This is a genomic window from Pseudoalteromonas lipolytica, from assembly GCF_001306915.1.
In the GTDB taxonomy this organism is placed as follows: Bacteria; Pseudomonadota; Gammaproteobacteria; order Enterobacterales; family Alteromonadaceae; genus Pseudoalteromonas; species Pseudoalteromonas simplex.
In genome coordinates this window covers 1-57,671 of record NZ_LJTC01000015.1, presented here as the reverse complement: position 1 = coordinate 57,671, position 57,671 = coordinate 1, and the positions used below count along the sequence as shown (strand labels likewise).

Below are 57,671 nucleotides of genomic sequence, written 5' to 3'. Positions count from 1 at the left end.
CTGTCTGCCGCTGTATCATGAAAAGCGACTTGCTGATAATCAGGGTGGATATTTGGCTTCATAATGCACCTATTTGTTATGTGATAATGTAGCGATTATAGGGTGGTTGACTATTTAGATCAAGATAAAAATGATTCTTATTTATATCGCATTGTCTTAAATTTGTACAAGCTGAACAATCAATAAGCAGTTAGATTTAAAAAGCTGGATATTGTCGATAAGGCTGTTATAACTAGGTATGCGTGCTTATTTTTAAGAGGGATATGGAAGTGAATGATAAAACTAGCCGTGAAGAACTAGATCAAAATGTAATGAACACGCTTCGCGATAAAGACCATTCTGTTTTAGCTAATCATGTAGACACCTTGTCGTGTACTCACAACGATATTATTGAATTATTGGCCCAGTATTTAGCGTTAAGTGAACAAGATGATGATGAGCGTTTCGATACCTGGTTTGATAACCTAAGTAAAGAGCAACACACCGTTGTGAAGACTTTTGAAGTGTATCGAGGTCAGTACGAGCATTTAGATTCTTAATACTTGATCATGTTGTTTTTACATGAAAAAAGCCACCCGAAGGCGGCTTTGCTGATTAGCGCTAACTAATTAATCTAACATGTAAGCTCGCATGGTAATTTGCTCAGCTTGGCTTGAACCATAATCAGAAACAATCGTACGAATATGGACAAAGTCACCAACGTTTCCAGTATTAGGGATCGTAGCTACCCATTCACCGTCAATGTGTTCAACTTGTGCATCTAACCAGTTTTCGCTTGAGAACTTCGTTGATACAGGGCAATAGATATAAGCAGGCACGTTAGCAATCGTACATTCTTGGCCGTATGCAAATTGGAACTGTACATCTGCCAGCGCCACTTCACCTACACCGTCTAGTAAACCCGTTAACTTAACTTGAGCGGCTTCACCTGCTTTCATGCTGTTGTTAATATCAACCGGTAAATCAACCATAGGCACTAAAATTGGCTGAACACCTTGTTGCTGCTCGTCAGCGGTAACTGTATAGAAACCTTGGTAAAGAGAACCTAGCTTATCATTTATTGGAGAGCGCTCACCAACACCACGGGCATAAGAACGCATTTCTAAGGTAATTTGATGAGAGCCCGGCTCAAGTGTTAACGTACCTTGATACGGAGATGCTGGCTCACCATTTACTTTTAAACCAAAGGCTGAGCTACCCATAAAGCCAAAAATACCATCATGGTTTGCGGCATCGCCAAACGAAGCAAGGTTAAAGTAAAGAACATTGGTATCGCGGCTAATAATCGCCGAGCCACTGCTGCCTAAGCTACCAGCACGTGGACCTTTAAACCAAGTGGTACTTTGCTCAGCACCTTCAGTCATTGCACGTGGACCATCAAAATAAGCGCCTGCGCTTTGAATTTGGTAGTTTGGCATAACGACATTCGTCCATGCATTTTTTGCACTTGCTGTGAAATATTCATCACGTTGATGAGGTAACATAATTAACTGCGAGCTACCTGTCGAGTAGAACTCACCGGTACTGTTGGTCATTGCCATAACATCAGTCCATGCCGGACGCTCATCATTTTGGGAGTGATAAGACGCACTTATTTTATGCATTTTATGTTCAGCAATATTGATTTGCCCAGATTGAATTCGGCCATCAACAATATGGTTTATTGAATAAGCATAAGGTGAGCGTTCAGCCGCAATACCAGACCAGCTAACGATATTGTTGCCAGCCTCTATTTCTGCCATTAAGGCTTCACCTTGTTCGGTACTGATACCAATCACGGGTACTTTTGGTGTGCCTGTGATCGCGCCTTTATATCGGCCACCACGATCAGGGCGATAAAAAATCACACCGCTGGCGCCATGTTTCATCGCGTTACCAACCATGTAAGACGTGAGGTAATTAGGGTTAGCAATAAGCGCAATTTTTCCATCTAACTCAAATTGACTCCAATCAGTGCTGTAGCCTGCATCACCTACAGGTACGACTTCTGCAGAGCCTTCACCATGAAAAGACAGTGCTAAACCTTGTTTGATGTAATCAAGTTCAACGCCGTTTTGCATAGTGACGGTTGTTTCTGGAGCTACCGCGCGGGTGGTGATAAATGAACGAAAACGGTCGTCATGACCTTGTGACCATGCATACATATCATTTACGTAATCAGGTGCCATTTCGATAGCAGCAAGCTTCGCAACTTCTTGATCGTCAATCGCGTAAGTAAAGCCAAACGAATAACCTTGTGGATCAAGAGGCTGGTCAGCTTTAAAGGTAACAGGCTGAGCGTTACGTGCATCAAAGTTAATCTCTGTTTTGCCATCAATCTTACGATTTAATACAGCCATTTGTGCCGCTGATTCAACTAAACCAGAGCTGGTTTGCGGGTTATCGTAAGTCATAATGTTAGCAATCAACGTATAGTAACCAGCAGGTACATCGATATTGGCTTTACCGCCAGTGAGCCTAACAAGACTGCCCCAATCATCTTCTTCATTAATTAAGTAAAGCTTAGATGGAGAGCCTGCTTGATTACCCCAGCGATCAGTCAGGTTTACCGTTAAATTAACGTGAGGCTGGTCAATCCAAAACGACACTGGTACAGTCACTTGTTGGTCGGTATTGCCAACGGTTGTGCCTGTGATACGACCTGTAATTGCACCATAAGCACTGTTATTAAGTGCCACACTTGGGTCAATCCACATAGGAACTTGAGCAACACCTTTGGCAGGGATTGTCACAGACTTAACTTCTAATCCTGCCAGAGTCCCCGGCAATTGTGTTTTGCCATCTTCGCCAATTAAGTCTAATTTCAATTTTAATTTAATACTCTCATCAGACGTATTTGTCAGCGTGATCTGTGTTTCTGTAAATTCATTATTAGTAGCGCTATCAAAGTAGCCAAGTTCACGGTTTGCAGGGGCTACAATAGCTTGGTCAATGGCACGGTTGATATTCATAGCACCGGCACCTTGCTCAAGTACGTGAGAATCACCACTAAATACAGATGATGTAAGCACGTCTTTAATTTCTTTTGGTGTAAGGTCTTGGCGAGCTTGCATAACAATTGCAGCACCACCGGCAACATGCGGGGCTGCCATCGAAGTACCTGAATAGACGCGGTAAGCCGTATCACCTAAGCCACCAGAAGCAGCAGCAACAACAGATACACCTTGCGAGGCAATATCCGGTTTTGCTGAATGGCCATCTGGCGATGGACCGCGTGAAGAGAACGACGCCGTATTGCCATCACGATCAATGGCACCCACGGTTAATGCACTTGGCGCGCAGCCCGGTGAACCAATCGTTTCACGGGTAAAGCTATTACCTGCAGAGATAACAAATAAAGCTTTATCGCTCAGTGCTTCAACCATCTCAACCAGTGGGCCACTACAGGTTGTTGCCGTACCACCTAACGACATATTTACAATGTCAGCGTGCTCAGAAAGCACCGCCCATTGCATGCCATTTAAAATACCGTAAGTTGATCCTCCTCCTGTATTGCCAAGTACTTTACCGATTATTAAATCGGCAGCAGGCGCCACACCGACCCATTTACCTTCTGACTCATGGCCATTGCCTGCAACGGTTGAGGCTGTATGAGTACCATGACCATTTAAATCATCTACACCGTTGCTTGAGTAAGTAAAGTCTCGTGATGCTATTACTCGCCCTTGTAAATCTGGGTGCTCAATGTCGTATCCTGAATCGAGTACGGCAACTTTAATACCTGCGCCATTATAGTTAATCGCAGACTCTCCATATGCGCCGGTAAGCGGGACTGTTGGAGTGAGTGTTTCTGACTGGGTAACCTTGTGAGCATGAACGACAGCATCAAGCCAAAGACCTTCAACGTCAGCTTGTGCAACGAGAGTTTGCCAAGTTTGCGCTGCTTTGTCTTTGCTGATTGAAAATGCGGCGCTGTCGATTAGCTCAATTTCACCGGTTAATGACATACCAGCAAGCGTTGCTGGGACTGCCGGTCCTGCAAGGGTACCGTCGCGGTATTCAACAATGACTGGGAGGGCGTCTGTTGATGCATCATCGTAACCAGATTCATATAACTTATTAATGTTAAATAACTCTAAATCAATCGTATTTGAATCAATTAAGGCTTGAGCATGGTTTGGAACAACATAGGTGTTGTTACCACGTTTAAAGATACTGGTGAATGTATCTGAACCATCGGCATTCACTAATCGAATGCCGCCTAGCTTGCCGTCTTTATTGACAACAGCCGATACTTTGTCCCCAGTGATCAAAGTGAATGTAAGGGCATCCGCTTTACTTTGTTGTGTAACAAATGATTCTTCTGCGGTTGCTGGCTGGGCAATCGATAAGCCGAGCATGGCTAAGTAGGTCGCCTTTAAGCGACCAAGCCTTGGAAAAGGTTTCATTTTTTCATCCTGTATTTTGATGTAATTAGTTTGGAAGAAAGAAGTTATTGCTAGGTGTCAAAATAACAAATATGACAAGAGCAATAACTCGACCAGACCAATCTATCGATCAAGCAGATGAAAACCTACAAAACAAAAGTAGCAAATTGTATTAACCTATTTACAACAAAATAAACACAGTTGTAACTTTGTGCGGTCATTCAGTTTCGCTTCATTTTAAGCGCAAAAATGAGAGGTTATTTTATCGATAGATCGTACTTTGCCACTACGTCATCAATATAACGATGGCGTAAGGTATTTTTACCTTCGTTGCCCGTACCATGGCTTAACGCGCGATTTATTAGTTTTAGTGCCTTATGCAAGCTTTGACGTTCATCCATGTTTAAACCTGTTTTAGTGCGCATTTCAGTAATATCATCAATCAATAGCTTGGCCACATCTAGCTGAACGGCTTCTTCAACTAAGCCATTTTGTGTGAGCACACCGTATTTACTGCATAAAAACTGTTGCCAAACTTGCTGTAAGTGCTCGTCAATTTCACTGCCAAATAATTCTTCATTGATAGCAAAGCCTTGCTCGGCAAGCTTACTAAGTTGATTCGAATATTGCTGAGCAAAATAATTAAACGCTTGGCAGGATGAGGTTATGTCATGTTTGATAATTAATTGCCCCCAACTAGCGGCGCCACGAGGGTAATAGTCTTGATATTCTTCGCATTGATAAATGCCCGAATACGAACTGCATTCTAATTGACTCTGCAAACAGTAACTCGGTTTTGGAAATAAACTACTTTGTTGCCATGCCGATAGCGTTTCCTCATCAATTGAGAGGGTATGGCACAGCTCTTCGGTAGTATAAAAGTAGGTTGCCAAAAATTTAGAAAGTTGCATTATCAAATACTCACAATAAACACTGTTAATTTATACAGTGTTTGATTTTGGCTTAACTTTGATTTTTTCTCAAGTATTTTTATTTATTGCAGCTCATTACTCGGAAAATGCCTGTGTTTATGATACAACTAGCGCAAATTTTCCAAACATTAAAAAAGTTATGCGCAACCTAGAAACAATTAAACAAGCAAGTTTGATCACCGCTATAAAAACACCGTATTTAACCAATGGTGACATTGATCTTGCATGTTATGACGACCTTGTTGAGCAGCAAATTGCAGCTGGTGTTGATGGCATCATCGTCGGTGGTACCACAGGTGAAGGCCAATTAATGAATTGGGAAGAACACTTAATGCTAATTGCACACAGTGTTAGCAAATTCTCTGATCGTTTATTAATTGTTGGTAATACAGGTAGCAACAACACGCGTGAAGCGATTAAAGCAACCCAGTATGGTTTTGCCACCGGTATGGATGCCGCGCTACAAATCAACCCTTATTACGGGCGCACGTCACTGGCGGGTGTGAAAGAGCACTTTAACCGTTTACTTGATATTGGTCCTGCGTTTATCTACAACGTAGCAGGGCGTACAGGCCAAGATTTAACACCAGATATCATTGAGCCACTCGCTAAGCACGAAAACTTTATCGGTGTAAAAGAGTGCGGTGGCAATGAGCGTATTGCTCATTATGAACAGCAAGGTATTGCTTGTTGGTCTGGTAATGACGATGAAGCACATGATGCACGGCACATTCATAATGCTCACGGTGTTATTTCGGTTACATCTAACATTATTCCGGGCTTGTTCCGTCAGTTAATGGATGAGCAAAATGATGCACTTAATGCAAAACTGCAGCCACTTATGGGCTGGCTATTCTGCGAACCTAACCCAATCGCTATTAATACGGCGCTGATGATGACAGGCGCCGTGAACCCTGTGTTCCGTCTTCCTTATGTGCCACTTACATGTGCGCAGCAAGAAATCGGTTTAGACTACATTAACGAACTTAATATTGCTGATATAGTAGGCGAAAAAGCTCAACTTTTAGACGAAAAAGACGTTATTTTACGATAAAGATGAATGGGTGCTTAATTTCACTACAATTAAGCACCATTATTTTACTTTTTTATGCCTTATGGGTAAAATTAGCAATCGTTTGGCGCTAAAAGAATAATATTTGTGAAATTTGTTGTTAATAATTTGTGTGTATGGGTTGCGCCCGAGCAACAAATTGCAGAATTAAGCCATCTTGATCACCCTGACCTTGATTTAAGCTGGGTTGCACCAATGCAGCGCCGCCGTCTAAGCCCGTTTATGAAAATGGCACTTCATACTATGCATCAAGCGCAAGGTGAGCATCAGCAGTTAGCCGTTAATTTTTCATCTCGTCATGGTGACTTACCTAAAACAGCGCAGCTATTGCATTCACTTGTTGAACAAGAACCGCTTTCTCCGACCGCATTTGGTTTGAGTGTACATAATGCTGCAACAGGCTTGTTCTCGATTATTGCAAAAAACAAAGCCCCGATGAATGCCATAGCAGGTGATCAAGACAGCATTATTTCAGCCATGATTGATGGTTTTGCACGTGTCCAGAGTGGTGTTGAGCAGCAAATTTTGGTTGCCCATGCCGAAAGTGTATTACCTGATGAATACTTACCATTTAGCGATGAGCAACAAATCGCTCATAGTGTGTCGTTCATATTATCCAAAGTTCAGGTAGACAAACCGTATTTTGAATTAACAAAACTTCCTGAATCTGAACACTCTCAAAGTGACTCGTGCTTACCCTTGAGTCTACAGTTAGCAGCTGCTTTAGCAAGCAAAGGATCACAATCGCTGCTGACACATCAACAATCAGCTTGGATGCTACAGTACCATGGTGGCTAATTTAAATAAAAAGCTGAACAAAATTTGGCGTGTATTAGCAACTGGTTTTTGCTTTGCTGTTTTTGGGTTTGGCGGTATTTTACTTACCTTGTTAGTTTTACCTATTCAACGATTTTTGGAACCTTGTGAATTTAAACGTAAGCAGAAAGCCCGTTTAACTGTTCACTATAGTTTTAAATTCTTTGTTGCTTTAATGCATTACACCGGTGCTATCCATTTCTCTGTGCAAGATAAACAGAAATTTCATGATCTTAAAGGGCAGTTAGTACTTGCCAATCACCCCTCATTAATTGATGTTGTGGTGCTGATATCTGTGATTAAAAATGCTGATTGCGTGGTCAAAGCGCACTTATTTAAAAATCCATTTATGCGCGGCGTAATTAAAGGCACAGGTTATATTAGTAATGAAGACCCGCAAGAGTTACTTAATGATTGTGAAGCATCACTCGCTGCTGGAAATAACCTGATTATCTTTCCTGAAGGCACCCGCACAACCCCAGGTGAACAGTTAAAATTTAAGCGTGGCGCGGCAAATATTGCTGCGCGTTGTAAAGCCCCTATAACCTCAGTGCTGATTAGTATGAAACCCAGCACTTTGACCAAAGGCACACCATGGTATTGCGTTGCCGCAACAAAAGCGCATTTTGAGATGCGCTTTGCCACTGACCGATTTACGTTTAACGATACATTTAATAATGAACAACCCGCTATGCAAGCACGACATTTAACCCGTGATTTGCAACATTACTTTTCAGAGGAACTCAGGCACCTATGACTGAACTAAAGAACAAAATAAAACAATTAATCATTAGCAGCTTAGATCTTGAAGATATTACCGTGGATGATATTGAAAATGACCAACCTTTGTTTGTTGATGGTTTAGGCCTAGATAGCATCGATGCGTTAGAGCTTGGCTTAGCCATTAAAAAAGAGTTTAACGTTAAAATTGACGCAAACTCAGAACAAACAAAAGCCCATTTTGCATCAGTAGATGCACTGGCAGAATTTATTAACCAACACCAATCATAATACAGACTTAGAAGTAGGAATAAGCATGAAAACCGCTGCTGACATTTACAACGTTTTACAGGGCATTTTAGTAGATGAATTTGAGATTGATGCTGATGATATCAGCCTAGATGCGCACCTGTATCAAGACCTAGATCTTGATAGTATTGATGCTGTTGATTTAGTTGTAAAACTACGCGAAATCACTGGCAAGAAAATTGAGCCAGATGCATTTAAACAAGTGCGTACTGTGCAAGATGTTGTAAATGAAGTAGAAAAACTCGTTTCATAAACATTACTATGCTCAAAGCGATAACCACAACACTGCTTTTAGTGTGCTTATCTTTATACCCATTTATTGTGTATTTTGGATTACAGCATATCTCAATAAGGCAAGTGAGCTTGGTACTGATGGTATTGTTAGGTTTAAGGCTTTTGCTGAGCAAAAAGCTGCTCACATCTATGCCATGGATAAAGCCCGCCTCTATTTGGGCTATTATCGCTTTAGCTACAACGCAGTTTTTTAACAATGATCTGGGCTTAAAACTGTACCCGGTCATTATAAATACAGTAATGGCCATAACCTTTGCTTATTCACTGAAAAGTGGCCCAACAGTCATTGAGAGTTTTGCTCGAATTAAAGAGCCTGAGCTTGATGAGAAAGGGGTTAATTACACGCGCCAAGTTACTAAAGTATGGTGCGCGTTTTTTATTATTAATGGCAGTATTGCGTTATACACTAGCCTATTTACATCGTTACAGACATGGACACTGTACAACGGACTAGTAGCCTATATTCTGATAGCTCTCTTGGGTCTTGTGGAATGGCTTGTTAGACAAAAGGTTAAAAATAATGGTATCGAGTAACCTGAAATTTCACCCAGATGCTGCATTTGTTATTGCAGGGCAGCCAATAACACACACACAGTTTTTTGCTGATATTGCGGCTTATCAAAGTAAGCTTACGGCGCTTAAAGCTGGCAGTCATGTGGTGTTATTCCACCCCGATACCTACCAATTTGCAGTTCGTTTATTTGCCTTAGCCTGTAGTGGTCATAATGTTATTCTTCCGCCTAATGGTCAGCACGAAACCTTAAGTTTATTGCTTGCTCAGTCTGCTTTTTTTGCAGGCGATGCGACCAATATCGATGATGATGTGCTATTTACCAACCTTGAACTCAGTCTGGGTCACACGCCTTTGCAAACTAACCGTTTACAATGGCCAACAAACACAGCAGTTATATTTTATACGTCAGGCTCATCAGGACAATCTAAACCAATAGTAAAACCGTGGCGGGTACTAAATCGAGAGCTTGCAGTACTTTCAATGTCATTTGACTTACCCAGCCAATTTACGTTTTTAGCAACTGTTTCGCATCAGCATATTTACGGTTTATTGTTTCGCTTACTTTGGCCGTTGGCGAAAGGCCATATAATTGATAGTGAACAAATTCAGTATCCTGAACATATTGCGCAAAGGCTAAAAAATATTCGTTATGCAGCGCTCGTTTCAAGCCCTGCGCAACTTGGTCGTTTATGCGCTGATAATGTGTTAATTCCTGAGCGCGACAAAATTAAATGGTTATTTTCCTCTGGCGGACCACTCAATAATGAGCATGCCGAAACTTTATTTAACCAGTTAGCTCGCCCAGCTACCCAAGTATTTGGTAGTACCGAAACTGGCGGTATTGCTTATCGACAAGTTACACAAGCCGCGGTTGATGTACCATGGCAGCCGTTTAATGGTAATTTTTTATCGCTGAATCATGAAGGACGCTTGATGCTAGATTCTGCGATTTTAGAGCAATCAAATTTCCCTTTAGACGATAGAGCACTCGTTCATAAAAATGGTCAATTTAAACTGTTGGGCCGTATAGACAGAACGATAAAAATTGAAGAAAAACGTTTAAATCTTGATGAGCTTGAGGGTTATCTACAAAGCCATGACTGGGTAAAAGAAGTTAAAGTAGTGGTTATTCCAGCTAAGCGCGTGCAAATTGGTGCGGTGGTTGTGCTCAGTGATGAGGCAAATAAAGAGCTTGAACAGCAGGGGAAATTGGCAATTAACCGCACATTACAAGCGCACCTCTCAAACCGCTTTGAACGTATTTGCTTACCACGCAAATGGCGCTATATCGATGCACTTCCTTTTAACAGCCAAGCTAAATTAAGTTTAAAAACATTGGAGCAGTATTTTGCCAAGCCTGAATAACGTGACCCCAGAGGTGGCCGTTTTATCACAAACAGAAACTAGCGTGAGTTTAGCGTTAACCATTGCGGCTGATTTAGATTATTTTCGCGGCCACTTTCCTGATGCTCCAATTTTAGCAGGCGTAGTACAGCTGGATTGGGCAGTAAAATATGCTCAGCAATATTTGGTTTTTGGCAAACTAGTACAAGATTTAGAAGTGTTAAAGTTTCAGGTGGTAACAACCCCCGATATGACGGTAAATCTCACCCTTGAGCGCAATGCAAAAGGCAAGTGCCTGTTTAGCTATCACTCAGACAAAGGCCAACATGCATCCGGTCGAATAGTATTTTGTGATTAAGCCATGAACCAGTTTTGTATTGTTATTCCTAATTACAATCACACCCATGCTATTGCTGCTGTACTCGATGAGCTAAAAGAGCTACAGCTGCCGATAATCATGGTTGATGATGGCAGTGACGCTGATGCCAAGCAAGTATTTGCAGAGCTTGACGCACAGTACGATTTTTTGACCTTGATAAGCCATGCTCAAAATCAAGGTAAGGGTGGGGCAGTTCAAACTGGCTTGCTGGCTGCCTATCAGCAAGGGTTTAGCCATGCCATTCAGGTTGATGCTGACGGCCAGCATTCGTTAGCAGATATTAGTAAGTTGATTGAACTAAGTAATGCATCACCTAACAAGGTGATCAGTGGTTGTCCTATTTATGATAGCTCCGTGCCAAAGCATCGTTATTTGAGTCGTTACATCACCCATTTTTGGGTTTGGGTAGAAACGCTCAGCTTTGATATTGTTGATTCAATGTGTGGTTTTCGGGTTTACCCCTTAGCAGCCGTTGAACAATTAATGGCTAAGCAAACGCTTGGCAAGCGCATGGACTTTGATATTGAAATTTTAGTCAGGCTTTATTGGCAAGGTGTTAAAGTCACGTTTTTGCCAACCCAGGTCATTTACCCTGAAAATGGTGTATCTCACTTTCGAGCCTTACACGATAACGTGGGAATTTCTTGGCTGCATACGCGTTTATTCTTTGGTATGTTGTTACGCTCTCCCAAGCTACTTTGGCGTAAGGTGGCTGGCTAATGGCTGTAAAGCACTGGTCAAAAATGCAAGAACGTGGCAATCGCTTAGGCATGCAGATATTGCTCGTATGTTATCGCGTATTTGGTCGAAAAGGCTTGTGGTTGGTGTTGTTTCCGGTGGTGTTTTATTTGTTTTTAACAGGCAAAACTGCCCGCCAAGCGTCATATGCATTCTTAACTCAAACGCGTAAAGTGAATGGCAATAGCAAAGCGGTTACTTGGCGCGATAGCTTTCGTCATTTTCGCTGCTTTGCTGACAGCGCTTTTGACAAAATTGATGCCTGGCTTGGACGAATTCAGCAAAATAATATTCGTTATACCAACGAAGCGCTGTTTGAACAACTCGATGAGCAGCAAGGGGCTATTTTTATTGGCTCACACCTTGGCAATTTAGAGGTGTGTAGAGCTCTTAGCCAACACCGAAATAGTAAAACGATCAATGTATTGGTGTTTACGCATCATGCTGTTGAATTTAATAAATTACTGAAAAGTATCAATCCGGATGTTGCAGTAAACCTCATTCAAGTAACCGATCTTGGCCCAGATATGGCAATTATGCTCAAAGAAAAAGTCGAGCAGGGTGAAATTGTGGTGATTGTTGGTGATAGAACCAGCACCACCACCGCAGGAAGAGTGATTGAAGCGGACTTTTTAGGTAAGCCAGCCCCTTTTTCACAAGGGCCATTTATTTTAGCTGCGCTGTTAGATTGCCCGGTGTTTCATCTGTTTTGTTTAAAAGATAAAAAGCAAAATGGCGAGACATGTTACCGCGTGATTTTTGAAAAATACGCCGACAAGCTCGTTTTACCGCGTAAAACGAGGCAACAAACATTACAACAAATTGTTAGCGATTATGCGCAAAGGCTCAGTTTTTATGCTGCGGCCTATCCGTATCAATGGTTTAATTTTTATGATTTTTGGCAAAATGACGAGCAAGTGTCTCGTAGTCAAAACAAGGAGAACTAAGGTGTCAGAGCACTCGACTACCGTATTTGGCCAACAGCGTTTATCAATCGAAGATATTGTTCATATTGCATTAGAGCAAGGTGCTGTAGCGTTAACATCAGATCGTCAATTTGCGAATAAAATAGACAGCGCCGTCGCGTTTTTAGATAAGTTGCTTGAAGATGATGGCGTGATATATGGTGTTACCACAGGTTATGGCGACTCGGTAACCGTAAAAGTGCCGCTTGATTTAGTTAATGAGTTACCACTGCATCTTACTCGATTTCATGGTTGTGGCCTTGGTGATGTGTTTAATCAAGTCCAAGGGCGTGCTATTTTAGCGAGCCGTTTAAGTTCGCTTTCACAAGGTTATTCCGGCGTTAGCTGGGAGATGTTGAATTTATTACGTGACTTTTTAAATCACAATATCGTACCGGTGATCCCGCAAGAAGGGTCAGTGGGAGCCAGTGGTGATTTAACGCCACTTTCATATGTAGCCGGTGCTATGGTTGGCGAGCGTGATGTGTATTACAAAGGCGAAATTAAAAACAGTCTAGAGGTGATGCAAGAACTTGGTTTAAAGCCATTAAAGCTGCGCCCGAAAGAAGGGCTGGCAGTTATGAATGGCACGGCCGTAATGACAGCTTTGGCATGCCTTGCTTATGATAGAGCAGATTATCTAGCTAAATTAACCAGCCGTATAACAGCCCTTGCAAGCCTTGCACTAAAGGGTAACAGTCATCACTTTGATGATATTTTGTTTTCGGTGAAGCCACATCCAGGGCAACAGCAAGTAGCTGCATGGATCCGTGGAGACTTAAACCATGTAGAACACCCGCGTAATGCTGACCGCTTACAAGATAGGTATTCAATTCGCTGTGCTCCACATGTTATTGGTGTGCTGCAAGATAGTTTGCCGTGGTTTAGGCAAATGATTGAAAATGAACTAAATTCGGCAAATGATAATCCAATTATCGATGGTGAAGGTGAGCACGTATTGCATGGTGGTCACTTCTATGGCGGTCATATTGCAATGGTAATGGATAGCATGAAAACCGCTGTTGCTAATTTAGCCGACTTAGCAGACAGACAAATCGCATCCTTAGTTGATACGCGCTATAACAATGGTTTGCCTTCTAATTTATCGGCGAGTAATGATGAACGTCGTTACATTAACCATGGTTTTAAAGCGGTCCAAATTGGTGCCAGTGCATACACGGCTGAAGCATTAAAACTAACCATGCCAGCAAGTGTGTTTTCTCGTTCAACCGAGTGTCACAACCAAGATAAAGTGAGCATGGGAACCATCGCTGCGCGAGATTGTTTGCGTATATTGCAACTTACCGAGCAAGTGGTTGCTAGTACCTTGCTTGCGAGTATTCAAGGTTTGCGTTTACGTATTAATAGTGGCGAGCTTGAGTTTGCTAGTTTAACCCCTGATGTACAAAGTATGTATCAAGACATTAGCGAGTTTTTCCCGCTGCTTGATGAAGACCGTCCTCTAGAGGCTGTTCTTCGTTTTACAGTTGACGCTATTCAAACAAAACGTTGGAGTTTATATGCATAGTCGTGGCTCGTTGCTGAGCACTCATGTTGAGATTGAAATTCCTTTTCATGATTGCGATCCAATGAATGTGGTATGGCATGGTAATTACCCGCGCTATTTAGAAGTCGCGCGCTGCGAATTACTGCGTTTGTTTGATTATGATTATGTGCAAATGCAAGAGTCTGGCTATGCGTGGCCGATTATTGACATGCATATTAAGTACGTCGGCTCAGCATTATTTACACAAAAAATCCGCGTTGATGCCTACTTAAAAGAATATGAAACACGATTACGTATCGATTACGTAATCACTGATTGCGCTACAGGTAAAAAGTTAACCAAAGCAACGACTATCCAAGTTGCGGTTGATATAGAGAAAAAAGAAATGCAGTTTGTTTCGCCGCCTGTGCTACATGAAAAACTTCAAAAGGTGATTTAATGCGATTAAGCGTGTTGTTACTGAGTGTGCTCGTTTTTTTTCCTGTGTTTGCATCGAGCGCAGTGACAGAGCAAGGCACATTTAGCCAAGAAAAGCATTTTAAAGGGTTTAGTAAACCTTTTATATCAACAGGTTCGTTTGAACTTGCTGAAGATGGCCTCACTTGGAAGGTTGAATCTCCGGTTAAAAGCACGCTATTAATCAAGCAAGGGCAAGTATATACCCTTAACGCTAAAGGTGAGCCGCAGCTACAAAAAGGCGCTGAGCCTTACGTTAATTTACTGCAAGCGATTTTAAAGCATGATGAAGTGGCACTTGCTGAGCAATTTACGATGACAGATCATGCAGAGCCCGGTTGTCAGACTTTATTGCCTAAAGATGACTTGCTAAAACAGCTATTTAGTCAGTTCGAATTATGTGTAGCAGCAAAGCAAGTGAGCCGTGTGCGTCTTCAAGAAGCAAATGGTAACTTTACGGTATTACGCTTTGCGTATCCTCAAATTGAGCAAAAACAGTGAAAGCATGGGGTCTAACGCTTGCTTGGCTGAGCCTATTAGTTAGCGCCTTAGTGGTTGTTTTTATTCTAAAACAGCCGACGTTGAATAATGATATTTTGGCTTTGTTACCAAAGTCAGAGCCGCGCTTACAGCAAGTCGAAGAACACTTTTTTGCGGCTAATAAACAGCAGTTGAGCTTTTCTTTTCGTGGTGAGAATGCAGTAAAAGCTTATGATGATTTAGAACAGTGGCTTTCTAGCAAACATATTGAGCCTCGTTTTAAGTTACCAGAAATATCCCAGTTGGCAGCATTTTACGGTCAGTACGCTGGGCATTTAGTGTCCGAGGAATATAAACAAGCGATTGGCGATGCTAATCGCTTTCAACAGTATTACTTTAGCCAGTTGAGTAAAGTCGCTGATCCTTTTGTTTCAAGTACTATCAACCAAGACCCAACACTTGCCACAGCGGGGTTCTTATCTGAGGCTATGGCACACATGCAGCAATTTGAGCTGCAAGATGGCCGAATTAACATTAACTATCAAGGTGATGAGTATTTAATGTTATTCGTGCAAAGTACTGACAATGCCTTTTCAATAAATCAATCAATAGCTTTGAGCAATGAGATTGTTGCCTATATCGCTGAGCTTGAAGGCCGCTATCCAGATACACAAATTCGCTATGCCGGTGCTTTATTTCATACCGCAGCAAATGCACAGCAAGCCAAATTTGAAATGACCTTGTTTGGTTCGGTGAGCTTGCTGGCACTTATTGTGATGGTGGTCTGGGTGTTCCGCTCGATAAACGCATTGTGGTTGGCCTCTGTAACCGTGATAAGCGCCGCTATTGGCGGCACCATTGCGCTGATCAGTATTTTTAGTCAGGTGCATGTATTAACCATGGTGTTTGCCGTGACGCTGATTGGTATTGCCATTGATTATGCATTTCATGGCATGCTTGATTTAACCGAGCAGCCGCAAGGTTTTAGCCAAGGGCTCAAACTGGCGCTGGTGTTGTCGTTACTAACTACCACACTCGGTTACGCGAGTTTGTTTTTCTCGCCAGTGCAGTTACTCAGTCAAGTGGGTGTTTTCGTTGTTGCAGGGCTAGTTACAGCTTGGCTTTGCACCCGTATTTTATTGCCTTATTGGCAAGCTGGTTTAACCATAAACACTGCTGCGCGTCGATTAGCTAACTGCTTAAGTGGTTATTTAAAACGATTAGCGCATTATCGCGTCGCACTCAGCATGCTGATGCTAGTGTTATTGAGTGCTTTTGCTTTACTAAAACCCCCTGTGATTAATGATGATGTAAAGCTGTTAAATGCAAGTCCTGCTGATTTAATGCAAAACGAAGCGCTGCATATGTCTTTATTAGGTAAAGATAATGGTCAAATCATGATTTTATTTGCTGATAATGCGCAGCAATTATTAGTAGAACAAGAAACATTAAAAGCAACTATTCGCGGCCTTAATGGCACTGCTGTGATGCTTAGTGACTTAGTGCCTAGTAAACAATTACAACAGCAAAACTACGAGCAACTGCATTCGGCCCAGCAAGCGATGAGTGTGGTTAGCCAAATGACAGGGACGACCGTTGAGCTTTCAACATCAATGCTTGATTTAAACGCGGCACTTAATTCACCGTTAGCGCCGTTAATCGCTAACCAAGTGATCTCAAACAATACACTAACCGCAAGCTGGTTTATGGTAACCGGTGTAAATAAATCCGAGCTGATGGATTTAGCCAACGCTTACCCAGATTTAATTGTTTACGATAAAGTCGCGATGATAAGCGAAGGTTTAAGTCATTACTCAAATTCGTTACTGGTGACACTGGCCATTGCGATGACCTTTGCGTTATTACTCTTTAGCGTTAAATTTGGTTTTAAAACGGCGTGTAAACAAACGTTAGTACTTGTACTAACTACCGCGGCTGTACTGCTACTCTGCAGTGCGCTGCAATCTCAGCTATCGATTTTTAATTTGTTAGGCTGTTTATTGATATTAGCGTTGGCAATCGATTACTTGGTGTTTTATCAGGTCAATAACTTAAGCTCGAGCAATGTACTCGCAATTAGTTTGTCAGCGGCATCATCGATGTGGGTATTTGGCATGTTGGCCGTTTCGAAAACACCGGCCATTTTCAGTTTCGGATTAACAGTATTAGTGGGGCTAATATGTATCTATATCTTTGCGCCGCTCAGTATTGCATTACCTAAAAATAAGGAAAAATAATAGGTGAATAATCAAGTTCAACAGGCTGATGTTGTTATTATTGGTGCGGGTCCTTCCGGTGCCGTGGCTGCAAGTTTATTGGTGAAAAAAGGTTGGCATGTGGTGGTGTTAGAGCAGCAAACCTTTCCGCGTTTTTCGATTGGTGAAAGTTTATTACCCCAGTGCATGAGCTTTTTAGCAGAAGCAGGCCTTGAACAACCGGTGCAAACACAGGCACAATCGCTTGGTTTTCAGTTTAAAAATGGGGCGGCGTTTCAGCGTCGTGGCGACCACACAACAATAGATTTTACCGAGAAATTTAGCGAAGGCCCTGGCACGACTTTTCAGGTAAAACGCGCTGACTTTGATAAATGCTTAGCCGATGGTGCCATGCAGCAGGGGGCTGAAATACGTTACCAACATAGCGTGTTAGCGTTCACCGATTGTGAGGATGGCGCTTTACTTGATGTTACGGATGAAAACCAGCAGCGCTATCAAATTAAAGGGCGCTTTGTACTTGATGCCAGTGGTTTTGGCAGAGTATTACCTCGCTTACTTGATTTAGAGTCAGCATCAAATTTCCCTGTACGTTGGGCTTTTTTCAGCCATTTTAAAGATAATATTAGCGCTCCCCAGTTCGACCGTGAAAAAATCTTAATTAATGTTCATCCAGAGCATAAAGATATTTGGTATTGGCTGATCCCATTTAGTGATGGTACGGCAAGCATTGGTGTGGTCGGTAAACCAGAGCAACTTAATGATAAACAACCACTCGCTGGTTTAAATGAATTTATTGAACAAGATAGCTATTTAAGTGAGTTATTAGCCAATCGTGAAGCAATTGGTGAAGCGCGTGCTATCAAAGGCTATTCGGCTAATGTGTCGAGCTTGTATGGTGAGCATTTTGCACTACTTGGTAATGCTGGTGAGTTTTTAGATCCGGTGTTTTCATCTGGGGTGACGATTGCATTAAAATCAGCCTCATTGGTCGCTCCTTTAGTTGATAGCTACTTACGTGGTGAGCAAGTTGATTTCAAAAACGATTACAGTGAGCCTTTGCAACAAGGGGTTAATTGCTTTAGAACCTACGTCAGTGCTTGGTATGATGGCTCTTTTCAGGACGTGATTTTTTACAGTGAGAAAAACCAACAAGTGCGCGAGTTGATCAGTGCTATTCTTGCGGGTTATGCATGGGATTTACAAAACCCATTTGTAAAACAAAGCAACAAACGCTTAAATACGTTGGTTGAATTATGTCGCGACTAACACGCTCTTTGCTCTTATCTTTGAGCATATTAGTGGCAAGTTGTGCCAGTGAATTTGCAGTAAAAACGGGCGTTGATTTAGCGCCAAATGCAGGGATTTATTTGCTTGATCCACCGCCGTCATTAGTTGCCGATAATTGGCAGCAAGTGCTTGAAGTACGCCATGGCGATGAGCAGCATACATTACTAGCGCAACTGAGTTTAAACAGTGAAACGGGTATTAACTTGGCTGTTATGACGGCTCAAGGTATGCCAATTTTTCAGTTAGAAAAAGCGCCACAAGGGCCAATTAAAAGCGAAAAAATGCTTCCTATCAACGCGGTTGATCCTCGCTATATTCTTGCTGATATCATGCTTGTACACTGGCCAGTTACTGTGCTTAACTCGCAGCTTTATGGTTTGAGCTTGGTTGAACAAGGCTCAACGCGACGCTTATATCAGGGTGAGCAGTTAATTAGTGAAATTCGCTATTTAGGCGGTGCAACAGAACTTGTAAACTTTCAGCGAGATTACAAAATTAAATTTCAAAGGGTTAATTGATTATGCCATTTTGGCTTAACGACTTAGGTATTGTTAGTGCATTGGGGGTTGGTCATCAACAAACAATGCAAAGTATCAGCTTGCAACCTAAACAAACACTCACAGAGGTGACGTCGCTTGCATTTGAGCAGCGCCCAACCTTTGTGGGTTTGGTTGATGAACTGCCATTAACCGCATCAATGCGATTTTATCAGCTAATCGATTTAGCGCTGGGGCAAATTGCTAACACATTAGCAAACATAGACATTCCGAGTAGCCGTATTGCTGTGGTGATTGGTACCAGTACTGCTGCAATTCAAGAAGGTGAGAGAGGCCGAAAAGCCCATGCAGCGAAGGGAAAGTGGCCAGAGGAATTTGATTATTACGACCAAGCACTCGTTGCACCCGCCAATTATATTGCCAAAAAACTCGCTGCGAAGGGGCCAAGTTACAGCATTTCAACTGCGTGTAGTTCAAGTGCCAAGGCGCTTATTAGTGCGCGTGCCTTACTCAGTGCTGATTTAGCCGATGTGGTAATTTGTGGTGGGGTAGATAGCTTGTGTCAACTCACTATTAATGGCTTTGATTCGTTATCTTCGATCAGCGATGAAATCTGTAAGCCGTTTAGTGGCGACAGAGCTGGTATCAATATTGGTGAAGCCGCAGCATTATTTATTATGAGTAAAGAGCAGCACACAAAACAAAGTATTGCCTTTTTAGGTGGTGGTGAAAGCTCTGACGCCCACCATATTTCAGCACCGATTGCAGACGGTTCTGGTGCAATCGCAGCTATGACAATGGCATTGCAAGACGCGAATTTAACACCTTCAGATATTGACTACATTAATGCCCATGGAACAGCTACACCGCAAAATGATGCGATGGAATCTCTGGCAATCAGTGAGGTATTTGGAAAAAATACTAAAGTGAGCTCTTCTAAACATTTGACCGGCCATACTCTAGGTGCTGCAGGTGCCTTAGAAGCGGGCTTATGTTGGCTCTATTTGGCCTACCCGGAATTTAATCAATTAGTATGTAATCAGGTGATAAAAGACGACTCTTTGGCTGAAATTGGTTTAATAACACAGCCAGAAAAGGCAGTAATTAACACCTGTTTATCAAATTCGTTTGCCTTTGGTGGCAATAATGTCAGTGTAGTACTAGGACATCTAAATGAATCACTATAAAATTGAGCAAGTCGTCCCTCATAGCGAACCAATGATATTGCTCAATCGCCTATCTAGTTACAGCGAAGAGTCAGGTTGCTGTGAAGTGGATATTAGTTCACAAAGCCCGTTTTATGACGAGAGCTTAAATGGGGTTGCCAGTTATATTGGCTGTGAATATATGGCGCAAACTATCGCAGCTTACGCGGGTGCGCTGGCAAAAGACAAAGGAAATGAAGTACAAATTGGTTTTTTAATTGGCACGCGCAAATATAAAACCTATGCACCGGTATTTAAAAACGAGCAAACGCTTAAAGTCTCGGTGACAAAATTATATCAAGAAGAATCAGGGTTAAGTGTATTTGAGTGTCAAATACACAGCGATGAAACATGCTTAGCAGAAGCAAAAATCAATGTGTTTCAACCACAAGACCCCATGCAGTTTATAAGAGAAAATCAATGACAAAACGTATTTTAGTCACCGGCTCAAGCCGTGGTATTGGCAAAGCAATCGCACTTAGATTAGCTAACGATGGCTTTGATATTGCTGTTCATTGTCGCAGTGGTGTGGCTGAAGCAGAGCAAACCTGTGAAGAAATTAGTGCGCTTGGTCGTCATGCAAGCCTATTGCAATTTGATGTTTGCGATAGAGAGCGTGCGAAACAACAAATTGAAGCTGATATTGCCGAGCACGGAGCGTATTATGGGGTGATCTGTAATGCTGGTATCACGAATGATATGGCGTTCCCTGCGATGCAAGGTGATGATTGGGATAAAGTGATCCGCACGGGCCTTGACGGTTTTTACAATGTGGTTCATCCAACGGTGATGCCAATGGTGCAAGGTCGTAAAGGTGGCCGGATTGTCACTATGGCATCAGTGTCAGGGATTGCCGGTAATCGCGGGCAAGTTAACTACAGTGCCGCTAAAGCGGGCATTATTGGTGCGACCAAAGCGCTTTCGCTTGAGCTTGCAAAGCGTAAGATCACCGTTAACTGCGTGGCACCAGGGTTAATCGAAACCGAAATGACAGACGATTTACCGGTTGATGAAATGCTAAAAATGATTCCATTAAAACGTATGGGTTCAGTTAATGAAGTAGCTGGCACTGTGTCGTTCTTGTGTTCCGATGACGCTGCGTATATCACCCGCCAAGTTATTTCTGTGAATGGCGGTATGGTGTAATGAAGCGTGTTGTTGTTACAGGCATGTCTGCCATCACTGCATTAGGTGATACCTGGGGCGAGTTTAAAACCGCTTTGCAAAAAGGTGAAAATGCCGTTCAGTACATGACTGACTGGGATGTGGCGCCAGAACTAAACACTCGACTAGCGGCACCTGTTACTCATTTTACTAAACCAAGTCATTATAAGCGTAAACAAGTTCGCTCAATGGGGCGTGTTGCTATGATGTCGACCCGTACTACAGAGCTTGCTTTAGAAGAAGCTGGGCTATTAGAGCATCCTAGCCTAACCGATGGCTCTACAGGCATTGCTTTTGGCTCGTCAACGGGGTCAACACCACCATTATTGGCTTTTGCAAAAATGATGGAAACCGGCGAAATGACGGGCGTAACGGCCACCAGTTACATCCAGATGATGGCGCATACAGCGCCTGTGAATGTGGGTGTCTTTTTTGGTTTAAAAGGTCGCGTGATCACCACCAGCTCTGCCTGTACATCGGGCTCGCAAGGTATTGGTTATGCTTACGAAGCGATAAAGTATGGCCGTCAAAAAGCCATGGTGGCTGGTGGCGCAGAAGAGTTATGCATCACAGAAGCCGCGGTATTTGACACCTTGTACGCGACCAGCACAAAAAATGATGCTGCGAAAAGCACGCCACGACCATTTGATCAAAATCGTGATGGTCTGGTTATTGGTGAAGGTGCAGGCACACTCATTTTAGAAGAGTATGAGCATGCCCTAGCCCGTGGAGCAACCATTTATGCGGAGCTCGTCGGTTTTGGTTGTAACTCAGATGGTCAACATGTTACGCAACCTACCGCAGAAACAATGCAAGTGGCTATCGAAATGGCCCTTCATGATGCACAGCTTACAGCGGATCAAATTGGCTATGTGAATGCTCATGGTACGTCAACAGATCGAGGTGATATTGCGGAGTCTCTAGCGACTTTCAACGCCCTTGGCAAGAAACCTATTAGTTCATTAAAAAGCTATTTAGGTCATACCTTAGGAGCGTGTGGCGCCATTGAAGCATGGGCGAGTATCAATATGATGAATGATTGTTGGTTTGCACCTACTATCAATTTAACGGATGTCGACCCTGAGTGTGCTGATTTAGATTATATCAAAGGCAATGGCCGTGAAATGCAAACAGATTACATTATGAGTAATAACTTTGCGTTTGGTGGTATCAATACCTCGTTAATTTTTAAAAAGTGGCAAGCATGATCAAGCGCTGCATCATAAGTATTTTATTTATTCTAACTTTTAATGCTTATGCTGCAGAAGACAGTGGAGAAAAGGGCACTGCAAAAATGGAGTTCGGTGCAGGCCTTTTTTATGCAGATATCCCGCATTATTTAGGTTCAGATGAAAGTGAGCAATACCTATTGCCTGTGCCTTATTTTCGTTATCAAAGTGACACAATGGCCATAGACCGTAATAGTTTCACTGGCTTTTTGTGGCAGCAAGAAAATCTCCATTTAGATTTATCTGCAAGCGTAGGTCTTGCAGTTGATAGTGAAGATAACAAAGCCCGAGAAGGTATGGATGATCTAGATTGGGTGTTTGAATTAGGGCCTTCGCTTAATTACTACTTAATAGGTGAACCAAATTCTAGACAGCACTTGTATTTAAGCCTGTTTGCACGCAAAGCCATTGCGACAGATTTCTCTGGTATTGATGATATTGGCTGGCGTTATGGGCCAAGTGTGTATTATCGAGTGCCGATCATCGAAAAAGCGGATTCACAATTTTCATTAGCGTTTCGTGGCAATATCAACTTTGCTAGCGATAAATACCTTGATTACTACTATGGAGTGAGTGACTTACATAGCAATGAAACTCGCCAAGCATACTCAAGTCGTTCAGGTTTTTCTGGTGCTGATGTATCAATTGGGGTACATTTTGACACACCAAAGTATTGGTTAGGTGGTTTTGTTAAATATCACCATCTTGCTAACAGTCAACAAGATGCAAGCCCACTCGTGAAGCAAGATTATAATGTTTCGGTCGGTTTTGGCGTTGCATGGAAATTTTATAGAAGGAATTTTTAAATGAAGTTATTGACCCTTGCATGTGTTTTAGTAGCTTGTTTGTTTTCAGCAAACAGTTTTGCACGTGATGATTTACAAACACTACCTGTACAAGCATTACTTGAAACCACCAAAGCGAAACAAGCATTGTTAGATATTCCGCTGTATTTTGCTGATCAAAGTCATAACACGATTAAAACAACTTATGGTGAAGTGATCACCAACAAGAAAACCAATGCATTTAATAAAACTGACCGAGAAGCGTGTGAGTGGGTAATGCTAAGTGCTTTAAAAGCATTACAAGAGCGTGCTGTCCGTGAAGGCATGAATGCAGTTGTAAATATTCAATCGTATTACAAGAAGCGTGAGTTTGTTAGCCAAACAGAATATCAATGTGGTGCGGGTACGTTTATCGCTGGTGTGGCATTAAAAGGCACTTTAGTTAAGTTATAACTAACTAAAGTCATTTTTTTTCTGTATAATTTGCGACCCTTGATATGATGGCCGCAGGTTATACAGCATGAATTTTAAATCATTTAGTTTTTCTTCTGAGCTTTTACAGGCATTAGAAGAGCTTAACTTCGAAACGCTTACTCCCGTTCAACGTAGTGCAATTCCTGCAATAAGAAAAGGCAAAGACGTACTCGTCAGTGCGCAAACAGGCACGGGTAAAACCGCTGCATTTGCTTTACCACTTATCCAAAAATTATCAGAATCAACTGTTAGCGAAAATAATGCACCAAGTGCACTAGTGCTTGCACCTACTCGCGAGTTAGCTGAGCAAATTGCTAATAACTTTAAAGCGTTTGCAAAATACACTGAACTCAAAACAGTGTGCTTGTTTGGTGGTATCAATCTAGCGGGTCAAGCTAACGATTTGAAAGCGGGTGTTGACATTGTAGTTGCAACGCCAGGGCGCTTACTTGATCATATTCGTTTAGGTAACATCAGCTTAGCTAATGTTAAGCATTTAGTGCTTGATGAAGCTGACCGTATGCTAGACATGGGCTTTATCAGCGATATGCAAACGGTTATTAATGGCTGTGATGAAGCGCGTCAAATCTTATTGTTCTCTGCCACTTTCCCGGCGGCAATTAAACAATTTGCGAGTAAAGTACTAAAGCAGCCTGAAATCATTCGTGTTGATCAAACAAACAGTACTGCAGAAACAGTGCAACATGTTGTGTATCCTGTAGAAGAGCGCCGTAAGCAAGAGCTTTTATCTGAATTGATAGGAAAGAAAAACTGGCAGCAAGTACTTGTTTTCGTAAACATGAAAGAAACTGCCGATGAGCTTGTAAAGGAGCTTAACCTTGATGGTATTCCTGCTGTTGTTTGTCATGGTGATAAAACCCAAGGTAACCGCCGCCGCGCTTTACGCGAGTTTAAAGAAGGTAAAGTTCGCGTACTAGTCGCAACCGAAGTAGCTGCCCGAGGTATTGATATTGAAGGGTTACCACGTGTGATCAACATCGACCTACCTTGGCTTGCAGAAGACTACGTACACCGTATCGGCCGTACAGGTCGTGCTGGTAAGCCGGGCCAAGCTATTTCGTTTGTGAGCCGTGAGGAAGAAAACACTTTATTCGATATCGAAAAGCTAATTGGACAGCGCATCAAGCGTGTTGTTTTACCAGGTTATGAAGTAAGCAGCCGTGAAGTACTGATTGATAAAATTGGTAAAAAGCCGTCGCATTTACGCCGTAGCCGTACAAATAAGGCTTCGGGTCAGGCAACGGGTGAAGCGCGTGCGAAGAATCGTTCACGTATCGCAAATGTTCGCAAATCTTTGAAAGGCAATAAATTAAGCCTTAAAAAGTAATGAATTTCGATAACAAACGATAAGAGCTTCTATAAAAAAGCCCCATTGCTGTTTGGCAATGGGGCTTTTTTGGCTCTGCTAATCGTACAAATGGAGTATTTTGTTAATTTTTATACAGTTAAATGCAAAATTAGATTAACAAATGTACCTTGATGAATTACAATCGCTTTGAAATCAGTCAAGTAGCGTTTCTAACGCGTTAGTGTCTAAATGGATGTTTATGCAGTACATAAAAAGAATAATAAATAAAATAATCGCCCCTACTTTTTTACTCAGTGTTGCTAGTGTGCCTTTTTCTGCTAATGCATTTGATAAGGCTGAGTTCTCCCTTGCCCATATTAAAGAGTCTATTAGCGTTGATGGTGTGATGGATGAGCCACACTGGCAATACGCCACTAAAGTTCCATTAAAATATCAGAACGAACCAACCGAAAAAGGCACACCGCTCGTGCAAACCGATGCTTACATGTACGAAGATGGCAAGTACTTGTATGTGGGTTTTATTGCAAAAGATAATGATCCTTCGCAAATTCGTGCCGCTCTTCGAGATCGCGACACACTTTGGCAAGACGACAATGTTGCCTTGATGATTGATACTTTTAATGATGAACGAACTGGCTATGAGTTTTATGTAAATCCATTGGGTGCGCAAGGTGATATGCGCATGACAGATATTGATGATTGGGTGGAAGACCCATCATGGGATGCTATTTGGGATAGCGCAGGGCAAATAACAGAGGACGGCTATGTTGTTGAAATGCGTATTCCATTCACTGCACTTCGCTTTCCAAAAGACCAGGCCGAATTAACGTGGAGTTTTGCAGTATGGCGAAATTACCCGCGTGATGTGTATTATCAAATGTCGAACGTTGGTTTTGACCGAGATGTAAAATGTAGCTTTTGTCAGTTTGATAAACTCACAGGTTTTGCCAACATGACAGAAAGCCAAAATATTCAGCTTACACCCACTTTAACTGCGCTTCGTCATGATAGCAAAGACACAGTGCCGGGTGATTGGCAAAATGGCGATATTGATACTGAAGCAGGCTTGGACTTACGTTGGGGTGTGACGCAAGATGCGGTTATTAATGCCACTATTAATCCTGACTTTTCGCAAGTCGAGGCAGACTCACTCGAACTTGATGTAAACACCACTTATTCAATTTATTATGCTGAAAAGCGTCCATTCTTTTTAGATGGTGCGTCTTATTTTAATACCAGCCAACTAGAGCTTTTATATACGCGAATGATTGCTGAACCTGATGTAGGTTTAAAATTAACTGGTAAAACCGGCGCGCACAGCTATGGTTTTATGTACGCTGATGATCAGAATACCAGTGTTTTACTTCCGACAAATCAAGGGTCGGGCTTTGCTAATCTGGCAGATAAAACGCAAGCAGTAGCGGGGCGTTATCAGTTTGATATTGGCCAAAAAGGCACAATTGGTGTGATGAGCACTCACCGTGAAAATGATGATTACCATAATACCGTGTTATCGATTGATGGTAGTTATTGGTTTAACCAATCAGATAGTTTGCAGTATCAAGTTGCAAGCACAGATACCACTAACTCAGAATTTTTAGTTGATTATTATGGCGTTGATAAGAATCAATCCGATCAAGCTTATGCTATTGAATTTACAAGAACTAAGCGTGATTACGAAGTCTATGCTAATTACGAAAATATAGGTAAAGAATACCGCTCTGATTTAGGCTACCAAGCTAAAGTTGATTACGAACAAGTACAATTAGGTGGTGGGCAAACTTGGTATCGTGATGCTGATGATGCAATCACAGAGTACAGCTACAATGTTGAGTGGGATAAAACGTGGGCACAAAATGGCGACTTACTCGAAGAAGAATACGATGGCTTTATTACTTTTAAAGGTAAGATGCAGTCGCAAACAGAAATTGGCTTTATTCATCGTAATGAGTTTTATGCCGGCGAGTTCTTTAATCAAAATATAGGCTATATCTACGGTGGTTTTAGACCTATTCGTGATGTGCGGTTCTTATTGTATGCTCAATATGGCAGCAAAATTGATTACAGTAATGCAGCTTTAGGTACCATGGTTCGTATTGAACCTGAGATGACATGGGATATTAACGATCATTGGCAGGTTCAACTAGAGCACAGTTACAGCTATCTAGATAACGAACAAAATGATCGTGTTTATACTGCAAATTTAACTGATTTACGTGTTTATTATAAATTTAATATGCGCTCAATGCTAAAACTCGTTTTGCAGTTTGAAGATGTCGATCGAAACAACGAAGCTTATCGATTTGATGTCAGTCAAACTAACCGCGATTATGGCAGTCAGCTGGTGTATTCATACAAAATTAACTCTCAGACGCTGTTTTACTTAGGTTATTCAGACAAAGGATATCAAGACGACTCTTTGAAAAGTCTTGAGCGTGACGAGCGTACCTTCTTCACTAAACTAAGCTATGCATGGCAGCTCTAAGTAATTATAAAAAAGGAAAATCATAATGAAATATTTAAAAATGTCAGCTGTTGCTGCTGCGGTAACTATCCTTGCTGGATGTGCGGCGAAACAAGATGTAAGTCGTTTTGAAGCGGAAAAACCAAAAACTGTGTGTATTGCAGAGCATCAAGCAGTTAAAGAAGGTGTTGTAACATCATTGCAAACAGGTTTTGCAAAACATAACGTGCAAACACGCGTGATACCGGCTAACTATGTTATGAAACACCAAGCGTATCAAACAGACATCTCAACTGCTAACACAAACGGTTGTGATGCAATTGCATTTTATGTTGCGAACTGGCATTGGGATTTAGCTCTTTATATGGCCTATGCCAATATCTGGGTCACTAATGTTGACCAATCTAAAACAATTGCGCAAGCAAGCTATCGAACGGGTGGTGGTTTGGATAAATTTATTGATGCAAACGATAAAATTATCGAATTAGTGGATTCAATGTTCCAGCAAGTTGAAGCCAAGAAACAACAAGAGAGTCAGAAAAAAGCAATATAAACTAATATGTTGGTCAGCTTATGGCTGACCAACCTCTTCGTTAACTTTGCTTCTTACCACCCCTTCAAGGCTTTTTAAGCCCCATTGTTTACCAATCTCAACAGCTTCATCAATTGGCTTATTCAAGGTTACCGCATTGTATAGCGCAACGAGAGCACCGACACGGTTGCTGCTCGCGCAGTGAAGTAAGGTGGTTTGTTGTTGGTGCTCATTGAGTAAGGCCTGAAGTTTCGTAGCATTTTCAATGGTAATATCAGCTTTAGATTGCACAGGAATATGGTAATAGTTCATACCAAGCTCAGTGACTAGCTCTTGCTCAGACCAATTCGTTTCGTTATCACCGCGAAGGTTGATGATGTTCTGAACACCAAGTTGCTTTAACTTGGCAAAATCAGTTTGACTTGGCTGCCCTGAAGTTAGCACATTCTCAGACTGCGCCTTAAGATTTAAAATATCCAGTTTTGTAGTAACGGTTTGTGCTGCAAATGCAGAAAAAGACAGCAGCGCAGCACAGGCTAATTGTATGAACTTATTCATTTTACTCCTTAAAGTGTGTTTAATTTTTGCTGTAGACGGTTTCACCACGACTAATGGTTTCTAACACTTGTAAGTTATGTAGCTCTACAGGCTTTATCTTTAGCGGATTCTTATCAAGAATTATCAAGTCTGCTTGCATCCCTTGTTTTAATTGCCCTTTTGAACTTTCTTCAAAATGTTGATACGCAGGCCATGTGGTCATTGCTTGTAGTGCAGTATACACAGAAACACGTTGCTCTGGCCCTAATACTTGATCTGTACGGGTTGTGCGGTTAACAGTTGCATCTAATACACGTAGTGCATCAGGTAGGGCGACTGGTGCATCATGATGGGTGCTAAACATTAATCCTTGTTTGCGAACAGCTTGAGTGGGTGAAATAAAATCGGCACGGGGGTGACCTAGCACTGAATTTACATGCCAGTCGCCCCAATAAAACGTATGCATTGGGAAGAGCGATGGAAATATGCCTAATTCTTTAAGACGATTTACCTGATCTTGACGAATTGTTTGACCATGAATGAGTACTGGCCGGCGATCTTTTTTGCCGAGCTTGTTATTGGCACTTTCAACGGCATTTAAAAACTGCTCAATGGCGGCATCACCATTTGCATGCGTCATTACCTGCCAGTCATTGGCAAAGGCCGTTTCAATATACTGATAAGCTTGCTCATCATTAAAAGTAGGGTAGCCTGCATAACCTTGCTCTTGGCCTTCGGGGGCTTTTAAGTATGGCTGAGATAACCAAGCGGTTTTACCTTGCGGTGAGCCATCAAAGTTAAGTTTTACACCCCCGATGCGAAAAGTAGGTGTTACTGTTATAGGCTGAGTCCATAAATCCGCTGCTGGTGGCCATATCGGCATAGGCAACTATATCAATCACGAATTTATCTGCCTTTGATGCTCTTACCATCGAGTCATAAGCTTCTTGGGTAGCACGTCCTTCTTGGGCCGTTGTGTAGCCGTATTTTGTATAGAGTTTTTGCCCTTCTTGCAGCATTAAATCTTGTAAATCAGGATCAACAGATTTCATAAGTTTAAACAGTAATCCAAAGTGCGCGTTTTCTTCGAGCACCCCATTGGGCTCTTGTGAGTTTGTCATGCGACGAATTATCCCGCCGTCAGGATTTTCTGTGTTTTCATCGATGCCAGCCATGGCTAACGCTTTAGTGTTTGCCACACTTAAGTGCCCTGAGGTATGAATGATGATCACAGGCTTTTCGGTGCTAACTCGGTCTAAGTCCATTTTTGTAGGGTATCTATCAAGCTCAGCATCATCGTACCCAAATCCTAAGATAGCGCCTGTTTTTTCAATAAAAGTGGTGTAATCAGGGTTATTCTGTGCAGCTGTGAGAATATTAACGATTTGCTCAACGCTGTTAGCATCACCATCTGGACTAGGTAATACATTGGCTACCATGGCTTGCAAGCCTACCGCGTACACATGACTGTGGCCATCTACAAAGCCAGGCATTAGGGTCTTGCCTTGTAAATCAATCAGCTTCGTTTTACCAAACTTATGCTCAAGGGCTTTAGTTTTATCACCCACAAAGATAATTTTGTCGCCTTGCGTTGCGATTGCTTGCGCATACTCTGGTTCATCGCCAGTCATTGTAAGAATATCACCACCATAATAAATGGTATCTGCTGCACTCACTTGCAGTGGAAGCGTTTTAGCTGTTTGTTCAGAGGTTTTATCGCAAGCCGTTAAGGCAAGCAATGAACATGCAATTGCGAGGTGATGTTTCATATAATCTTCCTTGAATTCTAAGTATATCTAATAATATAGTCTGTTTGCTCAGTTTGTGTTTTTATATTGGACTTAAATTTCATTAAAGTACAAGACAATAGCAGCGCCATCTAGGCTACTGCCATTGTGAATGTTGATACCAATACCAAAGTTATCGAACCATGACGTCCATTTTCTGCTATCCCATAAAAAGCCAATACCGTATTCATAAAAGTGATCGGTCCCAAATGCTACCCGACTATCGCCGCCTAAATCGATACGTTGGCCTTTGATGTAAAAAGCTTGCTCAAAAACCCCGATTTTGAACATGTTAAATTTAGCTTTAATACCATTGAGTGTGCGCCATGTTTCAGGCGCCGCATTATTTATTCCATCAGGGTGAGAGAGTGCCCAGCCATAGTAATAATTAAAGTTAAGTTTGTACTCGTAATAGCCCCAATGCCTAGGTAAGCGATAGATCATGGTCGCATTAGGGTTTAACACCAGTGCATTACTATTGAGGTTGGTGTAAAGATTTTCAGCTAAAGGCTTAAAATTACGTCTAGACTCGGGAGAGTTGTACTCATAATCATTGTTGTAATGTAAGTAGTGAGTATTAAAACCAAATTGATATGACCATTTAGAGCCAAGTGCTTTTTCGGCATTAAAACCGATCATCCCGTTATACACTGTTTCTGAAATATAGTCGTCAGCCACATTATCAAAAAGCGAAATGAAATCTGATTGATTTAAATAGCTTACTTTGCTGGTCAGGCTTAGTTTGTGTTGATAAACAGGCTCATCAAGCTGCCAAGTGTAAGGAATACTGTAGAGTTTGAGTTCTTTTCTAAGCGCAATACTGTCTTCATCTTTGTTGGCATGTTGCGAGTCAAACAGTGTTTGTGGATCAAAATCACCAAAACCCAAGGTAATACTATCACCATCGGTTAAAACCAACGACGTGGCAAAGGCCGATTCGAGCTGCTTAGTCGGGTTTGCAAAAACCGCTGAGCAGATACAGAAAATAATAGGGGTATAAAAAATAAATTTAAATTTATAGCTATTTTTCATTAATAAAGCGGGAATCATTATTTTATGAATAATAATAGCCCATTTATTTCAAACTATGACTAGTTATTTAGAATTGATTTTTTGTCAATTATTCAAAATCACCAAATAACTAATAACAATGTCTGTCGGAAATTTCACAAGCTCATAAATTTAGGAAGATTCTGATTCGGATCACTCATCTTTTCATCTAATGTAAAACATAAATGCAGAGTTGATATTCTGACTTTTAAATCTACATATTATTGTATTTAAATCAATTCTGTGCCCGTTTAATTAGATTAAGAGAGTGCTTTATTTTGAACCATAAATACTTTTTAACTAAAAGTTCTAGTTGTTTTTCATGGGCTTTTATACTGATTCTTTTTTCTGGTGGCTCACTATTCAGTACAGATGGGCAAGCTAAAGAAAATAATTGGTATTTGTATGGCCAAATAGGCCACGCTTCGACTGATTTTAAGGCAGACGCTGTTAAAAATGAGCTTGTTGCACAGAGTGTCAATTATGAAAACTTATCAGTGAAAGATGCTGACGTAGGTTATCAACTAGGATTTGGATATCAGCTAGATTCTATATTTTCAGTCCAACTGGGTTATTTAGATTTTGGCGATAGAAATTTTCGTTTAACAGGAGAGGTGACTGATTTAGACAATTTTCATGATGTAATGCAAGCAACTTACCCTGAATCTGCAAAGGGGCCACACCTAGTTGTTTTAGCATCATGGCCTCTAACAAATGACCTATCACTAACAGGTAAACTTGGGTACCTTGATTGGCAACAAGATTACCAATACCAAATCAATACATCAGATGTTTTTAAAGCGAAACGCAGCGGCAATAGTGTAACTTTTGGCGGTGAAATCAGCTATTCAATATTTGAAAATACTCTACTTTTCTTAAGTTACGACCAAGCTAGGTTAGATGATTACTCAACGTCAATGTTTTCAATTGGCGCTAAGTATCAGTTTAACTAATCAACTCCAAATGTATGCAGGGGGCGTACATTTTTAATTATCTCAAGGAATAGCTGAGTCTACTTACTAAACCACTCATCGTGAATTAGCAAACAGCTTGAAGTTTCTACAGGATTAAAATGCCATGTTATCAACAATTATTAAATATTTATACTTAGTCGCACTTATTGCGCCCATGTCGATATTGGCTATGCCAATAACAATTATCGCTCCTAGTAAAACGTTTACGCTTGATGTAGAGCCCAGTGACAGTATTGGTACTCTACGACAATTAATAAGCGATGAAACGAGTATCCCGCTAGAGAGGGTGATTATCGCTCGAATCTCTGAAGCGGGTACGCTTATACTGGATGATGATAATCTTTCTTTGTCAGACAGAAACATCCAGAAGGGTGATGAATTAACAGTTACAAAGAAAAATACAGCGCCTAGTTTTTCAAGTAATGGGTGGGAATTTGTTGGTAACTCTAGGTTCACAAGAGGTGGATACTCTCCTGTGGGTATAAACATTAGCATGGATGCTAATGATGTACCCTGGGCAATTTTCTCGGGAAATTCAGATTCACCTTTAAGGGTATTAAAATTTAATGGTACGGATTGGGAACATGTCGGTAACACAGATATTACAAGTAGTATTGTTCATTACTCGGATATAATCTTTGATAATAATAACACCCCGTTTATTTGCTTCACTGATGACGGAGGATTAAGAGTACTAAGTTTTGATGGAACATCTTGGGTGGATGTTGGCTCACCTGTTTCAAGTGGGCATATTTTATACAATAATTTAGCATTTGATAATAATGGCGTTTTGCATATTGTTTATAACAATGCAAATTTTGGAAGTAAAGCTGTTGTAAAAAAATATGATGGTAATCACTGGGTAAGTGTTGGTATAGAGGGGTTTACGCCATCAGAGGCAACCTATACTGAAATTGCTTTTGATAGCTCAAATACGCCTTACGTTTCATTTAGAGATTACTCTCACTCTAGTACTGGAGCTTCAGTGATGTCGTTTAATGGCTCATCTTGGGTATATGTCGGCGAACCAGGTATTTCAGATACCAGTGCAATTGAACCGTCAATAGCAATTGATAGTAATGACAATATTTTTTTAAGCACTAGAACTGAAAATAGTAGCTCTGCTAACGGGCTCGGTATTTATAAATTTGATGGAACAAGTTGGTCTTTAGTTGTTGAGGATGTATCTGGAGGTGGTGCAGGTTTCCCTAAGCTTGAATTTGGTGAGAATGACATACCATTTTTATTTTTCATAGATAATGAAGCCGATCAATTTGGGGGCAGCGTTATAACATTCGAAAATAATGCTTGGCAGTTTGTTGGGAGAAGAGTGTTTGCTCCAGGAATTACGACCTACAGCCATTTTGCCCTTGATAGCCAAAATACACCATATGTTATTTATTTTGAGGGTACTTCAACTTTTTTTGCCAGTGTAATGAAATATGCAACAACAACATTCTCAGATTCATCTAGAATAATTACTCAAGGAGACTCAATAGGAGATCCGTTTGCTGATTTCATAATATCAGACGAAGACGCTGACGATGTGGTGTTAACGATTACACTTTCGGATACCAACGCAGGGAGCTTTTCAGGTAATGCAAGCGGTGGGGCTGATTATAACTACGAGCCAAGCAGCGGTGTATTAACAGTCTCTGGAAGTGTTAGTGATGTAAAAGCAACAATCAAAAATTTAACCTTCAATCTTGATAGTAACTATACTGGTGAATTCACATTCACTAACGAACTGACTGATGGCACAGAGAGCGCCTCGCCGGTAACTTTAACTTATAACGTAGTTACACCTAACAAAGCGCCGTCAGTTTCTGTTAATAAAGGCCTTTCAATCGATGAAGGTACTACAAAACTAATTTCTACACTTGACTTATCAGCCTCAGACCCTGATGACACAGGCGCAGAGCTTACATTTACACTTAAATCAGCACCAAGCAATGGCAGTTTGTTTGTTGATACGAATAATAATGGCAGCTTAGACTCAGGCGAAGCGCTTGCTGTAAATGGCACGTTTACCCAGCAAACGCTGTATGATTCAAACCTTTACTACAAACACAATGGTTCTGAGACTAACTCTGATAGCTTCACGTTTGACCTAGCCGATGGCTTGGAAGATGGTGTTGAGCCAGTTACCAATCAAAATTTTGCTATCTCGATTTCATTAACGAATGATGCGCCAGTGATAACCAATAAGCTCAAATGGGATTTTGTGGGTAATGCGGCTTTTTCTAAAGCGTATGCCGAAGAAATTGAAGTTAAATTAGATAATAATGATGTTCCTTATGTGGTTTTCGCGGATTATCTCGATGATAAAACCGGTGTGACTGTAATGAAATTAGAGGGTGATTCTTGGCAATATGTAGGGCCTCGAAATTTCTCAGCGGGGTCTGTCGGCCATCATAAAATTGCGATAGACAGTCACAATACCCCTTATATCATCTATCAGGATAGATCACTTGGAGGTAAAACTGTTGTACAAAAGTTTATCAACGGCAGTTGGCTAGTTGTAGGCGAGGGGCCTGTTAGTCTAGATCAAGCAAAGCATACTGCAATTGCAATTGATAGTGCAGACAACCTATATGTTGCTTATCAGGATTTTGGTTATTCTAATAAAGCTATTGTAAAAAAATGGGATGGTACAAATTGGCTTACTGTGGGTGGCACTGATTTTACACCTAGTGATCCAAGGTATCTCTCACTAGCATTTGATGACAGTAACACACCTTACCTTGCATATGTTGATCATGGTAAGTCTGATAGCGGCAATGTTAAAAAGTTAGTCAATAATAATTGGGAACAAGTAGGGCCTGTGAACTTCTCTGAAGATGTTATTAATCTTGACTTAGCTTTTAATAATAATATCCCTTACCTTGCTTACAATTCCAGCGCACGTATTCCTTCAGTAAGAACATTCGATGGGACAGATTGGGTCTTTTTAGGCGAAGCAGGCATATCTAAAGGAAGAGTTGGTCAACTCGATATTGAGTTTGACAGTAATAATAACCTTTATGTCGCTTTTACAGACTATGAAGAAAACAGAAAAGCTACAGTGATGAGATTTAATGGCACAGGTTGGCATTCGATGACTCAGTCAGGCTCTACATCAGATAGAGCAGTTAATGTTACACTCGCTATTGCGAGTGACGACAGCTTATATATTTCTTTCACTGATTTTATTAATGATCTCAAGGCTTCGGCGATGAAATCCAGCCGAGCAGTATTTGATAGTTATGCGCTTTCTGTTGCAGAAGACAGCGACGCAAGCTTACTATTCGATAATTATCAAATCACCGATGAAGAAGGTGATGATGTTACCCTGACAATTACACTTGCTAATAACACATCTGGCTTACTAGCAGGCGCGGCGAGTGGTAGTGCCGTCGTTAATTATAATAATGACAATGCGACACTAACAGTCAGTGGATCCCTCGCGGATGTCACCACTACACTTGCAAATTTATCATTTAAACCAGCGGCTAATTTTTCTGGCTCACTGGGTATTACATTTAACTTAACTGATGGCAGCAATAGTATAACGCCAGTGAATGGCACGATTACGGTGATTGGTGTAAATGACGCGCCGAGCATTTCATCAATTGCGGTTACTCAAGCAACAGAAGATACGCTTTATTCGTATCAACTAACAGTATCTGATGCTGATAAGGACGATACATTTACATACAGAGCGACCCAATTACCAAGTTGGTTATCGCTAAACCCATCCGGTCTGCTGGCGGGTACACCGACTAATGATGATGTAGGTGATCATACGGTGACTATATCAGTGACCGATCAGGCAAATGCAAGTGACATTCAATCATTCACGATTTCGGTTGAAAACGTGAATGACAAGCCTGTGATTTCTTCCACGCCGATTAGAGCAGCAACACAAGACCAGCCATACAGCTACACCCTTGTTGCGAGCGATATCGATAAAGGCGATACGTTGACTTATACAGCAACGAAGATCCCTGGATGGTTAGGCTTTACAAGGTCTACGGGCGAACTGTATGGTACCCCAAATAAGCATACCATTGGTACATATGCCATTACTTTAACTGTTACTGACAGTACTGGCGCATCTGTTTCGCAATCATTCTCTATCACGGTTGAAAATGTGAATGACGCGCCGGAAATTTCTTCTGTGCCAATCACATCGGCAACCGAAGACAGTTTTTATAGTTACACGTTAACAGCAAAGGATGCTGACAAAGGTGATACCCTAACGTATGCGGCAACGAAGCTCCCTAATTGGTTGACGATCAACCCATCAACGGGCGTACTTTCTGGAACACCAAGCAATGATGATGTGGGTGAGCATGCTGTTACTTTGAGCGTCAAAGACGGTGCTAATGCACTTGATACTCAATCATTCACTATCTCGGTTGTAAACGTGAATGACGAGCCGGTGATTTCTTCAACGCCAATTACAGTGGCAACGGAGGATAATCGCTATATCTATACCTTGAACGCAAGCGATGTCGATAAAGACGATACCTTGAAGTATGGAGCAACAAACTACCCTGACTGGTTGGTGTTTAACCGTTCAACAGGTGTGCTTACTGGTACGCCTCGCAATGATGATGTCGGTGTGCACTCTGTGACGCTAACCGTCACTGACAGTGCCAATGCAACGGTTGAGCAAACTTTCACTATTACGGTTGAGAACGTGAATGACGCGCCCGATGTGCAAAATGACATCGCCAGTGTTGATGAAGATAATAGTGTTGCGATTGATATTCTTGCCAATGACAGTGATGTCGATAGTAAGCTAAACCCAGCAAGCGTGATGATTGTTACAACGCCAACACAAGGTCAAACTAGCTTGAATACGGCAAATGGTGTGATCACTTATACGCCGAATGAGAATATTAACGGGACCGATACATTTAGCTATACAGTCGATGACATAGAGCATGGCCGTTCTGATGTGGCGACGGTGACCATTACTATTAATCCTGTTAATGACGCGCCTCTTGCAAATAGCGATAGCGCGATGACCGAAGAAGACATGGCCATTGAAATTGATGTTGCACTAAACGATGCTGATATTGACGAAGGAGACTCACTCGACTTATCAAGCTTAGCAGTCGTTTCTGCACCTGAAAATGGTCAAGCAAATGTTCAAAACGAGCGCATTGTTTACACGCCTACGTCTAACTTTAATGGTAGCGATACATTTACGTATCGTATTGCAGATAAAGCAGGTGCAGTGTCAAATATTGCACGTGTTTTAGTGACTATCGGTGAAGTTAATGATGCACCAGTGGCGACCAATGATTTAGGTGTACTTGATGAAGATACATCAATTGAGTTGTCTATTCTTGACAACGATATTGATGTTGATAGTGAGTTGCTTACAGAGAATGTGACGATAACGCAAGCCCCTAAGCATGGCGAGCTAACTGTCAATAAAGAGTTAAGCACAATCCGCTTTACACCACATTCAGATTTCTTTGGTACTGATAGCTTTGAATATAGTGTCAAAGATGATCAGTTTTTAATGTCAAATATTGCGACAGTCACTTTAACGGTAAATAGTGTGAATGATGCGCCAGTTGCACAAAATGACACTGCCGTATTACTTGAAGACACATCTCATAATATCAATGTGTTAGGTAACGATAGCGATGTTGATGGCACCCTTGATAAGACGAGTCTAGAAGTTGTTATACAGCCTGAACACGGTAATGTACAAGTGAACAATGGCGTGTTCAGTTACACACCAGATAGTAATAGTTATGGAGCAGACACATTTACTTATCGTGTTAAAGACGATTTAGGCCTTTGGTCAAACCATGCAGAGGTGTTCATTACGGTGACAGCTGTTAACGATGCACCATTAGCAAATAATGATGTGATCCAGACCAATGAAGATGAGAGCGTGATTATTGATGTGACGCAGAATGATTCAGACATTGATGGTCATCTTGATGAGGATTCAGTGAATATTGTAACAAACCCTGCATTTGGTCATATTACCAATAATGTAGATGGTACAGTTACTTATACGCCTATTAGCAATTATGTGGGCTTTGATTCATTTACTTACTCTGTACTTGATAATGAAGGTGCACAGTCAAACACAGCCTCAGTGACTATCACCATGTTAGCAGTCAATGATGCGCCTGTTATTGAATCTCACCCGGTCACGTCGGCTACACAAGATGAAGCGTATAGTTATGTTGTTACTGTTAAAGATATAGACAGTGCAGATAGCTATAAATTAAGTGCGCTAGAGCTGCCAAGTTGGCTTGATTTTGACCCTACAACAGGCGAGCTAAGCGGTACGCCGAGTAATGATGATGTAGGTACTCATAGTATCAACTTAGTTGCCACTGATGCAGGAGGGTTAACCGATACTCAAACCTTTGCTATCACAGTGGCCGATGTTAACGATGAAGCCACGGGCGGGATCAGTATTACTGGTGAAGCAAAAGAAGGTGAAACCTTAGCTGTTGAGTCGACAATCGAAGACCCAGATGGCGTAGGTGAGTTTACCTACCAATGGATGCGTAACGGCGAAATCATTACTGGTGCAACGCTTGCAGAGTACATGCTAACCGAAGCTGATATTGGCGCGACAATCACAGTTGTCGTAACCTATGTTGATGGCCATGGTAATACAGAAACCTTTACCTCAGATGCAACCAGTGTTGTCATTATCGCGAATGTTGCACCGGTTACCCATGACGAACAGTTCAGCATGGATGAAGATGAAAGCATTACCTTTTCGCTAAACTATTTCGACGAAAACGGTGATGAGGTTACGCTTAATCTTGTGACACCTGTGAGTAATGGTACATTGATAATGGATGCAAACCATCTGGTGTATCAACCAAACGCTGACTTCAATGGTACTGATAGTTTCAGTTACACCGTATCGGATGGCATGCTGAACTCTAATATTGCGACAGTAACTATTGTCGTTAACGCAATCAATGATGCGCCAGTGTCTATGCCAGATAACTTTACCATCAATGCGGATTTAAATGAGTATGTGGTGCTTGATGTGCTCGCAAACGATATTGATGTTGACGGTGATGAACTTACTCTTGTTAAGGCAACCGTGAGTGCTGGCACGATCCGCATTGTCGATAACAAACTAGAGTACTTAGCCCCAGTTGGCTTGAATGCTGATGTTGTAATTACTTATCAAATTAAAGATTCAAATGGTGAAGTGGTTGAAGTCACATTGGTGGTATCTGTTGTGTCTACGGCAGCTGAAATTACGATTACAGCACCAGAAGACAAAACAATTGCATCTAAAGGTCTTTTCACCAAAGTGAATATGGGCACTGCTATTGCGAAGGATGCACTGGGTAACCCAGTTCGTGTCACCGCAAGCTCAAAAGGTTTCTTTGCACCGGGGACTCACACTGTGATTTGGAGCGCCGGGGAAGGCGATGATCAAGTTTCTGCAACGCAGTTAATCAATGTTATTCCTCAGGTTAACTTTAGTAAAAATCAAACTGCAACTGAGGGGACGGCCGTTTCTATTAAAGCAATTCTCAATGGTGATGCCGTTAACTACCCAGTGGTTGTGCCATATACAGTATCTGGAGATGCGCTAGAGGGTGCAGACCATGACCTAGTTGAAGGTGAATTTAGATTTGAAAAAGGGCAACGTGAAGCGAGTCTGATTGTTAACGTGTCATCTGATGACATTGATGAGAAGTCTGAAACACTGGTTCTTCAGTTTTCAACGCCTGAGAATGCTGTTGTCGGTCCATTAGGTGAGCATACTCTTACCATCGAAGAGGGGAATGTTGCGCCAAGCATTGAGGTCTTTGCAAATCAGCAAGGGATAGTGACGCGAATCATAAATAGACAAGGTGGTGATGTAACGTTAACGACACTAGTAACGGATGCAAACCTAACCGATACACACATATATGGTTGGTTAACGTCTGATAGTGCCATTGTCGATACTGACAGTGTTGAAGAGAGTTTTACTTTTGATCCACAACTTCTTGAGCTAGGGACGTATCAATTTGAAGTCGGCGTGTTTGACGGACAACAAGCGGGTTCTTCACTATTAGAACTGACTATTGTTGACTCAATGCCTCAATTATCTTCTGAAGATACTGACTTTGATGGTATTCCTGATAATGAAGAAGGTTACGGGGATGCTGATAATGATGGCATACCTGATTATTTAGATGCTGATTCGTTAGCGCTCAACGTTGTACAAGAAAAACTGAACGAAAGTGAATTTTTCTTAATGGAAACCGAGCCAGGTTTGCAACTTAGCCTAGGTCATGTAGCGTTTGTAGCACATGGCACCAATACCGGAGTGTCAGAGCAAGAAGTAATGCATTACGGGAATTATGGTTCAGGTGCCACAGCAGATGCTGGATTTGATTATGCTAGCGGAGTCTTTGACTTTAACGTTAGCCAAATCCCCGTAGCGGGTCAGTCAGTCGGCATTGTTATAGCTCAGTTTGCACCTATTCCGAGCAATGCTGTATATCGTAAGCTAATGCATACCGGATGGACTGAGTTTGTCGTAGATAGTCGCAATAGTATTGCATCAGCACCTGGTGCAGAAGGCTTCTGTCCACCACCACATGATGCTCAGTATACCCAAGGATTAACTGAAGGACATTGGTGTGTTCAACTTACTATTGAAGACGGTGGCCCAAATGACGCCGACGGAAAAGTAAATCGTATCATCGAAGATCCAAGTGGTATTGCCAGTACAATGAGTACAAATACTCAACCGGTTGCTGAAGATGATATGGTTAGGGTTAAACGCAACATTAGTACATATCTTGATGTACTCTCGAATGACACAGATGCGAATGATGATTCGTTAATTCTGACATCCGCAGCAGTAGACATTGGTGAAGTAAGTATTGTTAATAATTTACTTTATTTTGTCCCGCAAGCAGAGCACCTAGGAATTGCAACGATTAGTTATAGCATTTCAGATAGTCAGGGAGGGGCTGATTTTGCGACAGTGATAGTTGACGTCGTAGCCAATGAAGCGCCGATGATAGATGCCATCATTGATGTTAGCACCGATGATCAAAGTCCAGTCACGATTGATATTTTGGCAAATGTGACAGATGAAGATAATAATGACTTCACTATAATTTCAGCCACAGCAGAGAATGGCAGTGTGGTCATTAACGATGATGGGACGATTACCTATACTCCAAATGCAGGTTTTGAAGGTACTGACACAGTCACCTTTGTTATCTCAGATGGTGATGGCGGAACAACACAAGGACAATTTAATGTGGTTGTTAAAGCGTATAAGCAGGTGAGTGTAGAACACAAAACCAGTGGCGGTGGTACGCTGCCAATGAGCTTAATCTTGTTATTATTCGCATTGACAATGATAAGACGCAGTTATTATCGAACATATCGATAAACATTAAAAAGCCAAGCTTCAAAGCTTGGCTTTTTTACACCTTTAAGAAGCGCTTTAAGGCTGATAGTAAATCGGTGATTCAGGGCCAACTGGGAAACCCAGAACAAATACCCATAAGTAGAATAACGCGACCCAACCAATAAAGAAGATCATGCTGTAAGGAAGCATGGTCGCAACCAATGTACCAATCCCCATGTCTTTCTTATACTTAGTGGCAACAGCCAGTATCAAGCCAAAATAGCTCATCATTGGGGTGATAAGGTTAGTAACCGAGTCACCAATTCGGTACGCCGCTTGAATAGTCTCTGGCGCATAGCCGATTAGCATTAACATTGGCACGAAGATGGGGGCCGTTACAGCCCATTGTGCAGATGAAGAACCTAAGCTTAAGTTTACTAATGCACACATTAAAATGAATAGCACGAATACTTCAGGGCCTGTTAGGTTTAATGCTTGTAAAAGAGCTGCACCGTTAATGGCTAAAATTGTACCTAGGTTGGTCCACTTAAAGAAGGCAACGAATTGTGCTGCAAAGAAAACCAGCACAATGTACATCCCCATCGAGCTCATGCTTTTACTCATGGCATCGATGACATCTTTATCGTTTTTCATGGTGCCAACAACGCGGCCGTATACAAAACCCGGAATACCGAAAGTCACAAAGATAAAGACCACAATGCCTTTTAAAAATGGCGAGTGTGCAACAAGGCCTGTTTCCGGGTTACGTAAAATGCCGTCTTCAGGAACAATTGTCCAAGCAAGTAATAATGACACCACTAACAGTGACACACCTGCCCACTTAAGACCTGATTTTTCTTTATCGGTTAAACCGGCAATATCATTTTTAGGCAAATCGTTGCTTGCTTCATCAGGGTTGTACTTACCAAGACGTGGCTCAACGATTTTCTCGGTAACGAATGTGCCTAAAATGGCAATTAAAAATACCGAAATCATCATGAAATACCAGTTTGCTTCAGCGCCAACTTGGTAATTTGGATCAATCATTTGTGCTGCTGGCGTGGTGATACCTGCAAGTAGGGGGTCAATGGTGCCGAGTAATAAATTGGCACTGTAACCACCTGAAACACCGGCAAATGCCGCAGCAAGACCGGCAAGAGGGTGACGACCAAGGCTATGGAATATCATGGCTGCTAATGGAATTAGTACGACGTAGCCAAGTTCCGATGCCGTATTTGATAAAATCGCAGCAAACACCACCATAAAAGTAACTAAACGCTTTGATGCGCCCATTACCATGCCGCGCATTGCAGCAGAGAGTAAACCTGAGTGTTCTGCAACACTTACACCTAATAAAGCGACTAATACCGTACCAAGTGGTGCAAAGCTGGTGAAGTTTGTAACAAGGCCAGTAACGATACGCTGCAGGCCTTCGGCACTGAGTAGGCTGACAACTTCAATAACACCATCAGGGTCACGACCAGCAGCGCCTTCAGGGCGAGGGTCGATAGCGCTTAAACCATACCAATCGGCAATGCCGCTAAAAACGATAATAGCAACGCAGAACATTGCAAATAAAGTGATAGGGTGGGGGAGCATATTACCCAAAAATTCAACGGTGGCTAAAAATCGGTTAAACAACCCATTATTGCCACCCTCATGGGTGTTGTGAGAGTTTATAGTTTTTGACATGTCCAGTTCTCGTTATTTCAAAATGGCGCTAACCTAGCATTTTTTACCGGACAGATCATGTTTTAGCGGTGGGAGAACTAATAGGTACGTTCCAAAATGCCCTTGTATAGCAAGGGATAGCGGCGCAAACGTTTGCCAATGTAATCATCGGCTAGAATTTGCGCACAGATTTGCTCTACATCGTTACTTGCTTCAAATACCCAATCAAAGCGCTCAATAGCTAGTAGAAAACCACGCTTGAGGAACTGTTGTTCACGATAGTAACTAAGGTTTTCGCGAATGATATCTAACTTATCTGGGTTAGATTTTAGCTCATTAATAACTTGGTTAATAAACGCTTGCTGTTGCTTTGACTCAGCTTTTACCCGTCGTTTCATTACTTCTTTACAGTTCCTGTTCTGCGATATAAAGCACTTTCTTTAAAAAGTCCTCTTTGTTCTTTTCATGTTGATAGTCAAGGTGATAAGTATTGTGAAAACCAAAGCGCAGTAACACGCCACTGCCTTTTAGATAGACCGTATAACCATCGATATCCGAAAAAGCGCAAATACCCTCATAAAGCTTTCCATCTTCATGGTCTTCACCGTGTTGTATGATTTTTTCATACACTGAGAGGATCAATTTACCGTCTAGTTCATTTTTCATGATAACTCCTTTTTGAAGTAATACGTTTCAGATCTATAAAAAGTTTAGTGCTATTTTATGTCGGTATTAATTGTGTTGTTGTATTTTTAAAACCTTACTTTGCGATAAATCAGTAAAATCACATTTAGATAGCAGATGTCGAAAATTTACAATATTTTCTCTTACCTTAAACTTAAGATAGATTTTATTTGAGGGACACACAATGAAATATAAGTTTATACCCCTGATACTACTAACAGGCTTGTTGCTTGTAAGCAAAAGCATATCAGCAAATACAGCTCCCCTGATGTTAGAAAATGAAGCGGGGAAAATAGTTAAACTTGACAGCTACTTAGGCAAGAAGCCCGTTTACTTAAAGTTTTGGGCGACTTGGTGCAAGCCATGTATGGAGCAAATGCCACATTTTCAGCATGCATATGAGCAATATGGCGATAAAATTCAATTTGTGGCTATTAATATTGATCTCAATGATGATGCAGACGCTGTTGCTAAGGTTAAAGAGCGTTTTTCACTTACTATGCCAATTTTTACTGATCACACAGGGCAAGTTGCTAAACATTATGAATTTATGGGCACCCCTTTTCATGTATTGATTGATAGTGATAAAAAGGTGATTTTTCAAGGCCACGAAGCTGATAAACCGCTTGATAACACATTACGTTTGTTATCACACAATGGCAAAGTTGATGAAGCGCGCTTATTAAATGAAAAGCAAGGCCAAGCCACTCCTTTGGTTATTCCGAACAAAGGAAAAAAAGCCGTATTATTTACCGCAACATGGTGCGACTGGTACTTAGCCGACACGCGCCCTGCAATGGCAAAACAGTGTGAATTAGCACAGCAACATGTTAATCAGTTGGCAGAGCAAGGAGTTGATGTCGAGGTTAAAGTGAGTCAGTTATGGACTGACCAAAGCGCAGTGCAAGAATATGTTGATAAATTCTCTGCAACCATGCCAGTTTCAATCGATTATGGTAATGATTTATTTATCGAAAATGGCATTAATTCGGTACCCAGTTTACTTCTCTACAACGACGGAAAATTAGTCTCTAAAAAAGCTAAATTTTAGCTAAAAAACGCTTAATTTTGCTTTGTAATTATGCAAATTTAGCCTATGCTCTAGGCTCATTACACAGTGAGCCTAGAGCATGATAGATAAGGCATTATTAGCAAAAACACGCGAGTTATCTGACCGATTAATCGCACTGCAAACACCCATTCGTATCCTTGATGCGATTAATTGGGATAAACAAATCAAAGAAGAGTTTTTTAAGCATAAGTGCCAAAAGAACCCAACAGTTGATCAAGCCTATTACCAACAGCGTGACCTTGGTTTTGTACCAAGTGAGTTACGTCGTGCGTTTTCTGATTTAAATCGCGATATCATCAGCCAGCTAGGGCAATTAAACCCAATTGCGCAATATATGAGCAAGATGTGTACTGAATATAAAACCGTACTCAGTATGATTGAATATCGTGGTACTCCTGAATTTCATGATTTGTCTGTTGAGTTGTTTGGTCATCCAAAAGATTTATTCCATGCTGGAGAGCCTTCACTTTCTGAACTTGCAACCATGCTTGAGCAGCCGCTAAAAAGCATGCTTGATGCTGATATCTTGCCTGATGATCCAAAAAACATTGATGCAGAAGATGTAGTAAAAATTTTAGCATCACAAGTAGCTCAAACGATGCCAGGCATTGATGTTGAGGTTATTCTGAGTGATGGTATTGTGAGTGATGCTGCGGCAGGTGCAAATAATATTAAACTTAATCAAGATGTTAAATTTTCTCAAAGAGAGCTAGATATTCTTGAGGTGCATGAAGGCTGGATCCATGTTGGGACCACGCAAAATGGTCTTGCACAGCCATATTTAACTTGCTTAAGTAAAGGCACTCCGAGCTCTACGGTCACCCAAGAAGGTCTTGCTGTCTTGACCGAAATTATTACCTTAAAGTCAACGCCGCGACGTTTAGCAAAATTAGTGAACCGTATTCAAGGTATTACTAAAGTCATTGATGGCGCAGAATTTGTTGATATTTATCGTGATTATGTAGCGCAAGGGTTGAGTAAAGACGAAAGCTATACACTTACTCAACGCGTGTTTAGAGGCAGCACAGCAACAGGCTTACCTTTTACCAAAGATATCGCCTACATCAAAGGTTTCGTGTTGGTGTATAACCTTATTCGGGTTGCCATTCAATTAGGCCGAATTGATCAATTGCACTTATTATTAGTCGGTAAAATCTCAATTGATGATTTCAGGCTGATATCGCAATTACATGATTTAGGTGTGATTGAAGACCCTAAATTTATACCACCACACTTTAAAGACTTACGAGGCCTAGCAACCTGGCTAAGCTTTGGCCGTTTTATTGGTAACTTGTCGTTTGAACAATTAGAAAACGACTACAAACCACTGTTTCTTTAAGCAAAAAAATGCAGCTGGAATGAGCAGCTGCATTTTAAGAGTTAAAGCATGTTGCCTTACATGCTTTTAGTCGAGGAAACGATTAACCGGTGAGTGCGTCAACCTGCACTACATCATTCAGTACGATAACTTCTGCACGTTTGAAGAAGTTAAAATCTGTTGCTGTTGCTAATGTGTAAGCACCCATCATACGGCTGATGATTAAATCGCCATTGTTTAATTTTGGTAGCATGATTGATTCACTTACTACGTCGATGCTATCGCAAGTCGGGCCTGCTAACACGGACTCAACACGTTCGTTTGATTGTTTGAACGAGTCGATAGGGTATGAGGCTTCATCAAACAATAAACCACTGAATGATCCGTAAATACCATCATCTAAATAGTACCAAGGCTTACCATCACGCACTGCTTGACCCATGACCGATGCAACACTGGTAACCGCACTGGCTACAATAAAGCGACCTGGTTCAGCAATTACGCGAACTGTCTCTGGTAACTGTGCTAAGGCATCATTAATAGGCGCACAAAATTCCTCAATTGGCAGCACGTCTTTGTGGTAAGGCACAGGGAAGCCACCGCCAATATCAAGTGTACTAAGCGCAGGTAATCCTAATGCGGCTACGTCGTTAATCACTTGATTACATGCAGCAATGGCAGTGACATATTTAGCTGGGCTTGCTGTTTGCGAGCCAACATGGAACGACAACCCTTTAATACGAATACCTAATTGTTGCGCGTAGCTAATGATTTCAATAGCCATTGCTGGGCTACAACCAAATTTTTTCGATAAATCAGCGAATGCTTCCGCATTACGAAAACTTAAGCGAACAAGTAACTCAACCTGGTCTTTGTATGCAATGAACTTTTCTAATTCGTTGATGTTATCAACCACAAACACATTACAACCGTATTCAAGTGCATCACGAATATCACGATCACGTTTGATTGGGTGCGTGTGAATAGTACGATCACTTGGTACGCCTTGGCTAGCGACTAAGTCAACTTCACCGCTGGTTGCTAAATCAAAGCTGGCGCCTTCTTCTAAAAGCGTACGAACAACCGCAGGATGAGGAAGTGGCTTTAATGCAAAGTGTAATACAACGCCAGGCAAAGCACGGCTTAATGCACGGTATTGATGACGAATAGATTCACAATCAAGCACCATTAATGGCGCGCCATGTTGCTCAACGAGCTGCTCAATAAATTGGTTTGAAGGTTGTGCTACAGGTTCGTTTGCAGCAACCGACGCTGCAGGTACTTTGATTGTTAAATCTTGTGTAAGTGTTGAAATAGCCATTTTACTCTCCGGCAATTAAGCAACTGCTCGGAAAAAAATGGAAGTCCGAGTCAGTTGAGTGTTATTAAGCGCACAGTTTGTTCTGTGCAATCAAATACACTCTTGGATAGTTGCTCTATCGCCTTGCTACAAACAGGGTTTGTAATGTACTCGGATTGGCTATCATCAAGAAGCGGCGAGATAATAGATCTGCGTTTTTATTTGCGCAAGTGTTTTTTGCTAATATTTTGAGTTATTTTTATGCAAAAGTTAGAGGCTGCTTAGTCGTTTTGAAAGAGTATTCCATACTTATTAGAATAGGTTTCAAGCATTGAGTTTAAAACCTGCTCTGAGTTCCCTTCTTTATGGATCTGCTTTAGATATTTAGCCATTCTTTCGCTAAGCATGAAGCTATCCATTAGTTGTATAGCCTTACGGCCTTCAGGGGTTTTACTACAAGTAAAAAAACCATCAATAAATTCTGGATACTCAGCAATTTTTCTTGAAGTTAATCTTGCTAATTGCTCTGAAGATAAGTGAGCTTCTAATGCTTCTCGATAAGCTATTATGTAGTCAATGCGTTTATTCATTAATAATAAACTCAGTTGAAGAAATGCATTTTCACCATAAATATAAGCCACATTAGTTTTTTGGTTCGCAAAAACAGTATCAAGTTCGCGATAGCTTGCGGAGCCAATAACACCAAAAATTCGTTTTTTGTTTAGTAAAGTTACCACCGAGACAGGGTTTAGTTCATCTTGGATTGTTTCATTTAGAGCAAATATTTCACGTTGGACATGCATAAAAGTTGGGATGGTGGAAAAAAGCATGTTTTTAGCGCGTTTAGGCGATTTTATTGCGTTAAAAGTACAACTAGGTTCATTACTGGCTAGTCGTTTCATTAATCTTGCGTGATTTGTTAAGTCAGGTACTAAGTTAAAGTGATCAGCTAGAGCAGGCTGTAAAACATTATCAAGATGGCGGGTAAGAGTTTGTGTATCTACCTCGTTATCATAGTATGCATGAGACAAAATTGTCAGCTTAGGTTTTTCTTTTGCCGTCGCAGTGTTTAGAGTAAATAAAATTACGATAAACCCAATTAGCCTCATACATAAACTCTTTTTAGTTATCGAGCATTGGTGCTCTCAAAAATTTTGTCAGCTGATGCTGCAACAAAGCCAGTGTATAGCTCACCATCTGGTTTTGCGTAGCGCAAAGCAAACTCATAAAAACAACTTGGTACGGCAACAATACCATCGCTAAATTCAACTTCGCTGTCATCAGCAAGGGTTGAAGATTGCTCGAGTAATACCTCTGGTGAACCTTTGATTTCGCCGCCAGATGTATTTAGCGCAAAACCTGCATCTTTAAGTGCTTGGTTTACACTTTCGATATCATCGAATTTAGCTAATTCATTGATGCTCACCGTAAAGTGATTAGCACGGTAACCCCATGCTGACATCCATGCTGCATATTCACTTTCTGCGAGCAGTTTTTTGTAAGTGTCTGAACCTACTTGCCAGTGCGTACCAGAATACAGGAAATTATCGGCTGTAACAGCGTTTTCGTCAATCTGTGCAACCATGTCGTTGACAATCGTTTGCAGCTCTTCTGAACATTGCTCAACAAGTAATTCAGAAATGAAAACTTTAGGTTGCTTAGGATCTGAGTGTTCGAAGTGCTTTGCGTATAGTTTTTTCGCTTCGAAATGGTACTCGCTGCATTCTTTGTAGCCAACTGCTAAAAAGTGCGCAGCTAGTTTTTCTAAGCCGATTTTTTCATGGTTAAAAGTACGTAAAGCAATGTGATCGTTAATCACGTCATCTTTTTGTGTTGAGCCAAGTAACTCATGTACTTTTACCGCCGATGGCGTAACTGATAAATAGTTGTCCCATAGGTTTTCAAATAGGGCGTTTACATCTGTGTGCATGTTTAATTCCTTCAATTAAGGCGGCGAGGCCGCCAAACAATTATTCAATAATTAAGCCCGGCGCAAGGGTCTGTGGTAAGTTAACTTTTTCGGCTTCAACAGAAGCAACAGGGTATGCACAGTAGTCAGCAGCGTAATAAGCGCTCGCTCTGTGGTTACCACTGGCACCAATACCACCAAATGGTGCAGCGCTAGATGCGCCTGTAATTGGTCGGTTCCAGTTAACAATACCGGCACGAATACGTTTTAAGAAATGCTGGTAGTCATCGCTATCATCACTTAATAAACCAGCAGATAAACCAAATGAGGTGTTATTTGCTTCATTAATCGCGCTATCGAAATCTGTGTAGCGATAAACCTTGATAAGAGGACCAAAGTGCTCTTCATCAGGCATATCTTTAACAGCCGTTACATCAATAATACCAGGGCTTACAAAACCAGTCCCCGGTTCAAGATGCTTAAGTTCGACAAGAGAGGTTGCTCCCATATCAAGTAACTGCTGCTGAGCTGCAACCATACCTAGAGCAGCTTTTTCGCTGATCATTGCACCCATAAATGGTTGATCTTCGCTAAAGCTGTCGGCGACTTTAATTTGCTTTGTTGCAGCAATTAATTTTTCTAAAATTGCATCACCATTTGCCGAGTTTTCAATGAATAAACGACGAGAACAGGTACAACGTTGGCCAGAGGTGATGAAACCAGACTGAATAATGTCGTGAACAGCCGCACTTACATCTGCGACATCTTTTACGATCAGTGGGTTATTACCCCCCATTTCCAGCGCTAAGATTTTACCTGGATGACCTGCAAATTGCTTATGTAATAGGTGACCTGTATTTGAGCTACCCGTAAAGAATAAGCCATCAATATCTTGATGAGAGGCAAGTGCAATACCTGTGTCTACTTCACCTTGCACAAGGTTGATGACACCGGCTGGTAAGCCAGCTTTTAGCCAAAGTTTTAAAGTGAACTCAGCAACATGTGGTGTTAGTTCTGACGGCTTAAATACAACTGTATTACCCGCTAAAATAGCTGGCACAATATGGCCATTTGGTAAGTGGCCCGGGAAGTTATAAGGGCCAAACACTGCAACAACACCATGTGGCTTATGACGAATAAATGCTTTAGCGCCAGGCATTGGGTTTTCTGTGGTACCCGTACGTTCGTTATAGGCTCTGATTGAAATGGCGATTTTACCCGTCATTGCACCTACTTCAGTACGTGTTTCCCAAAGCGGTTTACCTGTTTCGCGGGCAATGATCGTTGCAAATTCCTCGCTATGCTCTTTAAGCTCTGCTGCAAAGTTTTCAAGAATAACGATACGCTCTTCAAGAGTCATATCAGCCCAGCCTAGCTGCGCACTACGAGCTGCTTTAATTGCATCGGCGACTTGATCAGCCGTGGCTGTTTTTCCTTGCCAAACAACCTCGCCATTACTTGGGTTGATTGAACTAAAATCATGACCAAGGCCTGCTTGCCATTGGTTAGCAATAAGTTGAGTTGTTACACTCATTTTAAACTCCTTAAGTGGTTACAAACGGAAAAACCGTGCTGCATCCCCTTGTTTTAATTTAAGTGCATCTGCCACTTCTTGGCTGACGATTAATGTGTGCTTAGCGTGGTTATAATGAGCATGCTTGGTGAATGTGGCTCTAAAATCATTCACGCCTTGGTTGCAAATAGCTAATGTATCTGAGCTTTGCTCATTGATATGCGCAAGCTCACCAATGCTGATAGGGCAAACTTGTGACTCACGGACACTGCGAATATTGCCAAGCTTTGCTTCTACCGTTGGTCCTGCATCGAATAAGTCAACATAACCACGGTGCTCAAACCCTTCTTTTTCCAAAAGTTTAAGCGCAGGCTTGGTTTTTTCATGAACCTTACCAATCACAGCTTGTGCTTTTTTGCTCAGTAAGTTGGCATAAATAGGGTACTTCGGCATTAACTCGCTGATGAAGACTTTATCGCCTAAACCAACTAAATGGTCAGCCTGTGGGAACTCAATGCTAAAAAAGTGTTCTTGTAACCACTGCCAAAAAGGTGAATGGCCATCTTCATCACTTACACCACGCATTTCTGCGATGATGGTGTCAGCAAAACGCTCGCTATGCTGGGCCATAAATAAAAAGCGAGAACGCGATAAAAAGCGACCTGTTAAACCTTTGCGGTTTTGCTCACGTAAGAACAAGGTACAAATTTCAGAGCAACCAGTGTAGTCATTACACATACTCAGAATATCAACCGTGTTATATACATTGAGAGTAGGTGAATGGTGAACAGTTTTACCTTGGTGGTAATGATATAAAGGAACCGACATTCCTACAGCAGCTTCGATAGCCGTTGTGCCGATAACATCACCCGTTTTACTGTCTTCTAAAACAAATAAATAGGTTTCGTCTTGTGGTTTATTAATGTCTTTTGCAAAACTGCGTTCTGCGCGTTCAATTTTTTCTTGTAGTAAATTGTCGTCAACTGGTAACGAGGTAAAACCATGACCAGATTCAACAGCAATTTGTTTTAACGCAGCAAAATCATTTGCTGTTATAGGACGTAATACTTGCATTAAGTGCACTCCAATGGCGCATGCTTTAAGCATGCGCCAACTAGGATTAACCGTTTACAACGTCTGCAACCGCTTTTTCAAAGCGAGCTAACCCTTCTTTGATATCCTCTAGAGGAATAACTAAAGATGGTGTAAAGCGCACAACGTTTGTACCAGCAACAAGGCTCATTAAACCGTGCTTAGTGCTTGCTACTAGGAAATCACGTGCACGGCCTTCAAATTTGCTGTTAAGTACTGCACCTAATAATAGACCTTTACCACGTACTTCACTAAATACGTCGTATTTTTCGTTGATTGCAGCAAAGCCATCGCGTAACAGCTGTTCGCGCTCTTTAACACCGGCTAGTACTTCTGCTGTATTAACAGTATCAAAAGCAGCTTCAGCTACCGCACATGCAAGTGGGTTACCGCCGTAAGTAGAGCCATGTGTGCCTACTTTTAAATGCGCTGCAATGCTTGCTGTTGTGATCATCGCACCAATTGGGAAACCACCGCCTAACGCTTTTGCTGTTGTTAGGATATCTGGTGTTACATCTAAGCCTTGGTATGCGTATAAATCACCTGTACGGCCAACACCTGTTTGTACTTCATCAAAAATAAGTAAAGCATTGTGTTTATCACATAATGCGCGAACACCTTTGATAAAATCGCTCGTTGGCGAAATGATACCGCCTTCACCTTGTAGTGGTTCCATCATTACGGCACAGGTGTTGTCACTGATAAGTGCTTCAAACGCAGCTAAATCGTTATAATCACAGTGTTCAACAGCAGCAGGCTTAGGACCAAAGCCGTCTGAGTAAGCAGCCTGACCACCTACGGTAACAGTGAAGAATGTACGACCGTGGAAACCTTTGTTAAACGCGATGATTTGGTTCTTTTGCTCGCCGTGTACATCTAATGCCCAACGACGCGCTAATTTTAATGCCGCTTCGTTAGCTTCTGCACCTGAGTTTGCAAAATATACTTTATCTGCAAATGTAGCGTCAGTTAACTTTTTAGCTAGGCGAAGCGCAGGTTCGTTTGTCATTACGTTTGATAAGTGCCAAATTTTTTCGCCTTGCTCTTTTAGGGCATTGACAAGCGCTGGGTGACAATGGCCTAAACAATTAACGGCAATACCACCTGCAAAATCGATAAATTCTTTACCGTTTTGATCCCAAACACGTGAGCCTTCACCGCGAACAGGAATAACCTCTGATGGGTTGTAGTTTGGTACCATTACGTCGTTAAAAAGTTCTCTTGTTACTTGCATTTATTACACCTAAATCTGGCTTAGTATGAAAAAAGTTAAATTGCAAAAAATAGGTCAGTTAAGCCGTTCCTGCCTAATTAAGCACGATGAGATTATTTTTCTTATCTATTTTTCTTATTATCTGGGTTAGGAACTTAAATTTGCAGTGCTATTTTGTGAAAAATGACTAAAATAAAAAGCAAATTAACGAAAAGAGTAGTCAAAGTGATAACTTCACAAGATGAAAAACTATTAGCTATCTTAAGAACCAACGCGCGTGCGAGTATTTCAGACCTAGCGAGGGCGCTTAACTTATCGCGCTCAACAGTTCAAAGCCGAATGTTAAAATTAGAAGAAACAGGGGTGATCAAAGGCTACAGCGTAGACTATGGAGATGCTTATTTGAGCCAAATGGTATCAGCCCACGTTTCGATTAAAGTGAAACAAAAACTGACCACCAAAACGAACCTTGAACTAAAGCAGATTGATGCTATTTCACAGCTCTATGCAATTAGCGGTGAATTTGATTTGATCGCCGTTGTGCAAGCTCAAAACCTTGAAAAGTTAAGCCACTTGTTAGATGACATTGGTAACTTAGATGGTGTTGAGCGAACAACGTCGTCGGTGATTTTAGAAACGAAGTTTAAGCGTTAACCTTAACCTTTGATTTAGTTTTTGCCTATAGAACTTAATTTGTATCAGCTTGAGGCGCTTTGCGGATGACCTTCTTTTCGACTTCATCAAGCTTTATAACATAGGCATTACCACCAATGCCTTTAAACTCTTCGTCTGTAAAAACAATCGTGTTGTCATCGTAAAAAGTGATGGCTTCTTTTTGCGTAACAATACCTAAATCAATACGTGATACATCCCCAGAAAAAAACTTATCACCCCGAAAGTTCTCAAATAACCAAATACTGGTGGAATCAAGTAGAACCAACTTAGTTCTATCTGGGCTAAGCGCCGCGGAAGTGATCCAACAAAGCTTTTCCATGGTGGTGCAAGTTTTGAACGAATCAATTAATTCAGCATCAAAATTAGCTGCATGATCGCCAACTTTGTAAACTTTAGTAATGCCATCAAATGGCTCAGTTCGATTTTTGGTAAATAGATACAAATGTCGCCCTAAGGCTACAAAGGCTTCTAAATCAAAATTTCGCTGATCAGGTTGGATGGGGCGACCATCCATTTCGGGGTATGTAAACTTGATAATCTCTGCTTCAGTGGTTTCGCCTTTAATATCGATTGGATTTTCGATTTTATAAATGGTTAACCATTTTCGGTCGTTTTTGTTATTGCCAAAATCACCCAAAAAGAAATGACCAAATTTATTTTGCGTCATATCTTCCCAATCAATGTTTTTAGCATTGGTTACCAAGATTTCTTTTGCAATAGACCCATCTTGATTAAGGCGGTACAACTTGGGTTGATCGCCACTGTCGTTTATGGCCCAAAGTCGATTAAATTTATCAAATTCAATCCCTGAGATTTCTTTGACTTTGGGGTCTACAGACAATCTTTTCTTGCTATAGAGAGTGTAAATAGATGAACCAATGAGTAGGCTAGTGATCGCAAAGGAAACTAAAAAAATGGTTAATAGGCTTTTTTTTAACATCAACTGGATAAAAGTACAGATTAATAGCTGGGATTATAGCGGTTTATGCTATTTTTGTATATTCCAAACACCACGGCCGGTGGCTGATATAAAGTTTAAGTTATCTTGCAAAACTTTGTGCCCCACATTTAAAGATGACTCTGGGTGACTTATCAAATAACCTTGAATACTGTTGATACCCATAGATTTTACCAATTCAAATTGTTTTACATCTTCAACACCTTCAGCCACGACTTTTAAACCGAGCTTAGCACCTAGCTCGCTCACAGAATGCATTATTTTATGGTATTTAGCGTTATCTTTAGCTTGCGATACGAATAGACGATCTAATTTAATAACATCAATTGGAAGATCTGCAAGCGTACTTAACGAGCTAAAGCCAGTCCCAAAGTCATCAATTGCGATAGTAATACCTTCTGCACGCAATTGTTCAAGTGTTTGAATAATCTTATTGCTTGCTTCAATAAAAGTAGATTCAGTGATTTCAAGCATTAATGCGTGGGCAGGGAGGCCTGTTTTTGATAGTTTATCCATAACCCAATCATAGATATTGCAATGCTTTAACTGTACTCCTGAGATATTTACAGATATTTTAACTTTTCTCATACCAGCGTTGTACCATGCCGACATTTGCCTACATGATTCGAGCATTATCCAGTCTCCAAGTTCTAGAATAATATTCGACTCTTCTGCGATCGGAATAAACTCCTCAGGAGAAATAAGTCCTTCTTTTGGGTGCTCCCACCTAACAAGCGCTTCAAAATAATCAATGGCGCAGTCATCAACATCAACAATAGGTTGAAACGATAAATGAAAATTTTCGCTTGCAATTGCAAGACGCATTTCGTCAAGTAAATAATGATATCGCCTAATTTTCTTGCCCATATCAGGTGAATAGACTTTAAAAATGCCTCGACCATCGGTTTTTGCTCTATACATAGCAACATCAGCCATCTGTAACAGTGATTGTGGTGTGGCTGCACTATCTGGGTAAACCGCAATGCCTATACTTGCACTAATTTTTATTAGTTTATTACCTAAAACGAAGTCACGTTCTATTTCGTGTAAAACATTTTGCGCTACATCTAAGGCTCTATTTTTACATTCTTTAAGGTCAATAAATATCGAAAATTCATCACCACCTAGTCGGGCTAAGTTTTGATCTAGTTGGCTCGTCGGAGATAAGTTAGATAACTTATGGTGTCGCATTATGCTACTTAAGCGTGATGCGACTTGCATTAGAATTTCATCCCCAAAACTATGACCAAAAGAATCATTTACTTGTTTAAAACCATCTAAGTCGATAAAAAGTAATGCGCAACGATATTTTTGTCGCTCTGCTATTCTAAGTTGTTTGGCTAAATGCTCTATGTATGCGTGGCGGTCAAGCAGGTGAGTGAGCTTATCTTGAAATATACTTATTTCAGACTCTTTAGTGTAGTTAGTGATATGCGTGCGAAGAGCGTCATAGTTGACGCGGAGTTGCTCAATATGCGGTTGTTTAGCTGTAGAGCTGGTAGCTAAGTTGAGACTTTTAAGTAAATCAGATGCTTGAGTATTAAGCAATTTGAGAGTGTAACTCTCATTTCGAGTTTGTACTCTTATATTAACTATCCAGCTTACAGCCATTATCAATAATAATAGTATAATTATATTTATTGGAGCTAACAGTGTAGATAATATTACATCTGATGAAAGTGCCGCGACAGTCAGCCCTTGCTCAGAATTTATTACTATATAGGTTTCATTCTCTTTTATTATTATGTTTTGCCCACTTAATAAAATATTATACCAAGCCGTTTTTGTTATCTGCGATTCTACACCAGTTAAATAGTACAGCTCTATTCCGCTATCAATATAATTTAAATCATTAATTTTTTTTKTTAATAAGATACTCATCCCATAAGCGAAAGCAATTATAGTAATAATAATCGTGAATGAAGTTCGTATTGCATTTGTCATCTAGAGTACCATTTTGGTGCATTTTTATAAGTTGTGCTCACCTTTATAATGTCAGTAATTATATTGTTACAGATAAGTTAGCAAAAGCGTTTTATTGATAATGGTGTTTAGATTGGTACAAAATGTGAAAATTCACATTGTTTAGAGTATAAGCTCTATTTGTGGGGTGGTAGTGAGCTAATAATATTCGCTTAGCGTTTACGATGTAAAATAAATTTACTTCACTGGAAAAACGTCCGGTTTTAAATTTTTAAAAGGTTTTTATTTTTATTTTAAAGCTGGGTCTGATGTTGGTTTGATAACTAGTTTTAAATTTTAAATTTACGATTTTGTACTTATTGTTTTTGTCTTTCTGCTTGGGTAGTTTTTAAATAAGTTAATTGGGTAGTAAAAATTAACGGTTGGTTTTGCTTTGTTTTGTAGGTTTTTTCTGGAAGGAATAACGATTTATATATGTCTCATATAGATTTATATAATTTACCTTACAGAAACAATGTAATTTATTTTTGTAAATTATATGCTTATATTTTTTACGAAATGAAATAG

General features: G+C 41.1%; 49 protein-coding genes (1 of these 49 running past the window's edge). 31 read left to right on the top strand and 18 right to left on the bottom strand.

What is annotated here, in order from left to right; all coding sequences use genetic code 11:
* A protein-coding gene (locus AOG27_RS18955; protein ID WP_054554560.1) for a type B 50S ribosomal protein L31 crosses the window boundary here: on the bottom strand, nt 1–62 show its 5' portion. 190 nt of this gene lie to the left of the window's left edge; 62 of the gene's 252 nt are visible here — the first part of the coding sequence; the start codon lies at nt 60–62; the stop codon falls past the left edge of the window.
* A 249-nt stretch (nt 63–311) separates the two neighbouring features.
* Here AOG27_RS18955 and AOG27_RS18950 point away from each other — a divergent pair, with 249 nt between their 5' ends.
* The gene (locus AOG27_RS18950; protein WP_220095044.1) at nt 312–539 is read left to right on the top strand and encodes a hypothetical protein; all 228 of its coding nucleotides are present in this window, start codon (nt 312–314) and stop codon (nt 537–539) included.
* A 69-nt stretch (nt 540–608) separates the two neighbouring features.
* On the opposite strand, the gene AOG27_RS18945 is transcribed toward AOG27_RS18950, so the two are convergent.
* Complete coding sequence (locus AOG27_RS18945) at nt 609–4,388, bottom strand: S8 family serine peptidase (protein ID WP_054554559.1); 3,780 nt, start codon at nt 4,386–4,388, stop codon at nt 609–611.
* A 236-nt stretch (nt 4,389–4,624) separates the two neighbouring features.
* Entirely contained in the window at nt 4,625–5,278 is a 654-nt protein-coding gene (locus tag AOG27_RS18940) for a DUF6058 family natural product biosynthesis protein (RefSeq protein WP_054554558.1), read from the bottom strand.
* Nucleotides 5,279–5,438: 160 nt separating this feature from the next.
* On the opposite strand from AOG27_RS18940, the gene dapA reads away from it, so the two are divergent.
* From dapA to AOG27_RS18815, 25 genes are all read left to right on the top strand, one after another.
* Entirely contained in the window at nt 5,439–6,353 is a 915-nt protein-coding gene (gene dapA / locus AOG27_RS18935; RefSeq protein ID WP_054554595.1) for a 4-hydroxy-tetrahydrodipicolinate synthase, read from the top strand.
* Between the two features lie 105 nt (nt 6,354–6,458).
* Nucleotides 6,459–7,169 carry a beta-ketoacyl synthase chain length factor gene (locus tag AOG27_RS18930; protein WP_054554557.1) on the top strand — a complete coding sequence of 237 codons (711 nt, stop codon included), beginning with the start codon at nt 6,459–6,461 and terminating at the stop codon, nt 7,167–7,169.
* Nucleotides 7,159–7,944, top strand: coding sequence for a lysophospholipid acyltransferase family protein (locus tag AOG27_RS18925; RefSeq protein WP_054554556.1), 786 nt, complete (start codon nt 7,159–7,161; stop codon nt 7,942–7,944). The genes AOG27_RS18930 and AOG27_RS18925 overlap by 11 nt, the downstream gene beginning before the upstream one ends.
* Entirely contained in the window at nt 7,941–8,198 is a 258-nt protein-coding gene (locus AOG27_RS18920; RefSeq protein WP_054554555.1) for a phosphopantetheine-binding protein, read from the top strand. The genes AOG27_RS18925 and AOG27_RS18920 overlap by 4 nt, the downstream gene beginning before the upstream one ends.
* A 25-nt stretch (nt 8,199–8,223) precedes the next feature.
* Nucleotides 8,224–8,469, top strand: coding sequence for an acyl carrier protein (locus tag AOG27_RS18915; protein ID WP_054554554.1), 246 nt, complete (start codon nt 8,224–8,226; stop codon nt 8,467–8,469).
* A gap of 119 nt (nt 8,470–8,588) precedes the next feature.
* Entirely contained in the window at nt 8,589–9,044 is a 456-nt protein-coding gene (locus AOG27_RS18910; RefSeq protein ID WP_228482515.1) for a hypothetical protein, read from the top strand.
* On the top strand, nt 9,031–10,389 hold the full coding sequence (locus AOG27_RS18905) for an AMP-binding protein (protein ID WP_054554552.1): 1,359 nt from the start codon (nt 9,031–9,033) through the stop codon (nt 10,387–10,389). The genes AOG27_RS18910 and AOG27_RS18905 overlap by 14 nt, the downstream gene beginning before the upstream one ends.
* Nucleotides 10,373–10,726 (top strand): thioester dehydrase, encoded by a 354-nt coding sequence (locus AOG27_RS18900; RefSeq protein WP_054554551.1) that lies wholly within the window; start codon nt 10,373–10,375, stop codon nt 10,724–10,726. Before AOG27_RS18905 ends, AOG27_RS18900 begins: the two co-directional genes overlap by 17 nt.
* A 3-nt stretch (nt 10,727–10,729) precedes the next feature.
* Nucleotides 10,730–11,467, top strand: a complete 738-nt coding sequence (locus AOG27_RS18895) for a glycosyltransferase family 2 protein (protein WP_054554550.1) — start codon at nt 10,730–10,732, stop codon at nt 11,465–11,467.
* Nucleotides 11,467–12,432 (top strand): acyltransferase, encoded by a 966-nt coding sequence (locus tag AOG27_RS18890; protein ID WP_054554549.1) that lies wholly within the window; start codon nt 11,467–11,469, stop codon nt 12,430–12,432. The genes AOG27_RS18895 and AOG27_RS18890 overlap by 1 nt, the downstream gene beginning before the upstream one ends.
* Before the next feature lies 1 nt (nt 12,433).
* On the top strand, nt 12,434–13,978 hold the full coding sequence (locus tag AOG27_RS18885; RefSeq protein ID WP_194441360.1) for an HAL/PAL/TAL family ammonia-lyase: 1,545 nt from the start codon (nt 12,434–12,436) through the stop codon (nt 13,976–13,978).
* The gene (locus AOG27_RS18880; protein ID WP_054554548.1) at nt 13,971–14,396 is read left to right on the top strand and encodes an acyl-CoA thioesterase; all 426 of its coding nucleotides are present in this window, start codon (nt 13,971–13,973) and stop codon (nt 14,394–14,396) included. The genes AOG27_RS18885 and AOG27_RS18880 overlap by 8 nt, the downstream gene beginning before the upstream one ends.
* Nucleotides 14,396–14,914, top strand: a complete 519-nt coding sequence (locus AOG27_RS18875) for an outer membrane lipoprotein carrier protein LolA (RefSeq protein ID WP_054554547.1) — start codon at nt 14,396–14,398, stop codon at nt 14,912–14,914. Before AOG27_RS18880 ends, AOG27_RS18875 begins: the two co-directional genes overlap by 1 nt.
* Nucleotides 14,911–17,130, top strand: a complete 2,220-nt coding sequence (locus tag AOG27_RS18870; RefSeq protein ID WP_054554546.1) for an MMPL family transporter — start codon at nt 14,911–14,913, stop codon at nt 17,128–17,130. The genes AOG27_RS18875 and AOG27_RS18870 overlap by 4 nt, the downstream gene beginning before the upstream one ends.
* Before the next feature lie 3 nt (nt 17,131–17,133).
* The gene (locus AOG27_RS18865; RefSeq protein WP_054554545.1) at nt 17,134–18,375 is read left to right on the top strand and encodes an NAD(P)/FAD-dependent oxidoreductase; all 1,242 of its coding nucleotides are present in this window, start codon (nt 17,134–17,136) and stop codon (nt 18,373–18,375) included.
* Nucleotides 18,363–18,914 (top strand): DUF3261 domain-containing protein, encoded by a 552-nt coding sequence (locus AOG27_RS18860; protein WP_054554544.1) that lies wholly within the window; start codon nt 18,363–18,365, stop codon nt 18,912–18,914. Before AOG27_RS18865 ends, AOG27_RS18860 begins: the two co-directional genes overlap by 13 nt.
* Nucleotides 18,915–18,916: 2 nt before the next feature.
* The gene (locus tag AOG27_RS18855; protein ID WP_054554543.1) at nt 18,917–20,080 is read left to right on the top strand and encodes a beta-ketoacyl-ACP synthase; all 1,164 of its coding nucleotides are present in this window, start codon (nt 18,917–18,919) and stop codon (nt 20,078–20,080) included.
* Complete coding sequence (locus AOG27_RS18850) at nt 20,067–20,522, top strand: hotdog family protein (protein ID WP_054554542.1); 456 nt, start codon at nt 20,067–20,069, stop codon at nt 20,520–20,522. Before AOG27_RS18855 ends, AOG27_RS18850 begins: the two co-directional genes overlap by 14 nt.
* Entirely contained in the window at nt 20,519–21,244 is a 726-nt protein-coding gene (gene fabG, locus AOG27_RS18845; RefSeq protein WP_054554541.1) for a 3-oxoacyl-ACP reductase FabG, read from the top strand. Before AOG27_RS18850 ends, fabG begins: the two co-directional genes overlap by 4 nt.
* A complete protein-coding gene (locus AOG27_RS18840; protein ID WP_054554540.1) occupies nt 21,244–22,470 on the top strand; it encodes a beta-ketoacyl-ACP synthase in 1,227 nt (408 codons plus the stop codon). Before fabG ends, AOG27_RS18840 begins: the two co-directional genes overlap by 1 nt.
* Nucleotides 22,467–23,297, top strand: coding sequence for a MipA/OmpV family protein (locus AOG27_RS18835; RefSeq protein ID WP_054554539.1), 831 nt, complete (start codon nt 22,467–22,469; stop codon nt 23,295–23,297). Before AOG27_RS18840 ends, AOG27_RS18835 begins: the two co-directional genes overlap by 4 nt.
* Nucleotides 23,298–23,729, top strand: coding sequence for a hypothetical protein (locus tag AOG27_RS18830; protein WP_054554538.1), 432 nt, complete (start codon nt 23,298–23,300; stop codon nt 23,727–23,729). It abuts the gene before it with no gap.
* Nucleotides 23,730–23,796: 67 nt separating this feature from the next.
* Nucleotides 23,797–25,098 carry a DEAD/DEAH box helicase gene (locus tag AOG27_RS18825; protein ID WP_054554537.1) on the top strand — a complete coding sequence of 434 codons (1,302 nt, stop codon included), beginning with the start codon at nt 23,797–23,799 and terminating at the stop codon, nt 25,096–25,098.
* A gap of 220 nt (nt 25,099–25,318) precedes the next feature.
* Nucleotides 25,319–27,565: a carbohydrate binding family 9 domain-containing protein gene (locus AOG27_RS18820; protein WP_054554536.1), complete on the top strand. Its 2,247-nt coding sequence runs from the start codon at nt 25,319–25,321 to the stop codon at nt 27,563–27,565.
* A 25-nt stretch (nt 27,566–27,590) separates the two neighbouring features.
* Nucleotides 27,591–28,097 (top strand): Sbal_3080 family lipoprotein, encoded by a 507-nt coding sequence (locus AOG27_RS18815; RefSeq protein WP_054554535.1) that lies wholly within the window; start codon nt 27,591–27,593, stop codon nt 28,095–28,097.
* 18 nt (nt 28,098–28,115) lie between these two features.
* Here the strand turns inward: AOG27_RS18815 and AOG27_RS18810 are convergent, their stop codons facing one another.
* The 4 genes from AOG27_RS18810 to AOG27_RS18800 form a co-directional block, all read right to left on the bottom strand.
* Nucleotides 28,116–28,634 carry a protein tyrosine phosphatase family protein gene (locus tag AOG27_RS18810; protein WP_054554534.1) on the bottom strand — a complete coding sequence of 173 codons (519 nt, stop codon included), beginning with the start codon at nt 28,632–28,634 and terminating at the stop codon, nt 28,116–28,118.
* A 19-nt stretch (nt 28,635–28,653) separates the two neighbouring features.
* On the bottom strand, nt 28,654–29,496 hold the full coding sequence (locus AOG27_RS21655) for an amidohydrolase (protein ID WP_200909119.1): 843 nt from the start codon (nt 29,494–29,496) through the stop codon (nt 28,654–28,656).
* Nucleotides 29,411–30,382 (bottom strand): amidohydrolase, encoded by a 972-nt coding sequence (locus AOG27_RS21650; RefSeq protein WP_200909118.1) that lies wholly within the window; start codon nt 30,380–30,382, stop codon nt 29,411–29,413. Before AOG27_RS21650 ends, AOG27_RS21655 begins: the two co-directional genes overlap by 86 nt.
* A 72-nt stretch (nt 30,383–30,454) precedes the next feature.
* Nucleotides 30,455–31,432 (bottom strand): Solitary outer membrane autotransporter beta-barrel domain, encoded by a 978-nt coding sequence (locus AOG27_RS18800; RefSeq protein WP_161804361.1) that lies wholly within the window; start codon nt 31,430–31,432, stop codon nt 30,455–30,457.
* Between the two features lie 296 nt (nt 31,433–31,728).
* Here AOG27_RS18800 and AOG27_RS18795 point away from each other — a divergent pair, with 296 nt between their 5' ends.
* Together AOG27_RS18795 and AOG27_RS18790 are read left to right on the top strand one after the other, a co-directional pair.
* On the top strand, nt 31,729–32,403 hold the full coding sequence (locus AOG27_RS18795; RefSeq protein ID WP_054554532.1) for an outer membrane beta-barrel protein: 675 nt from the start codon (nt 31,729–31,731) through the stop codon (nt 32,401–32,403).
* Nucleotides 32,404–32,527: 124 nt separating this feature from the next.
* Entirely contained in the window at nt 32,528–41,818 is a 9,291-nt protein-coding gene (locus tag AOG27_RS18790) for an Ig-like domain-containing protein (protein WP_054554531.1), read from the top strand.
* Between the two features lie 54 nt (nt 41,819–41,872).
* Here the strand turns inward: AOG27_RS18790 and AOG27_RS18785 are convergent, their stop codons facing one another.
* From AOG27_RS18785 to AOG27_RS18775, 3 genes are all read right to left on the bottom strand, one after another.
* A complete protein-coding gene (locus tag AOG27_RS18785; protein WP_054554530.1) occupies nt 41,873–43,468 on the bottom strand; it encodes an AbgT family transporter in 1,596 nt (531 codons plus the stop codon).
* Nucleotides 43,469–43,545: 77 nt separating this feature from the next.
* Nucleotides 43,546–43,845 carry a hypothetical protein gene (locus AOG27_RS18780; RefSeq protein WP_054554529.1) on the bottom strand — a complete coding sequence of 100 codons (300 nt, stop codon included), beginning with the start codon at nt 43,843–43,845 and terminating at the stop codon, nt 43,546–43,548.
* Between the two features lie 7 nt (nt 43,846–43,852).
* A complete protein-coding gene (locus AOG27_RS18775; protein WP_054554528.1) occupies nt 43,853–44,113 on the bottom strand; it encodes a DUF3081 domain-containing protein in 261 nt (86 codons plus the stop codon).
* A gap of 202 nt (nt 44,114–44,315) precedes the next feature.
* On the opposite strand from AOG27_RS18775, the gene AOG27_RS18770 reads away from it, so the two are divergent.
* Both AOG27_RS18770 and AOG27_RS18765 read left to right on the top strand, forming a co-directional pair.
* Entirely contained in the window at nt 44,316–45,182 is an 867-nt protein-coding gene (locus AOG27_RS18770; protein ID WP_082389329.1) for a TlpA family protein disulfide reductase, read from the top strand.
* A gap of 79 nt (nt 45,183–45,261) precedes the next feature.
* A complete protein-coding gene (locus AOG27_RS18765) occupies nt 45,262–46,542 on the top strand; it encodes a flavohemoglobin expression-modulating QEGLA motif protein (protein ID WP_054554526.1) in 1,281 nt (426 codons plus the stop codon).
* Nucleotides 46,543–46,624: 82 nt separating this feature from the next.
* On the opposite strand, the gene AOG27_RS18760 is transcribed toward AOG27_RS18765, so the two are convergent.
* The 6 genes from AOG27_RS18760 to AOG27_RS18735 form a co-directional block, all read right to left on the bottom strand.
* Nucleotides 46,625–47,842, bottom strand: coding sequence for a type III PLP-dependent enzyme (locus AOG27_RS18760; RefSeq protein ID WP_054554525.1), 1,218 nt, complete (start codon nt 47,840–47,842; stop codon nt 46,625–46,627).
* Nucleotides 47,843–48,102: 260 nt separating this feature from the next.
* The gene (locus tag AOG27_RS18755) at nt 48,103–48,930 is read right to left on the bottom strand and encodes a hypothetical protein (protein WP_054554524.1); all 828 of its coding nucleotides are present in this window, start codon (nt 48,928–48,930) and stop codon (nt 48,103–48,105) included.
* Nucleotides 48,931–48,947: 17 nt separating this feature from the next.
* A complete protein-coding gene (locus tag AOG27_RS18750) occupies nt 48,948–49,751 on the bottom strand; it encodes a DUF1338 domain-containing protein (protein WP_054554523.1) in 804 nt (267 codons plus the stop codon).
* Between the two features lie 40 nt (nt 49,752–49,791).
* Nucleotides 49,792–51,264: a succinylglutamate-semialdehyde dehydrogenase gene (gene astD, locus AOG27_RS18745; protein ID WP_054554522.1), complete on the bottom strand. Its 1,473-nt coding sequence runs from the start codon at nt 51,262–51,264 to the stop codon at nt 49,792–49,794.
* A gap of 18 nt (nt 51,265–51,282) precedes the next feature.
* The gene (gene astA, locus AOG27_RS18740) at nt 51,283–52,317 is read right to left on the bottom strand and encodes an arginine N-succinyltransferase (RefSeq protein WP_054554521.1); all 1,035 of its coding nucleotides are present in this window, start codon (nt 52,315–52,317) and stop codon (nt 51,283–51,285) included.
* Nucleotides 52,318–52,363: 46 nt separating this feature from the next.
* Entirely contained in the window at nt 52,364–53,569 is a 1,206-nt protein-coding gene (locus tag AOG27_RS18735) for an aspartate aminotransferase family protein (protein WP_054554520.1), read from the bottom strand.
* A gap of 204 nt (nt 53,570–53,773) precedes the next feature.
* Here AOG27_RS18735 and AOG27_RS18730 point away from each other — a divergent pair, with 204 nt between their 5' ends.
* Nucleotides 53,774–54,202: an Lrp/AsnC family transcriptional regulator gene (locus AOG27_RS18730; RefSeq protein ID WP_054554593.1), complete on the top strand. Its 429-nt coding sequence runs from the start codon at nt 53,774–53,776 to the stop codon at nt 54,200–54,202.
* A 34-nt stretch (nt 54,203–54,236) separates the two neighbouring features.
* On the opposite strand, the gene AOG27_RS18725 is transcribed toward AOG27_RS18730, so the two are convergent.
* Nucleotides 54,237–55,163 carry a hypothetical protein gene (locus AOG27_RS18725; protein ID WP_054554519.1) on the bottom strand — a complete coding sequence of 309 codons (927 nt, stop codon included), beginning with the start codon at nt 55,161–55,163 and terminating at the stop codon, nt 54,237–54,239.
* A gap of 48 nt (nt 55,164–55,211) precedes the next feature.
* Nucleotides 55,212–57,125: a putative bifunctional diguanylate cyclase/phosphodiesterase gene (locus AOG27_RS18720; protein WP_054554518.1), complete on the bottom strand. Its 1,914-nt coding sequence runs from the start codon at nt 57,123–57,125 to the stop codon at nt 55,212–55,214.
* Nucleotides 57,126–57,671 lie beyond the last annotated feature (546 nt).

Coding starts and splice junctions, on each gene's coding strand:
- AOG27_RS18950 (WP_220095044.1), top strand. CDS start 312: ATGAACACGCTTCGCGATAAAGACCATTCTGTTTTAGCTAATCATGTA.
- AOG27_RS18945 (WP_054554559.1), bottom strand. CDS start 4,388: ATGAAACCTTTTCCAAGGCTTGGTCGCTTAAAGGCGACCTACTTAGCC.
- AOG27_RS18940 (WP_054554558.1), bottom strand. CDS start 5,278: ATGCAACTTTCTAAATTTTTGGCAACCTACTTTTATACTACCGAAGAG.
- dapA (WP_054554595.1), top strand. CDS start 5,439: ATGCGCAACCTAGAAACAATTAAACAAGCAAGTTTGATCACCGCTATA.
- AOG27_RS18925 (WP_054554556.1), top strand. CDS start 7,159: ATGGTGGCTAATTTAAATAAAAAGCTGAACAAAATTTGGCGTGTATTA.
- AOG27_RS18920 (WP_054554555.1), top strand. CDS start 7,941: ATGACTGAACTAAAGAACAAAATAAAACAATTAATCATTAGCAGCTTA.
- AOG27_RS18915 (WP_054554554.1), top strand. CDS start 8,224: ATGAAAACCGCTGCTGACATTTACAACGTTTTACAGGGCATTTTAGTA.
- AOG27_RS18910 (WP_228482515.1), top strand. CDS start 8,589: ATGGTATTGTTAGGTTTAAGGCTTTTGCTGAGCAAAAAGCTGCTCACA.
- AOG27_RS18905 (WP_054554552.1), top strand. CDS start 9,031: ATGGTATCGAGTAACCTGAAATTTCACCCAGATGCTGCATTTGTTATT.
- AOG27_RS18895 (WP_054554550.1), top strand. CDS start 10,730: ATGAACCAGTTTTGTATTGTTATTCCTAATTACAATCACACCCATGCT.
- AOG27_RS18890 (WP_054554549.1), top strand. CDS start 11,467: ATGGCTGTAAAGCACTGGTCAAAAATGCAAGAACGTGGCAATCGCTTA.
- AOG27_RS18880 (WP_054554548.1), top strand. CDS start 13,971: ATGCATAGTCGTGGCTCGTTGCTGAGCACTCATGTTGAGATTGAAATT.
- AOG27_RS18875 (WP_054554547.1), top strand. CDS start 14,396: ATGCGATTAAGCGTGTTGTTACTGAGTGTGCTCGTTTTTTTTCCTGTG.
- AOG27_RS18860 (WP_054554544.1), top strand. CDS start 18,363: ATGTCGCGACTAACACGCTCTTTGCTCTTATCTTTGAGCATATTAGTG.
- AOG27_RS18855 (WP_054554543.1), top strand. CDS start 18,917: ATGCCATTTTGGCTTAACGACTTAGGTATTGTTAGTGCATTGGGGGTT.
- AOG27_RS18850 (WP_054554542.1), top strand. CDS start 20,067: ATGAATCACTATAAAATTGAGCAAGTCGTCCCTCATAGCGAACCAATG.
- fabG (WP_054554541.1), top strand. CDS start 20,519: ATGACAAAACGTATTTTAGTCACCGGCTCAAGCCGTGGTATTGGCAAA.
- AOG27_RS18840 (WP_054554540.1), top strand. CDS start 21,244: ATGAAGCGTGTTGTTGTTACAGGCATGTCTGCCATCACTGCATTAGGT.
- AOG27_RS18835 (WP_054554539.1), top strand. CDS start 22,467: ATGATCAAGCGCTGCATCATAAGTATTTTATTTATTCTAACTTTTAAT.
- AOG27_RS18830 (WP_054554538.1), top strand. CDS start 23,298: ATGAAGTTATTGACCCTTGCATGTGTTTTAGTAGCTTGTTTGTTTTCA.
- AOG27_RS18825 (WP_054554537.1), top strand. CDS start 23,797: ATGAATTTTAAATCATTTAGTTTTTCTTCTGAGCTTTTACAGGCATTA.
- AOG27_RS18820 (WP_054554536.1), top strand. CDS start 25,319: ATGCAGTACATAAAAAGAATAATAAATAAAATAATCGCCCCTACTTTT.
- AOG27_RS18815 (WP_054554535.1), top strand. CDS start 27,591: ATGAAATATTTAAAAATGTCAGCTGTTGCTGCTGCGGTAACTATCCTT.
- AOG27_RS18810 (WP_054554534.1), bottom strand. CDS start 28,634: ATGAATAAGTTCATACAATTAGCCTGTGCTGCGCTGCTGTCTTTTTCT.
- AOG27_RS21655 (WP_200909119.1), bottom strand. CDS start 29,496: ATGCCGATATGGCCACCAGCAGCGGATTTATGGACTCAGCCTATAACA.
- AOG27_RS21650 (WP_200909118.1), bottom strand. CDS start 30,382: ATGAAACATCACCTCGCAATTGCATGTTCATTGCTTGCCTTAACGGCT.
- AOG27_RS18800 (WP_161804361.1), bottom strand. CDS start 31,432: ATGAAAAATAGCTATAAATTTAAATTTATTTTTTATACCCCTATTATT.
- AOG27_RS18790 (WP_054554531.1), top strand. CDS start 32,528: ATGTTATCAACAATTATTAAATATTTATACTTAGTCGCACTTATTGCG.
- AOG27_RS18785 (WP_054554530.1), bottom strand. CDS start 43,468: ATGTCAAAAACTATAAACTCTCACAACACCCATGAGGGTGGCAATAAT.
- AOG27_RS18780 (WP_054554529.1), bottom strand. CDS start 43,845: ATGAAACGACGGGTAAAAGCTGAGTCAAAGCAACAGCAAGCGTTTATT.
- AOG27_RS18775 (WP_054554528.1), bottom strand. CDS start 44,113: ATGAAAAATGAACTAGACGGTAAATTGATCCTCTCAGTGTATGAAAAA.
- AOG27_RS18770 (WP_082389329.1), top strand. CDS start 44,316: ATGAAATATAAGTTTATACCCCTGATACTACTAACAGGCTTGTTGCTT.
- AOG27_RS18765 (WP_054554526.1), top strand. CDS start 45,262: ATGATAGATAAGGCATTATTAGCAAAAACACGCGAGTTATCTGACCGA.
- AOG27_RS18760 (WP_054554525.1), bottom strand. CDS start 47,842: ATGGCTATTTCAACACTTACACAAGATTTAACAATCAAAGTACCTGCA.
- AOG27_RS18755 (WP_054554524.1), bottom strand. CDS start 48,930: ATGAGGCTAATTGGGTTTATCGTAATTTTATTTACTCTAAACACTGCG.
- AOG27_RS18750 (WP_054554523.1), bottom strand. CDS start 49,751: ATGCACACAGATGTAAACGCCCTATTTGAAAACCTATGGGACAACTAT.
- astD (WP_054554522.1), bottom strand. CDS start 51,264: ATGAGTGTAACAACTCAACTTATTGCTAACCAATGGCAAGCAGGCCTT.
- astA (WP_054554521.1), bottom strand. CDS start 52,317: ATGCAAGTATTACGTCCTATAACAGCAAATGATTTTGCTGCGTTAAAA.
- AOG27_RS18735 (WP_054554520.1), bottom strand. CDS start 53,569: ATGCAAGTAACAAGAGAACTTTTTAACGACGTAATGGTACCAAACTAC.
- AOG27_RS18725 (WP_054554519.1), bottom strand. CDS start 55,163: ATGTTAAAAAAAAGCCTATTAACCATTTTTTTAGTTTCCTTTGCGATC.